49 protein-coding genes and 7 pseudogenes are annotated in these 47,192 nt (G+C 61.3%); 35 read left to right on the forward strand and 21 right to left on the reverse strand.

From position 1 onward, the window contains the following. Nucleotides 1-172: 172 nt before the first annotated feature. Nucleotides 173-277: pseudogene (locus tag I6F21_RS35160) on the forward strand (transposase); the annotation flags it as partial. A 72-nt stretch (nucleotides 278-349) separates the two neighbouring features. On the opposite strand, the pseudogene I6F21_RS38745 reads toward I6F21_RS35160, so the two are convergent. Together I6F21_RS38745 and I6F21_RS35165 are read right to left on the reverse strand one after the other, a co-directional pair. Beyond that, nucleotides 350-553: pseudogene (locus I6F21_RS38745) on the reverse strand (AbiH family protein); the annotation flags it as partial. After that, a complete protein-coding gene (locus I6F21_RS35165; protein WP_249787602.1) occupies nucleotides 456-827 on the reverse strand; it encodes an AbiH family protein in 372 nt (123 codons plus the stop codon). The pseudogene I6F21_RS38745 and the gene I6F21_RS35165, both read right to left, overlap by 98 nt. A gap of 546 nt (nucleotides 828-1,373) precedes the next feature. Between I6F21_RS35165 and I6F21_RS35170 the strand changes: the two genes are divergently transcribed. From I6F21_RS35170 to I6F21_RS35200, 7 genes and pseudogenes are all read left to right on the forward strand, one after another. Next, the gene (locus I6F21_RS35170; protein ID WP_225184143.1) at nucleotides 1,374-2,324 is read left to right on the forward strand and encodes a zincin-like metallopeptidase domain-containing protein; all 951 of its coding nucleotides are present in this window, start codon (nucleotides 1,374-1,376) and stop codon (nucleotides 2,322-2,324) included. Beyond that, nucleotides 2,321-2,691: pseudogene (locus tag I6F21_RS35175) on the forward strand (DUF2958 domain-containing protein). Before I6F21_RS35170 ends, I6F21_RS35175 begins: the two are co-directional and overlap by 4 nt. A gap of 124 nt (nucleotides 2,692-2,815) precedes the next feature. Continuing rightward, nucleotides 2,816-3,061: pseudogene (locus tag I6F21_RS35180) on the forward strand (ParB N-terminal domain-containing protein); the annotation flags it as partial. 26 nt (nucleotides 3,062-3,087) lie between these two features. After that, nucleotides 3,088-3,513: a hypothetical protein gene (locus tag I6F21_RS35185; RefSeq protein ID WP_225184144.1), complete on the forward strand. Its 426-nt coding sequence runs from the start codon at nucleotides 3,088-3,090 to the stop codon at nucleotides 3,511-3,513. Between the two features lie 777 nt (nucleotides 3,514-4,290). Further along, nucleotides 4,291-4,740, forward strand: a complete 450-nt coding sequence (locus I6F21_RS35190) for a hypothetical protein (protein WP_225184145.1) — start codon at nucleotides 4,291-4,293, stop codon at nucleotides 4,738-4,740. A 662-nt stretch (nucleotides 4,741-5,402) separates the two neighbouring features. Next, nucleotides 5,403-5,624, forward strand: a pseudogene (locus I6F21_RS35195) (DUF932 domain-containing protein); the annotation flags it as partial. 174 nt (nucleotides 5,625-5,798) lie between these two features. Further along, nucleotides 5,799-7,934 (forward strand): ParB N-terminal domain-containing protein, encoded by a 2,136-nt coding sequence (locus tag I6F21_RS35200; protein ID WP_225184146.1) that lies wholly within the window; start codon nucleotides 5,799-5,801, stop codon nucleotides 7,932-7,934. Nucleotides 7,935-7,976: 42 nt separating this feature from the next. On the opposite strand, the gene I6F21_RS35205 is transcribed toward I6F21_RS35200, so the two are convergent. Continuing rightward, nucleotides 7,977-8,762, reverse strand: coding sequence for a hypothetical protein (locus I6F21_RS35205; protein WP_225184179.1), 786 nt, complete (start codon nucleotides 8,760-8,762; stop codon nucleotides 7,977-7,979). Between I6F21_RS35205 and I6F21_RS35210 the strand changes: the two genes are divergently transcribed. From I6F21_RS35210 to I6F21_RS35220, 3 genes are all read left to right on the forward strand, one after another. Continuing rightward, a complete protein-coding gene (locus I6F21_RS35210) occupies nucleotides 8,643-12,974 on the forward strand; it encodes a strawberry notch family protein (protein ID WP_225184147.1) in 4,332 nt (1,443 codons plus the stop codon). The two genes, I6F21_RS35205 and I6F21_RS35210, sit on opposite strands and share 120 nt — an antisense overlap. After that, the gene (locus I6F21_RS35215) at nucleotides 12,974-14,041 is read left to right on the forward strand and encodes a toprim domain-containing protein (RefSeq protein WP_225184148.1); all 1,068 of its coding nucleotides are present in this window, start codon (nucleotides 12,974-12,976) and stop codon (nucleotides 14,039-14,041) included. The genes I6F21_RS35210 and I6F21_RS35215 overlap by 1 nt, the downstream gene beginning before the upstream one ends. Nucleotides 14,042-14,364: 323 nt before the next feature. Continuing rightward, nucleotides 14,365-15,294 (forward strand): DUF2493 domain-containing protein, encoded by a 930-nt coding sequence (locus tag I6F21_RS35220; protein WP_225184149.1) that lies wholly within the window; start codon nucleotides 14,365-14,367, stop codon nucleotides 15,292-15,294. 28 nt (nucleotides 15,295-15,322) lie between these two features. Here the strand turns inward: I6F21_RS35220 and I6F21_RS35225 are convergent, their stop codons facing one another. Continuing rightward, nucleotides 15,323-15,607 (reverse strand): hypothetical protein, encoded by a 285-nt coding sequence (locus I6F21_RS35225; protein WP_225184150.1) that lies wholly within the window; start codon nucleotides 15,605-15,607, stop codon nucleotides 15,323-15,325. Beyond that, nucleotides 15,607-16,191, reverse strand: coding sequence for a hypothetical protein (locus I6F21_RS35230; protein ID WP_225184178.1), 585 nt, complete (start codon nucleotides 16,189-16,191; stop codon nucleotides 15,607-15,609). Before I6F21_RS35230 ends, I6F21_RS35225 begins: the two co-directional genes overlap by 1 nt. Before the next feature lie 118 nt (nucleotides 16,192-16,309). Here I6F21_RS35230 and I6F21_RS35235 point away from each other — a divergent pair, with 118 nt between their 5' ends. After that, on the forward strand, nucleotides 16,310-17,188 hold the full coding sequence (locus tag I6F21_RS35235) for a methyltransferase domain-containing protein (RefSeq protein WP_225184151.1): 879 nt from the start codon (nucleotides 16,310-16,312) through the stop codon (nucleotides 17,186-17,188). A 25-nt stretch (nucleotides 17,189-17,213) separates the two neighbouring features. Here I6F21_RS35235 and I6F21_RS35240 read toward each other — a convergent pair whose 3' ends face one another. Further along, a complete protein-coding gene (locus tag I6F21_RS35240) occupies nucleotides 17,214-17,918 on the reverse strand; it encodes a hypothetical protein (protein WP_225184152.1) in 705 nt (234 codons plus the stop codon). A gap of 577 nt (nucleotides 17,919-18,495) precedes the next feature. Here I6F21_RS35240 and I6F21_RS35245 point away from each other — a divergent pair. Continuing rightward, nucleotides 18,496-18,660, forward strand: a complete 165-nt coding sequence (locus I6F21_RS35245; protein ID WP_225184153.1) for a hypothetical protein — start codon at nucleotides 18,496-18,498, stop codon at nucleotides 18,658-18,660. Nucleotides 18,661-18,814: 154 nt separating this feature from the next. After that, nucleotides 18,815-19,255 carry a hypothetical protein gene (locus tag I6F21_RS35250; RefSeq protein WP_225184154.1) on the forward strand — a complete coding sequence of 147 codons (441 nt, stop codon included), beginning with the start codon at nucleotides 18,815-18,817 and terminating at the stop codon, nucleotides 19,253-19,255. A gap of 48 nt (nucleotides 19,256-19,303) precedes the next feature. On the opposite strand, the gene I6F21_RS35255 is transcribed toward I6F21_RS35250, so the two are convergent. Next, a complete protein-coding gene (locus tag I6F21_RS35255; protein WP_225184155.1) occupies nucleotides 19,304-20,059 on the reverse strand; it encodes a class I SAM-dependent methyltransferase in 756 nt (251 codons plus the stop codon). A 435-nt stretch (nucleotides 20,060-20,494) separates the two neighbouring features. On the opposite strand from I6F21_RS35255, the gene I6F21_RS35260 reads away from it, so the two are divergent. Next, nucleotides 20,495-20,701, forward strand: a complete 207-nt coding sequence (locus tag I6F21_RS35260; protein WP_164940908.1) for a cold-shock protein — start codon at nucleotides 20,495-20,497, stop codon at nucleotides 20,699-20,701. A gap of 31 nt (nucleotides 20,702-20,732) precedes the next feature. Here the strand turns inward: I6F21_RS35260 and I6F21_RS35265 are convergent, their stop codons facing one another. Further along, on the reverse strand, nucleotides 20,733-21,074 hold the full coding sequence (locus tag I6F21_RS35265; protein WP_225184156.1) for a hypothetical protein: 342 nt from the start codon (nucleotides 21,072-21,074) through the stop codon (nucleotides 20,733-20,735). 705 nt (nucleotides 21,075-21,779) lie between these two features. Here I6F21_RS35265 and I6F21_RS35270 point away from each other — a divergent pair. Beyond that, on the forward strand, nucleotides 21,780-22,106 hold the full coding sequence (locus I6F21_RS35270; protein WP_011084751.1) for a DUF736 domain-containing protein: 327 nt from the start codon (nucleotides 21,780-21,782) through the stop codon (nucleotides 22,104-22,106). Between the two features lie 116 nt (nucleotides 22,107-22,222). Here I6F21_RS35270 and I6F21_RS35275 read toward each other — a convergent pair whose 3' ends face one another. Together I6F21_RS35275 and I6F21_RS35280 are read right to left on the reverse strand one after the other, a co-directional pair. Further along, nucleotides 22,223-22,633, reverse strand: coding sequence for a hypothetical protein (locus I6F21_RS35275; protein ID WP_225184157.1), 411 nt, complete (start codon nucleotides 22,631-22,633; stop codon nucleotides 22,223-22,225). Nucleotides 22,634-22,797: 164 nt separating this feature from the next. Continuing rightward, a complete protein-coding gene (locus I6F21_RS35280; protein WP_225184158.1) occupies nucleotides 22,798-23,031 on the reverse strand; it encodes a helix-turn-helix transcriptional regulator in 234 nt (77 codons plus the stop codon). Nucleotides 23,032-23,262: 231 nt separating this feature from the next. Between I6F21_RS35280 and I6F21_RS35285 the strand changes: the two genes are divergently transcribed. The 16 genes and pseudogenes from I6F21_RS35285 to I6F21_RS35360 all read left to right on the forward strand — a co-directional run bounded on the left by I6F21_RS35285 (nucleotide 23,263) and on the right by I6F21_RS35360 (nucleotide 34,954). Further along, nucleotides 23,263-23,526 carry a DUF2285 domain-containing protein gene (locus I6F21_RS35285; RefSeq protein WP_225184159.1) on the forward strand — a complete coding sequence of 88 codons (264 nt, stop codon included), beginning with the start codon at nucleotides 23,263-23,265 and terminating at the stop codon, nucleotides 23,524-23,526. Between the two features lie 119 nt (nucleotides 23,527-23,645). Next, nucleotides 23,646-23,855 (forward strand): DUF6499 domain-containing protein, encoded by a 210-nt coding sequence (locus I6F21_RS35290; protein WP_225184160.1) that lies wholly within the window; start codon nucleotides 23,646-23,648, stop codon nucleotides 23,853-23,855. Nucleotides 23,856-23,916: 61 nt separating this feature from the next. Continuing rightward, on the forward strand, nucleotides 23,917-24,432 hold the full coding sequence (locus tag I6F21_RS35295; protein ID WP_225184161.1) for a DUF2285 domain-containing protein: 516 nt from the start codon (nucleotides 23,917-23,919) through the stop codon (nucleotides 24,430-24,432). Between the two features lie 202 nt (nucleotides 24,433-24,634). Next, complete coding sequence (locus tag I6F21_RS35300) at nucleotides 24,635-24,886, forward strand: helix-turn-helix domain-containing protein (protein ID WP_225184162.1); 252 nt, start codon at nucleotides 24,635-24,637, stop codon at nucleotides 24,884-24,886. A 13-nt stretch (nucleotides 24,887-24,899) separates the two neighbouring features. Then, a complete protein-coding gene (locus tag I6F21_RS35305) occupies nucleotides 24,900-26,015 on the forward strand; it encodes a replication initiator protein A (RefSeq protein WP_225184163.1) in 1,116 nt (371 codons plus the stop codon). Continuing rightward, a complete protein-coding gene (gene parA, locus I6F21_RS35310; RefSeq protein ID WP_225184164.1) occupies nucleotides 26,012-26,650 on the forward strand; it encodes a ParA family partition ATPase in 639 nt (212 codons plus the stop codon). The genes I6F21_RS35305 and parA overlap by 4 nt, the downstream gene beginning before the upstream one ends. Beyond that, a complete protein-coding gene (locus I6F21_RS35315) occupies nucleotides 26,647-26,913 on the forward strand; it encodes a hypothetical protein (protein ID WP_225184165.1) in 267 nt (88 codons plus the stop codon). The genes parA and I6F21_RS35315 overlap by 4 nt, the downstream gene beginning before the upstream one ends. Next, on the forward strand, nucleotides 26,900-27,418 hold the full coding sequence (locus tag I6F21_RS35320; protein WP_225184166.1) for a DUF2840 domain-containing protein: 519 nt from the start codon (nucleotides 26,900-26,902) through the stop codon (nucleotides 27,416-27,418). The genes I6F21_RS35315 and I6F21_RS35320 overlap by 14 nt, the downstream gene beginning before the upstream one ends. Then, on the forward strand, nucleotides 27,415-27,960 hold the full coding sequence (locus tag I6F21_RS35325) for a S26 family signal peptidase (protein ID WP_225184167.1): 546 nt from the start codon (nucleotides 27,415-27,417) through the stop codon (nucleotides 27,958-27,960). The genes I6F21_RS35320 and I6F21_RS35325 overlap by 4 nt, the downstream gene beginning before the upstream one ends. 36 nt (nucleotides 27,961-27,996) lie before the next feature. Beyond that, nucleotides 27,997-28,332 carry a DUF736 domain-containing protein gene (locus I6F21_RS35330; protein ID WP_225184168.1) on the forward strand — a complete coding sequence of 112 codons (336 nt, stop codon included), beginning with the start codon at nucleotides 27,997-27,999 and terminating at the stop codon, nucleotides 28,330-28,332. Nucleotides 28,333-28,336: 4 nt separating this feature from the next. Next, nucleotides 28,337-29,245: a lytic transglycosylase domain-containing protein gene (locus I6F21_RS35335; protein WP_225184169.1), complete on the forward strand. Its 909-nt coding sequence runs from the start codon at nucleotides 28,337-28,339 to the stop codon at nucleotides 29,243-29,245. Nucleotides 29,246-29,713: 468 nt separating this feature from the next. Further along, nucleotides 29,714-31,453, forward strand: a complete 1,740-nt coding sequence (locus I6F21_RS35340; RefSeq protein WP_225184170.1) for a VirD2 family relaxase/mobilization nuclease — start codon at nucleotides 29,714-29,716, stop codon at nucleotides 31,451-31,453. Nucleotides 31,454-31,494: 41 nt separating this feature from the next. Continuing rightward, nucleotides 31,495-33,477, forward strand: a complete 1,983-nt coding sequence (locus tag I6F21_RS35345) for a conjugal transfer protein TraG (protein WP_225184171.1) — start codon at nucleotides 31,495-31,497, stop codon at nucleotides 33,475-33,477. 7 nt (nucleotides 33,478-33,484) lie between these two features. Continuing rightward, the gene (locus I6F21_RS35350; protein WP_225184172.1) at nucleotides 33,485-33,925 is read left to right on the forward strand and encodes a CopG family transcriptional regulator; all 441 of its coding nucleotides are present in this window, start codon (nucleotides 33,485-33,487) and stop codon (nucleotides 33,923-33,925) included. After that, nucleotides 33,922-34,023: pseudogene (locus I6F21_RS35355) on the forward strand (P-type conjugative transfer ATPase TrbB); the annotation flags it as partial. The gene I6F21_RS35350 and the pseudogene I6F21_RS35355, both read left to right, overlap by 4 nt. Before the next feature lie 535 nt (nucleotides 34,024-34,558). Continuing rightward, complete coding sequence (locus I6F21_RS35360; protein WP_014490264.1) at nucleotides 34,559-34,954, forward strand: GFA family protein; 396 nt, start codon at nucleotides 34,559-34,561, stop codon at nucleotides 34,952-34,954. Nucleotides 34,955-35,140: 186 nt separating this feature from the next. On the opposite strand, the gene I6F21_RS35365 is transcribed toward I6F21_RS35360, so the two are convergent. After that, nucleotides 35,141-35,521: an AAA family ATPase gene (locus tag I6F21_RS35365; RefSeq protein ID WP_225184173.1), complete on the reverse strand. Its 381-nt coding sequence runs from the start codon at nucleotides 35,519-35,521 to the stop codon at nucleotides 35,141-35,143. Between the two features lie 166 nt (nucleotides 35,522-35,687). Here I6F21_RS35365 and I6F21_RS38910 point away from each other — a divergent pair, with 166 nt between their 5' ends. Next, nucleotides 35,688-35,810, forward strand: coding sequence for a hypothetical protein (locus tag I6F21_RS38910; RefSeq protein WP_256379488.1), 123 nt, complete (start codon nucleotides 35,688-35,690; stop codon nucleotides 35,808-35,810). A gap of 109 nt (nucleotides 35,811-35,919) precedes the next feature. Here I6F21_RS38910 and I6F21_RS35370 read toward each other — a convergent pair whose 3' ends face one another. The 7 genes from I6F21_RS35370 to I6F21_RS35400 all read right to left on the reverse strand — a co-directional run bounded on the left by I6F21_RS35370 (nucleotide 35,920) and on the right by I6F21_RS35400 (nucleotide 41,820). Further along, nucleotides 35,920-36,201: a helix-turn-helix transcriptional regulator gene (locus I6F21_RS35370; RefSeq protein ID WP_011082870.1), complete on the reverse strand. Its 282-nt coding sequence runs from the start codon at nucleotides 36,199-36,201 to the stop codon at nucleotides 35,920-35,922. A 165-nt stretch (nucleotides 36,202-36,366) separates the two neighbouring features. Further along, nucleotides 36,367-37,446: a GntG family PLP-dependent aldolase gene (locus tag I6F21_RS35375; protein WP_225184174.1), complete on the reverse strand. Its 1,080-nt coding sequence runs from the start codon at nucleotides 37,444-37,446 to the stop codon at nucleotides 36,367-36,369. A 14-nt stretch (nucleotides 37,447-37,460) separates the two neighbouring features. Further along, nucleotides 37,461-38,189, reverse strand: coding sequence for an amino acid ABC transporter ATP-binding protein (locus I6F21_RS35380; protein WP_225153926.1), 729 nt, complete (start codon nucleotides 38,187-38,189; stop codon nucleotides 37,461-37,463). Between the two features lie 35 nt (nucleotides 38,190-38,224). Beyond that, entirely contained in the window at nucleotides 38,225-38,875 is a 651-nt protein-coding gene (locus tag I6F21_RS35385; RefSeq protein WP_225129123.1) for an amino acid ABC transporter permease, read from the reverse strand. Next, a complete protein-coding gene (locus I6F21_RS35390; protein ID WP_225129125.1) occupies nucleotides 38,875-39,597 on the reverse strand; it encodes an amino acid ABC transporter permease in 723 nt (240 codons plus the stop codon). Before I6F21_RS35390 ends, I6F21_RS35385 begins: the two co-directional genes overlap by 1 nt. A 12-nt stretch (nucleotides 39,598-39,609) precedes the next feature. Beyond that, nucleotides 39,610-40,506, reverse strand: coding sequence for an amino acid ABC transporter substrate-binding protein (locus tag I6F21_RS35395; RefSeq protein ID WP_225129127.1), 897 nt, complete (start codon nucleotides 40,504-40,506; stop codon nucleotides 39,610-39,612). 387 nt (nucleotides 40,507-40,893) lie between these two features. Beyond that, nucleotides 40,894-41,820 (reverse strand): LysR substrate-binding domain-containing protein, encoded by a 927-nt coding sequence (locus tag I6F21_RS35400; protein ID WP_225153822.1) that lies wholly within the window; start codon nucleotides 41,818-41,820, stop codon nucleotides 40,894-40,896. A 165-nt stretch (nucleotides 41,821-41,985) separates the two neighbouring features. On the opposite strand from I6F21_RS35400, the pseudogene I6F21_RS35405 reads away from it, so the two are divergent. Beyond that, nucleotides 41,986-42,188, forward strand: a pseudogene (locus tag I6F21_RS35405) (transposase); the annotation flags it as partial. A 1,285-nt stretch (nucleotides 42,189-43,473) separates the two neighbouring features. Here the strand turns inward: I6F21_RS35405 and I6F21_RS35415 are convergent. The 3 genes from I6F21_RS35415 to I6F21_RS35425 form a co-directional block, all read right to left on the reverse strand. Continuing rightward, on the reverse strand, nucleotides 43,474-44,622 hold the full coding sequence (locus I6F21_RS35415) for a citrate/2-methylcitrate synthase (RefSeq protein WP_225153818.1): 1,149 nt from the start codon (nucleotides 44,620-44,622) through the stop codon (nucleotides 43,474-43,476). Then, entirely contained in the window at nucleotides 44,619-45,557 is a 939-nt protein-coding gene (locus I6F21_RS35420) for an aminoacyl--tRNA ligase-related protein (protein ID WP_225129135.1), read from the reverse strand. The genes I6F21_RS35415 and I6F21_RS35420 overlap by 4 nt, the downstream gene beginning before the upstream one ends. Nucleotides 45,558-45,908: 351 nt before the next feature. Further along, nucleotides 45,909-46,631 (reverse strand): DMT family transporter, encoded by a 723-nt coding sequence (locus I6F21_RS35425; RefSeq protein WP_225184176.1) that lies wholly within the window; start codon nucleotides 46,629-46,631, stop codon nucleotides 45,909-45,911. A 28-nt stretch (nucleotides 46,632-46,659) separates the two neighbouring features. Between I6F21_RS35425 and I6F21_RS35430 the strand changes: the two genes are divergently transcribed. Beyond that, nucleotides 46,660-47,192, forward strand: a 533-nt coding sequence (locus I6F21_RS35430) for a transposase (RefSeq protein WP_225184177.1), incomplete at its 3' end; no start/stop codon positions are given.

Here is a 47,192-nt window from a genome sequence, read left to right on the forward strand (position 1 = left end):
CCGGCCGTCGGCAATGTGCTCTTCCGGAAAGTGTTTCCGGATGCGCTCCCATTGCTCGTCCGTCAGCCGAATCATCTTTCCTTTATAGCCGATCGACGCTGATCTTCAATTTTGAGATAGGTTCTAGAGTTCTCGCTGCGTAAATCCCCTCGGCTGGGAGGAGCGACGGACCATGAAGGCCTCAAAATTTTCGGACGCCCAGAAGGCGTTCATCCTGAAACAGGGCAACGACGGGGTTGCGGTGGCGGAGATCTGCCGCAATGCCGGGATCAGCCAGTTCAAGATTTTCGTCCGGCTCCCAGCCGTGTCCAAGCACGAGCAGACCCTGCGAGTCGCTCGCCGCTCCGTGAATGTGCAGGATATTTTGATCCGGCACGTTGTAGAGGTGCTGCAAGGATCTGGTATAATTGAAGTTCAAGAAGAAGGCTGATGGATCAATCGGAAGTCGCAGGTTCTCAATTGGCGGAGCGTCTGGGATGCGCAGCTGCCGGATCCAATCTCCAAAGCGCTCGCAATGTCTTCGAGATCGCATCGACGACTTGCTCGATCTCATATTGGTAGTCGTGGTGATAGGCGTCGCTCCATTCTTCGGCACCATAAGGTACTAAGAAGTCGGATGCGTCCTCGATCAGCGTATCACTATCGAAGTGCGCAAGCCGCGCCTCGAATTCGGCCAAAACCGCCGCGTTGACGTCGAAATAGCGTTCCACGACCTGATACGTCGCATGGTCGACGGCCTTCAGGTATTCACCGAATGCCCTGCACGACGATTGAATTCCATGATGCAAATCGAACCCATTACCAATGATGTAAAGTGTTTCGCTCAAAGGTCATCTTTCTCAACAGCGTGCGGTGTCTACCCGGGACTTCGATCGATTCAGCTGCTCAAGCCGAACAGAGTGGATGCGCCAACACACATAGCCTCTTTGTTGTACGAGCATCATTCGACCGTTTACGCAACAAGAAGGCGATACATGCTAGCGCCGAAGAGACAATTCCACACAGCCTGCGTGCGTCAGGTGCGGTTCGAAATCGTGCCGGCCGACACTCTTCCCTTCCTAGTACGGGCCGGTCGCGGCGCATTTAGGAAACCTCACAGATGTACTACTGCTGCGCTGCGACTGTTGCGGTGAACTGAATCGACAGGCGAAACGGTCCGAGGCGCGGAAATACTTCGATCCTGACATCCTGAATTCCAGCACTACGCCCTTGAGGGGAAGGCCTTCCCCTACGCCCGAGCCCGTGGTCTCGGTCGACCCCTTCTGCGGAGAGGTCCCCGCAACGCCCCCTTAGAGTCAGAGTGCGGACCGGTTTCGAGGTGACGGGTTACAGGCTGGAGGAAAGGCCTTCAGCACCCGTCGCGGAGATCCGCAATGCCCAGAAAGACCACATCGGCCCGCGCCGGCTCGAACCGGGCGAACCTCTATGATGAAATCACCGATAAGATCATCGGCGAGCTGGAAGCCGGCCGCGTGCCCTGGGTCCAGCCTTGGGGAACGGCTGCGGCGACCGCGCCGCTCGCCATGCCGAAGAACGCCGCCACCGGCCGACAATATTCGGGGATCAACATCCTGATCCTCTGGGGTGCCGTCATCGCTCATGGCTATCCCGGCCAGAGCTGGCTTACGTTTCGCCAAGCGCTCTCGCTCGGAGGCAACGTGCGCAAGGGCGAGCACGGCACGACCGTCGTCTACGCCGACCGCTTCGTGCCGGGCGACGAGAGGAGGCGCGCACGTGAGACCGGCGAAGAAGCCGCTACGATCTCGTTCCTGAAACGGTTCACCGTCTTCAATGCGGCGCAGTGCGAGGGCCTGCCCGAGGACGTGGCGATCGTCGCGCCGCCGCCTCCGCCGGGCCTGATCGAGCCCCAAGTCGAGGCGCTGATCCAGGCCACCGGCATCGACTTTCGCATTGGCGGCAATCGCGCCTTCTACGCGCCGGAGGCAGACTTCGTCATGGTACCGCCGCCAGTTGCCTATTTCGAGCCGATCAACTGGCATCGGACAGCCCTGCATGAGCTCGGACATGCCACCGGCCATGCCTCCCGACTCGGCCGTGATCTTACCGGCAGTTTCGGCACCAAGAAGTATGCATTTGAGGAGCTGATCGCGGAAATGAACGCCGCTTTCTGCTGCGCCTCGCTCGGCATCGTGCCGACCGTCCGGCATGCCGATTACATCGGCTCCTGGCTCGAGGTGCTGCGCGAGGACAATCGCGCCGTTATCCGCGCCGCCTCCCAAGCGAGTAGGGCGGCCGACTGGATTCTTGGCTTCCTGCCAGCTGACGACCAGGCCCAGCCCGGCAAGGACAGGAGGGCGGCATGATCCTCATGACTCGCGAGATGCGCGAACGCCTACTCGCCAACGGCCGTGGGCCTGACACCGACCACGTCCCCGTCGTCAAATTCTTCAATCCGCTCGGTGCGGGAGTCTGGCTGCGACCGAGTTCGACTCCGACGGCGACACTCTGTTCGGCCTGGCTGATCTCGGCGAACCCGAACTGGGGTCGTTCAGCCTGGCAGAGATGACGGCCGTCCGTCTGCCGCTCGGCATGGGAATCGAGCGCGATCTTCTCTTCGAGGGCATGGTTCCGATCTCGGTCTGGGTCGAAGCCGCGCGGCGGACCGGCAGCATTCGGGTAGCAGAGCGCGTGCTCTACGCCGCGGCGCGAGCCAAACGGGAGAACAACTGACGCGCGTCTTCGCTGTGACTCAGTAAAGGCGCCGGAAAAGAGAGGGCGAGGGTTGCGCCGGCTTTCGCGGCGGGGTGGAGATCGAGAGAGAGGCTCTCGGTTGCCCGCCGCGGAGACCACACCAATGGCTACTGCCGTTCAAAAGATCACCCTATCGTCCTCGCGCGACATTCCCTTCAACAAGCTAGTGCTCAGCCAATCGAACGTCCAGCGCGTGAAGGCCGGCGTCTCCATCGAGGAGCTGGCTGAGGACATTGCCCGGCGTACTTTGCTCCAGAGCCTCAACGTCCGGCCGGTCCTAAACCCCGAGGGCACCGAGACCGGCATGTTCGAGATCCCGGCCGGCGGACGGCGCTACCGTGCGCTGGAGAGCGCGGTATCTCACCGCATGTCGCCATGATGGTTGCTCGCAGCGAGGGGGTCGATAGTTTTAGTGGTGACGGCGGAACGTCTTTTGGCAGCTATCAGGTTCACGTGACCCCGGGAGGCCGAGGCAAGGCCGTGGGCGATCAATTCAGGGCAGCGACGGGCCTTGATCCGTCTGACCCGGCGAACGAAAGGGCGACGATCAGATTTGCTCTCGACGACGTCAAAGCACATGGCTGGAGCGCCTACCACGGCGCCCGCCGTGTCGGCATCTCTGATTGGCGGGGTATCGAGCGCGGCGGCGGGTCAACCTCGACTACGGAAGTCAACATCACCGGGCCCATCACGATCAACGCTGGGTCGAACGCTGACGGCACAAAGGTCGCTCAGGAATTCCGCGCAGAGCTGCGGCGTCGCCAGTCGGAGGCAGCTCTCGCCAACTCAGGGGCGCAATGAGATTGCGCGCGGGCGTTGGATGCTCCTCGCCCGCGCCACATTCCTCGCGTCTGCATGGGCGAGGAGCGACGAGCCAGTGAGTGTCGCAAAAAAACCCGGCAGTCCGAGCCGTCACTCCTGGCGGTGACCGGGCCAGCACCAGCCCGCCGGCGCCGGATGTACGCGCCGGCGGGCTGCTTTCTTTTTCATTCCGCCGGAGCGCTGCGAAACCGCGATGAGCTGATCGGGACATTCATGGGGGCTTGCGGATTCGGAAGTATCGCAGTCCTGGCGACCCGCGCGCGCCGCTCACCGGTCATTGATCGCTACCGCCAACGGCAAGTAGCGAAGGGCGAGAAGGCGATAAATTACGCGACGCACCTCGCAAACTTCACGCTATCGCTCGTGGTCGCGGCGGCACAGCACCGTCACATCCAATAAGAGGCCCCGTCCGGCGAACCGGACGGGGCCCTCTCGTTTGACATCGCGCGGTACATCGGCCCCGCTCACCATGCGGTGCATCGGACCACCAGAAGGTGGAGCATCGGCCCGCTAACTGGGCGGTGCATCGGCCCGCTGACCGGCAACGAGATGAGCTGAGCATATTTGTGATTCGCGTGATGACGCCACGTTCCGAATCACTTTCCCCACTATCCACTGGTGCCTTGCAATCCTAATGCCGCCATCTGAACAAATATTTTTAATGCAGGTACTTCCGGGAGATAGCTGGATCTTAGGAGACAGCGGGGCGTAGGATTCTCACCTGATTCGAACCGTTCATCCACAGGTGGGCGAACCATGAGCTCGGATTTTGTAGGTGAGCCCGCAGCGCGGCAATTGCGTGAAATGTGCGAGCATAAGGTTTGTGGGTTTCTCGGTCCCGGCTGGAACGAAGCGTTCGCAGACTGGATCAGAAAATTCGGCATCGGTCGGGTTCAGGACGCCGTTCTGATGGCCTCTGTTCCTCGCTTTTCGGAGGATGGCGAGCGCCTGCCTCCCGACATTCGAGATGTCCCAAGGTACGCAGCCGTTGAGCGCGCCGACGATCGGGACCCGGGCATGCGAGACTGTTATCTGGTTCGCGGCCGCATGCGCTTGAAGTTCTACTGCGAAGAACACGACAGCGAAGTTTTGACGCTGTTGAGGAGAGCGTTGCACGCTGGGATATCAGCGTCGAGAATGCATGACGCCGTTGACGAGAACTACACGCTCGAGGACTGCTTTACCGCGATCGGCATCGATCGGTGAGGAATGAGTCGATCGCATTTGAGATCAGTTCCTCGAAAACAACATACGGGTTCGAGCTAATCTTCGTATTTTTGATGCTGCCCCTGATATCGAGCGTCATTTTCGTTTCAATCGCTGACGTGGTGATCTCTGAAGGATCGTTCTGACGGTGTACGGGACATCAAGTCAAGCTGCCGTATGGAAATGGTGGAAGTACCCGCAAACTGAGACCCAATTTTCCGTTCGCCTCGTTTGCGGTGCACTAGACTTTCCGAGCAGATCCATCGGGTTACGCGACCTGTTGCTCCGATGACATCCTGAATGCCGGAAGGCCGTTGAGGGGAAAGCCTTCCCCTGCGCCCGAGCCTGTGGTCTCGGCCGCCCCCTTCTGCGGGGAGAACCCCGCAACGCCCCCTTAGAGTGAGAGGGCGGACGGGCTTCGCCGCGACGGGTTGAAGAACGGAGGAGAGGCCTCCGGCGCCTGTCGTGGAGATGACATGACCCAAGTCGAAGTTTTGAGCGCCGGCCGCGATCGCGTGGGTGGCTACAAGGTGGACGTGACCCGCGGGACGCGCGTTGGCCGAGTATCGTCGGAGTGGTTCTCGAGGCCAGCGGACGAGCGCTATCTGTCGCTGTCGGACCTCTATGGCTCTGTGCGCGGACGGACCGAGCGAAGCCGGACCCGCACCGACGACGACCGCAACGAGTTCCTGCGCAAGCGCGGCTTCTCGAAAACCGAGACAGCGAAGATCATCGAAAGGGTGCTATCCGAGGAAGGGCGCAAGCCCGAGAGCGTGTTCGACTTCGTGCAAGGCATCACAGCGGTTGCGCGGGGCAAGACCCATCAGGACGCACGACTTGATCTGGAGGCGCGCGCGAAGAAGCTGCTCGAGCGCGCAGCCTGAAACCCGTAAAGCCGAAAGATGCGGAATGGCGTGTCTGGCGGCTTCGTGCCTTTCCGTTTCTCCTGATCGTCGGTTTGCGGCGCGGCCCTTGAGAGGAAGAGGGCGGCGCTGCGCTTCGTGACGGGTTGGAGGACCAAAGAGAGTCTTTGGGTCGCCCGTCGCGGAGTATCACCCATGGCTAACGTTCAGAAGATCACCCTGTCGTCCTCGCGCGACATTCCTTTCAATAAGCTGGTGCTGAGCCAGTCGAATGTCCGGCGCGTGAAGGCCGGCGTCTCCATCGAAGAGCTGGCGGAGGACATCGCCCGGCGCACCTTGCTCCAAAGCCTCAACGTCCGGCCGGTCCTCGACGCCGAGGGCGTCGAGACCGGCATGTTCGAGATTCCGGCCGGCGGACGGCGCTACCGTGCGCTGGAGCTGCTGGTGAAGCAGAAGCGCCTGGCCAAGACCGCGCCGGTGCCTTGTGTCGTACGCGATCCGGCAACCACCATTCTCGCCGAGGACGACTCGCTTGCGGAGAATATTCAGCGGGCGCCGCTGCATCCGCTCGACCAGTTCCGAGCGTTCCTGGCTTTGCGCGAGAAGGGGCAGTCCGAGGAGGACATCGCCGCTGCCTTCTTCACCTCCGTCAACGTTGTGAAGCAGCGCTTGCGCCTCGCCGCGGTCTCACCCGCGCTGCTCGACGTTTATGCCGACGATGGCGTGTCGCTCGAGCAGTTGATGGCTTTCACGGTCACCGCGGATCACAGCCGCCAGGAGCAGGTCTGGCAGGCGATCTCCGGCTCTTGGCAAAAGGAGCCCTATCAGATCCGCCGCATGTTGACGGAGAAGACCGTACGCGCCTCCGACAGGCGCGCCATATTTGTTGGCATCGACACCTACGAGGCCGCTGGCGGCGTGGTGCTACGCGACCTGTTCCAGTCCGACGATGGCGGCTGGCTCGAGGACGTCGGTCTGCTCGACTGTCTGGTCGCCGAGAAACTGAAGGCGGAGGCGGAAACGATCGCCGCCGAAGGCTGGAAGTGGATCGAGGTCGCGATCGACTTCCCTTACGGCCATACTCGTGGCTTGCGCGAGCTGGACGGCGTATCCGCCGATCTCACCGCCGAAGAGCAAGCAACCATCGAGGCGCTCGAGGCCGAATATGCAAGGCTCGAAGCTGAGCATGATGGCGCGGATGAGCTTCCCGATGAGGTTGACCAGCGCCTTGGCGAAATTGAGACGGCTCTCGGCGTCTTCAACGATCGACCCGTCATCTATCAGCCGGCCGACATCGCCCGCGCGGGCGCGTTCGTCGGCATAGACGCCGAAGGCACGCTCTTGATTGATCGCGGCTACGTCCGACCCGAGGACGAAGTGCCCGTGTCCGAACCAGAGCAGGCCAGGAGCAGCGAACCCGATGCCGCGGCCCTGGACGGCGCCGACCCATCAGCGCCCGTTATCCAGCGCGCCGTCATCACCATCGGCGAGCAGGTTGCGGAGCCCGAGGACGAGGATGACGATGCGGTGAAGCCGCTGCCGGACCGTCTTCTGACCGAGCTCACGGCGGAGCGGACGCTGGCGCTGCGCGACAAGCTGGCGATCACGCCTTCGGTCGCTTTCCAGGCGGTGCTGCACAAATTTTGCCTGGACGTGTTCTCCCGCTATTCCTCCTTTGGTTCGGCGATGGAGGTCTCCGTGCGCAGCGCGAGTTTCCCGGTGCAGGCGCAAGGGTTAAAGGACACGCCGGCGGCCAAGGCGATCGACGCGCGCCACAAGACGTGGGAGGAGCGCCTGCCGAAGGACAAAGCCGGTCTCTGGGACTGGCTCACCGGGTTGACCGGCGACGAGCAGGCGGCGCTCTTTGCGCACTGCGCCTCATTCGGCGTCAACGCGCTCTACGAGAAGGGTGACCGCTACGGCGGTGGCGTCACGCCGCACGCCGTCGAGCAGCGGATCGCGGATGCCGATCGCATCGCCCTCGCCGTCGACCTCGATATGGTCGCGTCCGGTTGGCGCCCGACCGTCGAGAACTATCTCGGCCGGGTGCCAAAGCGCCGCATCCTGGAGGCCGTGCGCGAGGGTGCCGGCGAGCGGGCCGCGCAGCTTATCGACCATCTGAAGAAGGGCGACATGGCCAAGGAGGCCGAACGGCTCCTGGCCGAGAGCGGCTGGCTGCCCGAGCCCCTGCGAATGGCCGACGCCGACCAGGTGGCGACCGTCGACGCCCCGGAGTCCGAGGGCGAGGCGCTGCCGGAATTCCTCGCCGGCGACGACGAGGAAACTCCAGCCGATCAGGCGGACGAGCCGCACATGGTCGCCGCCGAGTAGAAACACTGGGCTGGGGCGACGACTTTCGCCCCAGCCCTTATCTTATGCGCTACGAGCCACCCTCGGCTGCACCCGCAAGCCGTCGATCCAGATCGCGATCCTGCCGGCGGCGACGAGGCCGGAGGTTTCCGCCACGAACCGCCGTACCGCCCCAGTGCTGCTGACTTCGAAGCGATGTCGATAGCCCTGGGCTACGGCGCGATCGGTAAAGCCTTTCAAAGCAGCCAACCCTGCCGCTTCCTGGATCTCGAACTGAACCCTCCAGCGCGTGCGCCGCGGCCGAACATCATCGAGCACTTCGACGCTGATACGGTGCTTGCTCCCGCTGCGAACGGTGACCGGTTCGATCTTCTTGGTGGGAAACTTCAGAATCTGAGCCATCAAATCCTCCTTCATTGCGTGAAGCGGTTCGATGGTCTTGTCGGGACTCGTGAACCGCATGCCGAGACCCGCGCCCTGCGCAAACGCGCGGGAGCAGGTCAGCGGCAGCCTGTTGACCAAGCCGTTCAGCTCTTGAGGCTCGCGCCACAAGCGGTTCTTGCTGCGCGAGCGCGCAGCGACCCTGACGCAGCGAAGATAATGTGCTGCCCGCAGCGTTTCAAGGCATCGGGCAGAGAGTGAGAGCCGGGCCGGGAGGGGTTTGAGCCGGTCCGGTCCGAGAGAGCGCTGCCGGCTCGCTCCTTCTCGCTCTCCTTCAGGCTCCCCCTCATGAACCACCTTTTCTCGACTGCGGCCGACGATGCCGCCCTGATCTCGCCTGCTCGCGCCGCCGAGGGCGCCAGCGCCGTCATCGCTGCTGCGCGTGAGCTTCTCCCTCATCTTGAGCATGGTCGACGTGTCGACGCCGCAATCCTCCGCGCCGCCATGGAAGGGGCCTTCGGTGCATCCGATGCGACGGGCGCGTGGGATTGGAAGATGGCCCATGACGCTTGTGAGGTCGCCACCGTCCTGTTCCTGCGCAAATACGGAAAGGCGCTGTTCCGCAAAGCCGATTCTGCGGCTTCACGACTTTCCGCCTTGGACAAGATCGCGAGGCTGCTGCCGACTCAGACGCGCCGCTCTGCCGAGAGCGAGACTTTCCAGCAATTCTCGACCCCAATTCCGCTTGGCTTGGCTGCGCTGACCGCGGCCGCCATTACGCCGGCGGATCGCGTGCTGGAGCCGTCCGCAGGCACCGGGCTGCTCGCCATCCTCGCCGAAATCGCCGGCAGCGGGCTCGTGCTGAACGAACTGGCCGACAGCCGGGCCATGTTGCTCTCTTCCCTCTTTCCGGCCATTTCCGTCACGCGCTTCGACGCCGCCCAGATCGACGATCACCTCGATCCCACGGTGGTCCCGAGTGTCGTGCTGATGAACCCGCCGTTCTCGGCGATGGCGAACGTCTCCGGCCGCATGGCCGACACTGCGTACCGGCACATCGCCTCGGCGCTGGCGCGGCTCGCCGATGGTGGCCGGCTGGTCACGATCACTGGCGCAAACTTCTCACCCGAAGCCTCAGCCTGGCGCGATGCCTTCGCCCGATTGCAGGAACGAGGCCGCGTGGTGTTCACTGCCGCCATCGCCGGCGCGGTCTATGCCAAGCACGGCACCACGATCGAAACGCGCCTCACCGTCATCGACAAGGCGCCGGCCGATGACGCGCACGCTTTCCCGGAGTCGCCGGGAATAGCGCCCGATGTTGCGACGCTGCTCCGCTGGATCGGCGAGCACGTTCCACCTCGCCTGATCGTCGCATCAACCGCCACACTTCCCATGTCAGCCTCGCCAGTACCTCGCACGGTGCGCGGCTATCTGGGGCGGTCCGCCGCGCAGTTGGCCAAGGCGTCGGTCGCCGATCCCGAGGCCGTCGACCTCGCCTATGAGACATTCGATTGGACGCCGCCCGAGGAGGCGCGCCTCAGCGACGCCATTTACGAGGAATACCGGCTGCAATCGATCCGGATCCACGGCGCGCAGGCGCATCCGACCAAGTTGGTGCAGTCGGCCGCGATGGCCTCGGTCGCGCCGCCGAAGCCGAGCTATCGGCCGCGCCTGCCGGCCAACCTTGTCAGTGACGGTCTCCTGTCCGACGCCCAACTTGAGACGGTCATCTATGCCGGGGAGGCGCATGGCAACCACCTCGCCGGCGCCTGGACGGTTGACGAGACCTTCGACCTCGTCACGGCCGCCCGAGACGACGCACCGAACGCCGTCCGTTTCCGTCGCGGCTTCATGCTCGGCGACGGGACCGGCGCCGGCAAGGGCCGCCAGTCCGCCGGCATCATTCTTGACAACTGGTTGCAGGGCCGGCGCAAGGCGGTCTGGATCTCGAAATCCGACAAGCTGCTCGAGGACGCGCAGCGCGACTGGTCGGCGCTCGGCATGGAGCGTCTGTCGGTCACGCCGCTCTCGCGGTTCCCTCAGGGGCGCGACATCCGCTTGGCCGAAGGTATCCTATTTTTAACCTACGCTACGCTGCGGTCCGACGACCGCGGCGAGAAGCTTTCGCGCGTCCGGCAGATCGTTCAATGGTTGGGCTCCGACTTCGACGGCGTCATCATTTTCGACGAGAGCCATGCCATGCAGAATGCCGGTGGCGGCAAGGGCGAGCGTGGCGATGTCGCGCCCTCACAGCAGGGGCGTGCCGGCTTGCGCCTTCAGCATGCGCTGCCCAATGCCCGGGTCGTCTATGTCTCGGCGACCGGCGCCACCACGGTCCACAATCTCGCCTACGCCCAGCGGCTCGGTCTGTGGGGTGGCGAGGATTTTCCGTTCGCCACGCGCGCCGAGTTCGTCGAGGCGATCGAGGAGGGCGGCGTCGCGGCGATGGAGGTGCTCTCCCGCGACCTTCGCTCGCTCGGCCTCTATACCGCCCGCTCGCTTTCCTACGACGGCGTAGAATACGAGCTCGTCGAGCACCAGCTCACCGACGAGCAGCGCCGCATCTATGACGCGTATGCCGGCGCGTTCGCCATCATCCACAATCACCTCGACGCGGCGATGCAGGCCGCCAACATCACCGGCGAGACCGGCACGCTCAACCGTCAGGCGAAGTCGGCCGCGCGCTCGGCCTTCGAATCGGCCAAGCAGCGTTTCTTCGGCCATCTGCTCACCAGCATGAAGACGCCGACCCTGGTCCGCTCGATCGAGCGGGATCTGGCCGAGGGCCATGCTGCCGTCGTCCAGATCGTGTCGACCGGCGAGGCGCTGATGGAGCGGCGGCTCGCCGAAATCCCACCTGAGGAATGGAATGACGTGCGCGTGGACATCACGCCGCGCGAGTACGTGCTGGATTACCTCGCCCATTCCTTCCCAGTGCAGCTCTATGAGCCCTTCACTGACGGCGACGGCAATCTCTCGTCCCGGCCTGTCTTCCGTGATGGCCAGCCGGTCGAGAGCCGCGAGGCGGTTGCCCGCCGCAATGAGCTGATCGAACGACTCGCTTCGCTCCCGCCCGTTCCCGGCGCGCTCGACCGGATCGTGCAGCGTTTTGGCACGGACCTCGTGGCCGAAGTGACGGGACGTTCGCGGCGCGTGGTGCGCAAGGGGGCCCGCCTTGCCGTCGAGAACCGTTCGGCCTCCGCCAATCTCGCAGAGACCGCCGCCTTCATGGATGACGCAAAGCGCGTGCTTATCTTCTCGGAGGCTGGCGGCACCGGCCGCAGCTACCACGCCGAACTCTCGGCGCGGAATCGCCGGCTCCGCGTCCATTATTTGCTCGAGCCGGGCTGGAAGGCCGATGCCGCGATCCAGGGTCTCGGTCGAACGAACCGCACCAACCAGGCGCAACCACCGCTGTTCCGCCCCATTGCGACCGACGTCAAGGCGGAGAAGCGCTTCCTCTCGACCATTGCGCGCCGGCTCGACACGCTGGGCGCGATAACGCGCGGCCAGCGCCAGACTGGCGGCCAGGGCCTGTTCCGGCCCGAGGACAATCTTGAGAGCCACTACGCCCGCGATGCGCTGCGCCAGCTCTACCTGCTGCTCGTGCGCGGCAAGGTTGAAGGCTGCTCGCTCCAAACCTTCGAGGACGCCACGGGCCTGAAGCTCGTGGACGAGAATGGCATCAAGGACGAGCTGCCGCCGATCACGACGTTCCTGAACCGGCTGCTCGCGCTGACCATCGACCTGCAAGGTTTGCTGTTCACGGCCTTTGAGCAATTGCTGAACGCCAAGGTCGAGGGCGCCATCGCCAGCGGCGTCCACGACATCGGCCTGGAGACCCTGCAGGCTGACAGCTTCGTCGTCACCGATCGGCACCCGATCTATACGCATCCCGCGACCGGCGCGGAAACCCGGCTGCTCACGATCACCGAACGCCGGCGCAATCACCCCATGACGCTGGATCAAGCGCTCGATTATCTCGCCGATCCTCAGGCGGTGCTGCTGCTCAACGCGCGCTCGGGGCGTGCCGCGGTGCAGATTCCGGCGCCGAGCTTCATGCTCGATGACGGCGAGATCGAACGCCGCGTTCGCTTAGTCCGCCCCATGGAGCACCATCATGTTTCGATGAAGATGATGGACGAGAGCCACTGGCAGCCTGCGGAGCGCGAGACGTTCGCAGCAGCATGGAACAGCGAAGTCGTCGAGGTCCCCGAGTTCGCTGAGAGCACCCTCCACATCGTCGCTGGCTTGCTGTTGCCGATTTGGAAGCGCCTTCCGAATGAATCGACCCGGGTCTATCGACTCCAGACCGACGATGGCGAACGCATCATCGGTCGCAGGGTCTCGCCAGCCTGGGCGGCGAATGCGTGTGCGACCAGCGCCGCCAACTTGACCCCACACGAGGCTTTCTCGGCGCTGATGGAGGGGCGCGCCGTCCTCGACCTCGCCGAGGATCTCCAGCTCCGTCGTGTCCGCGTAATGGGCGCCCATCGGATCGAACTGGCGGGCTTCACCGATGCGATGCGTGACCGGCTGCGCGCCTACGGCCTCTTCAGCGAGATCATCTCGTGGAAGCTGCGCATGTTCGTGCCGACCAATGAGACTGGTGCCGCGGTGCTGGCAAAGGTGCTCGACCATTATCCGGTCGCGCGCGTCAGTGAGCGGGAAGCCGCCTGATGGCCCGCGACAACGCGTCCGAACTGGCTCGCCGTCTCGCGCGTGAGGCCGAGGCAGTGTGCCGCCATTACCTGTCCAAAGGAAGACGCCAAGGCCGCTACTGGACGGTGGGCGACGTCCGCAATACGCCCGGGCGGTCGATGTTCGTCCGGCTCAGCGGACCGGACTCCGGTCCTGGCGCGGCCGGGCATTGGCGAGATGCCGCCTCGGCCGAACATGGCGATCTCCTTGACGTCATCCGCGAAAGCTGCGGTCTCACCAGGTTTCGCGATGTCGCCAATGAGGCACGACGCTTTCTGAGTCTGCCGCGTCCAGAACCGGAGCCCGAGCCAAATCGCCTCCGGTCGCGAACATCCCCCGTACCGCTCGGATCGCCGGAGGCGGCGCGGCGGCTGCTTAGCATGTCGCGGTCGATCGCAGGCACACTCGCAGAAGCGTATCTTCGCAATCGCGGCATTACGGCTTTGCACGAAACCGGAAGTCTGCGTTTTCACCCACGTTGCTACTACCGGCCCGACGACCACAGCCCGACCGAGACCTGGCCGGCGATGATCGCCGCCGTCACCGACCTCTCAGGCCATCTGACCGGCGCGCATCGCACCTGGCTCGACCCCGGTGGTTTCAGCGAGAGGACGCTCGGCAAGGCGCGGATCGACACGCCGAAACGGGCGATGGGCGACCTGCTTGGTCACGCCGTTCGATTTGGCGTAGCCGGCGAAGTCATGGCGGCCGGCGAGGGCATCGAGACGATGCTGTCGCTCCGCAGCGTCCTGCCGACCATGCCGATGGTCGCAGCCCTCTCGGCGGCGCATCTCTCCGCCATCCTCTTTCCGGACACGCTCCGCCGGCTCTATATCGCCCGCGACGACGATCCTGCAGGTAGCGGCGCCATGGCGACCTTGATCGATCGGGCGCAGGAGGCCGGGATCGAAGCAATCGTGATCTCGCCGCGCCTTGGCGACTTCAACGAGGATCTCCGCCTGCTCGGATTTGATGCCCTTCGGGCCGCGAGCCGCGTGCAGATCGCGGCACAGGACGTCGCGCGCTTCATGGAGCTGGCGGCATAGCCGGAACGGGGAGGGCGACGCGGCCGCTTCGTCTGCGCGAGATCCGTGATCATGCTTCCTCCCAGCGCCGGAGAGGACCGCCCCACGGCCTTCTGAGAGGGCGATCGGGCGGCAAGCGGCCCGGACCGGCAACCTTGTGGGCCGACTATTTTCCGTCGGCGGCAGGGCCGCCTTTACATCGCGAGGCAAAATAGTCGGCTCCCTTCGGTCCTCCGCTCCGCTTCGGCCCTTCGCTTCGCTGCGGGTGCAAGTCCGTTCCGCCTGCCGCCTTCGTCGCCATGAAGGCCGCGATGGGCGCGGTCGATCCGGCGAGGAAAGCCGCAATGACCACCGACCACGACAACGACTTCGAGCCACACCACAACTCATCCCCAACCGATCACGTCCTCCAGGAACTCCAGCTCTACGGCTACCGTCCCTTCCACGATGAGCCCGATCCGCGGCCGCTTCCCGAAGCACAGATCCTTTCCGGCAGCATCTCCGCTATCTTCGACGCTCTCGTGGTGGCGCTGTCTGACACCCGCCTCGAACCTGACCTCGAAGACCTGCTCTGGTCGATGGTAAACGTCTTCCATCGTGCGATCGACAGGATCGAGCGCGAGCTCGACGATAACGAGCTGGCCCAGCAGCGCTCGCAGCGGGAGCAGGACGGCAGCGAAATCAAATCCGTCGAGCTGGAGCGTCTGACGGCGGAAGGGAAGACATTGATCGAGCGACGCAACGCCTTCGAGCTGATGCGCGACCAGGCCGCCGACGAGTTCGAACGCCACACTCATTCCGCCTGGCGGCCGCGCAACGGATCAAAGGTCAACCACCGCAATCTGACCTCCGCGATGATCGACAGCCGCGATTTCCTCGCCGCGAAGAAGCGCGCCGACAATCAGGTGCTCCTGCCACCCGGCCCGAAAGTCGCGCTGACTGGTGGTCTCGACTTCAACGATCATCGTTTGATCTGGGCCAAGCTTGACCAGGTGCACGCCAAGCATGCCGACATGGTGCTGCTGCACGGCGGATCGCCCAAGGGTGCCGAGTTGATCGCTGCCAAATGGGCCGACAACCGCAAGGTCTCGCAGATCGCTTTCAAGCCCGACTGGACGAAGTATGCCAAGGCGGCTCCGTTCAAACGCAACGATGCTATGCTGGAGACGCTGCCGATCGGCGTGATGCACTTCCCCGGCACCGGGATCCAGGACAATCTCGCCGACAAGGCCAAGAAGCTAGGCATCGCGGTCTGGAAATTCGGCGGCGCGTGAGCGCTGCCGCAAATTGCGTCCGGCTCGCTCAATGCCGCTGATTGTGAAACGGGCCGCGGACCCGACGCGCTGGCCGCAGCCTGGCACCAGGTCCGCTCAGATCTTCGTTCAGATCACAATTTTGATTAAGGCTCCCACTCTCGTCCCCGCGCGCGGCATTGATCACCTCTCTGACCTCGAGGGCGGTGTTGGCGGTTGTCCATCCTTGCAAGCCGGAGGTCTGCCGTACCTCCTCATCACTCGCGGCAAGGATTTCCTCGCTCAGCGCTTGGAGCAGGCGGGCCAGATCGCCAGTCGGATGCCAGCGTGTCATCACTTGCTCCAGTTCCGTTGATCGCGCAGCAGAGCGCGTCGCATCCGCCGTCGCGTCGTGTCGTAGTCGAGCTCGGATATATCGTGGATCTTGCAGATCTCCCTGGCCGCCAGGCCATCAGCCATGCCGGCGATGATCTTCAGCGCCAGCGGATCGGCTTTGAACAGCCGATAGATGTTGGCCAACATCTGTGCGGCGGCCAAGACCCGCTCCGGATCGGGCACCTCATCGCCCTCATCATCGGGGAAACTTCTCTGGTCCGGATCATCGCGGCTCACAAGTAGCCTTTGCTCGAGCCGCGCACGCCGCCAATGGTCGTTGCAGATGCTGCGCATGACACCCGACAGAAACGCCAAAATGGGAACGTCGGGTGGCCAGGGGCGCGAGCCATCGAGGACGCGTGCGATCGCCTCGTGGAGGATGTCGCTCCAGCCGAGGCCTCCCGGCAAGTCGCGGCTCCACGACCGCGCCAGAGCTTTTAGCCGCACGAGTTCGAGATCGGACAATGCGTCGATCGCGGCTGCGGCATCGCCCGCGCGGCCGCCCGCATCATCTGCCTTGGGAGCTATCGTTAATCTTTCCATGGTCACACCAATATGCGCTTCACCGGGCCCAGTGCGGACATCGGATGAGAATATTTTTTGACGTGTCTGCGCTGGCGGACATCAGACGCATCGTCTGTATCGTAACAGGAAAGCTTTCATGGACGATACGATGGCAGCTGCGCGCCGCTGGTATGCAGAAGATTTGCGATTCAAGGTCCCCGTCCTGCGTAACCCCCAGCTGATCGAGGCATTCGCGTCTGTTCCACGCGAGAAATTTGTCGGTCCCGGACCGTGGCGCATCATCTCGGAGCCGTACAGCGATGCATTCCTGACCCCCGATACCGACCTGCGCTGGCTCTATCATGACGTTCTCGTGACGATCGATGCGAGCCGCAACCTTAACAATGGGATGCCCAGCTTCTGGGCGCGCAACTTTGAGCATCTCGACATTGCGCGCGGCGAGCGCGTGCTCCAGGTTGGTGCCGGAACCGGATACTATTCGGCGGTGTTGGCCGAGATTGTCGGGTCCACTGGTCGCGTGACAGCAGTTGAAACCGACCCGATGCTGGCCTCGCAGGCCCGAGCGAACCTCGTGAACTGGCCGCAGGTCGATGTCATCTCAGGCGACGGCCGGACGGTAGACGTTGGTGAACTTGACGTCATCATCGTCTTCGCCGGATCGACCCATCCATCCCGCCTTTGGCTCGATCGCCTGGCCGAAGGCGGCCGGCTTCTGGTGCCGCTGAGCGACGAATCTTGGAAGGGCTTTCTTCTTCGCGTAGTCCGGCGTCGAAGACGGTTCGAGGCCGCTTCGATTGGTGCCGTCTCAATTTATCCATGCATAGGTGGCCGCGACGAGGAGGCGGGAAAACGTCTGCATGCCGCGCTCGAAGGCCTGCCGTCTGGCAAGGTTCCGATTCGCGCGCTGCACGTCGGCGATCCAAGCTCTAACGATACAGAAAAAGTCTGGTTTCAAGCAGCAGGGTTTTGGCTGGAACGCGAGCCCGCCGGCGCGGATGTTGCCGCTTCGAAATGATGGGCTGATTCGATCACCTCGAAAATTAGACCGGCTGCCTCCAGAACCGAGTGCTGTAATTGTTAAGCCCTCGGGTATGCGAATCGACCGTCGCCTGAAATGTCTGCGGAATCTTGTCGCCGTCGCCGCCTTCTCTGAAATAATCCCTAACCGAATAGAGCGCTCCTCTCATCAGGTGCTGCCATGTTTCATACAGCTCGATCTGCCGATCCTGCTCCCGCCTGGCGGCGCTAGGCTTTCGCTTGGGAGTAGGCATCGTATAGTTGGGACGTAGATCTACGTCATGGATGAATGTTATGCTGCCGGACGTCCACTCGTCATCGACCGTCCGCCGCCACCGATAGCTCACTCTGACACTCAGGCGCTTATCGCAGCGGTAAGGCGGCACGATCTGATCATCGACGTAAAAGAGCTGGCCCTCCTTTTGTTCCTCTTCCATTCGTTGCTTCATGGCCTCGACCGCGTAGGACAAATCAGTGCCCGCGCGTCGGAGGGTGTTTTCTGTTTCCGCGCGCTTTCGCGGTGCCTTGGCCTCGCGGTGTTTCGTCAAGGCCCGTTCAAAATAAAGAAATTGCTTTGCAACGTAGGGTCCGCAATTCGCGAGAGGAAGACGGTGCAGATCACCCAATTGCTCCTCGCGGACCGCTTGCCCGATAAGCCTGTTCAACTCACTGTTATCGATCGCCGCGAGGGCATTTTGTTGATCGCGAGGGATATTGATCTCTCCCATGCCGGGCATCCTCGTTTTTTGTTGAGGCTTGAGTGATCGTGACGACCTCAGGCCTGCAGAAGTAGGTGGGAAGTCAGCTACCGTAAGAATCGCAATTCCTGAATCATATCAGGACAAGTCTCATGAATCCTACCGCGGCAATCGCTGATGTTCGGAGGCCGGGGGGCGGCTCCAACGCTTACTGTCTATCGAGTATCTGCACCGCGATCGCGAGCGCTTTCTTCACCAGAGGCAGGTCGCGTCCTGTGAACTCCACCATGCAAACCTCCTCAACTGCACATCAATCCACAATCCATTCTAATCGATCCGCCACCGCACTTTGACGGCGACGACGTTCCAACCGAGAGCCGCGCAGTCCCGGCAACCGGACTCCTGTTTGGCGGAAACCTCCCCGCTGCCTCGGCGCTGATCCTTGATCCGGCCGCAGGCCTGACGCCATCAACCCGCAAGGGGTCGGCTTACGCTGAAGCGTGCCGCCGCTTCGTCTTCGCCTGCGCGGTGATTGCGGCCCACGCCCGGATTCATCGGGCGCCTGTCGCGCGGGGATGGTCCCCGCCTCAGAACAGGAGCCGGACCGATGTCTCAAAGCCTTGCCTGCGCCAACGCATGGAACCTCGCCACCACCCTCATGGTCTGCGTCGTTATCTTCCGCACCGGCATGGGCGGATACGGCGTCATGCACGCCACCGAATACGACGGCGATCCGGCCGCCGTGATTTACGAATTCGATCCGTTCCAATGACGAAGGGGCGGTTCAGATCGCTGGCCGGTGAGCGGAGGTCCTTTCGGATTTCCGCTCACCGTCGCCGCCGTTTTTGGCTATGCTGTCGATTGCGCCGTGGTGGTGGTGGTGGAAGGCGCGACCGTCAGACCTTTATCTCACGGAGACCACCACCATGATCATCTTTGGACCACTGCTTGTCCTCGTTGGCATCGGCTTCTTCTGCTGGTTGCTGTTCACGCTCGCTGTTTTTGCACTGCCTTTCTTCGTTGGCCTGATGATCGGCACCTGGGCCTTCGACGCCGGCGCCGGAGTGCTCGGCGGCGCTGCAGCAGGGCTCTTGGCGGGCGGTGTGACCATTGGCGTTGGCCAACTCGCGCTCGCCTTCGTGTCATGGACTTGGCTTAGACTCTTGATCATCCTCCTCTATGTCGCGCCCGCCACCGTCGCTGGTTACAGCGCGACACATGGAATTGCCCAGATGGCGATGTCGTCACCCGCCTGGCAGACGGTTTTCGCGGCCGTCGGGGCCGTTGCCGTCAGCATTACCGCCTTGGTTCGCTTCACCGGAATGGCCGCAGACGGACCAGCAAGACAGCGCTTGGCACGGGGCTGACCTCAGTACTGGGAGGGGCCCGGCAGGACCTAACTAGGCGGGTTATTACTACGGCTTCGGAGCACTACCGGCCATCGATGTGGACGCGGACACGATCAGCATCATGGGACGTTCCAGTTCTTCGGCCAATTGCGGCATCTGCTGAATCTGCTCGCGTGTCGGGGCAAACTCCTCGACCCGCCGAATTTGAAAGCCCGCGCCGATCAGCGTGTTCAGGGTAGTGCCAAGCGTCCTGTGGTATTTCAGAACGCCCTTGGCGAACCAGTCCGTCCGACGTTCACCCTCGACGGAATATCGATTGACCGGCCAGGTTTTGCGGCCCTCCTCATCGGAAATCCAGTGCGGATGTGCCGCCGCCATGAAGATCGGATGCTCAATCGTAAAGACGAAATGCCCGTCAGGAACGAGCGTTTTGCGGATCACATGTACGAGGCGGCCAAAATCCTGAACATAGTGAAAGGCCAGTGCGCTGTAGGCGAGGTCGAAAGCGGCCCCAGGGAGGTCCAGTGTGTCGAGATCGGCGATGCGATACTCGATGGCGGTGTCCGCTGTGTCCGCCCTGGCACGCTCGATCATGTTTTGCGACAGATCCAGACCCAGAACCGAGGCCGCGCCCTGCTCGCGCATCCAGCGCGAGGCCCAGCCGAAGCCACATCCCAGATCGACCACACGTTTCCCGTCCAGATCGGGCAGCATGGCCCGGATCGCGGGCCATTCAGGAGCGCCGTCCAGTCCATGCACCTGCCGGGGCAACTGGCTGTAGCCAGCGAAGAAATCGGGACTGTCGTAGATATTCTGCGCCATGTGTGCCTGCTATTCGGCTTTTCGCTCTGCGCTGCTCCGGATGATTATTACGCATCCAAGTCGAATTGTCGCAGTGGGCTGCGCCATTTGACGAGCCTATCCAGTCAAGCTGCTTCTGGCGCCGGAAACGAAAAACCCCGGCATGAAAGCCGGGGCTCCCGTGATGCCGCGACGTACATCCGGCCGCGACAACCAGGCGGCAGTTAGCACGGGGTTTTCGAAGAAAATGTGACCTTCGCCTCGTCGTTCTTGAACGCCGGCCGATTTCAGCGTGCTCGTTCATTTCATCAAGTCGGGCACTCTATTTCCTCTGTCCAAGACCTGCGACCGCGCGAGACAACGGATCCCTTCAAGCTACTATTCGCGCGGAGACTTGCGACCGGATCGTTGATTGATTTAGATATGAACGTGTTTTTCCTTTTTGGAGCAAATGACGTGGCGTTAGGTACTGTTAAGTGGTTCAACCCGACGAAAGGCTATGGATTCATTGCGCCGGATGATGGTGGCAAAGATGTTTTCGTGCACATCTCGGCGGTAGAGAAGGCCGGCTATACCTCGCTTGTTGAAGGCGCGAAGGTCAGCTACGAGCTGGTGACGAACCGCAGCGGCAAACAAGCCGCAGAAAATCTCCGCCTAGGATAAGGCGCAGCTCGACGTCCTGGCATACTTTGAGCTAGCCTGAATCTCGTGGTTTTGAGACCTTTGGAAGATATCCCAGTTGGCGCTCGAGGGCGGCCAAAGTCGAGCGGGCTGAATCCAAACGTGCGGTCGCCTCAGTTAGGTTGGCCCACGCTTCGTTCTGCCGCGAGACAGCTGCCGAGCCGATCTTAATGCTATTCTTAAAACACCGCGTGTCTTGGCTGCGTAAGGCGCGCCCCAATTCAGGCAGTATCCTGGTCAGCGCTCGATGCGCGGAACGTTCTTTTCGCTCCAGCCGGCCGACCACGGCGAAGGCCTCACGATAGTTCCATATCGCTTCGATGGCTCTGTTTTCAAGATCGCTTTTGTCGCTCATCCGGTTCTCTTCTCATTCGAGCTCTTAGCGGGCGTCGTCCTGCACGATATCCTGCTTTCGGGCCGCGCGGCTAATCGTTACCGCTGCCGGATCGGAAGGCCTGGCGAGAGCTGACATCGATCCCATTGTAACTGACCGGATCAGGCATCCAGCGTGCTCGCGATTCTTGTCTTTGAGCTACACTCAGCGAAGCCTGAGCATCGAGACACGACCGATCATCGCAGAGTGGCAGTTTCGTGGCAGTCGTTGTGCGGCATCGACCAAACGGCGACGGATCACAACTACGGCCGACCGCTCTCGTGAACGGGGCGTGTGCTGCCGACGCGGCGATTGCGGAAGCGGAGATCCGTCCGTCTCCACTACAGAGAGCTAAGCAGCATTGGATTCGTTGGGCCAGCTCTCTCGGTGGGCTCCCAAATCGACACGTTCTCCTTGATGTCAGCTCTGTTTGGATCGAGCGCACCAACGGCCTCTTCGATGGATGGATCTGGCCGAAGGACGGCTGAAGCCTCGACCGCCTATGGCGCAACAGCGGCGTCACAACTTTCTTCCCCTGCCGGCTTCGCCGCCATTCCTCGCGAAACAAGAAAGTTCCTCCTGTGCTGTCCAGCCCCTTCGGGGTGCGCCGTCGATCGCCTCCGGCCTGTCGATCACCATCGAGGCCGCAAGGTGCGGGCTCGAAAACAGAGATCAAGGAGAACTACCATGGCGACCATCGGCACCTTCAAGAAGACCGGCAACAACGAATTCAACGGCGAGATCGTCACTCTGTCGCTCCAGGCGAGGAACGTCCGCATCGTCCCCGAAACCAGTCGCTCGGGCGACAACGCCCCCAGCCACCGGATCTATGTCGGTCGTGTGGAGATCGGGGCCGCCTGGTCCAAGCGCTCCAACGAGGGCCGCGACTATCTCGGCCTCAAGCTCGACGATCCTAGCTTCACCGCACCGATCTTTGCCAACCTCTTCGCCGATGAAGAGGGCGAGGGCTTCAGCCTGATCTGGTCTCGCCCCAACCGTCGGAACGGCGACTGATCCGGCCCGCGATGCCCCGCCCGGCTGGCCCGGGCGGGGCATCGCCACGCTGAGGAAGCGCGAAGGCACCTCGTTTGCCGTGACGGCGCAAGCGGGAAGGGCGTAACCGATGCCGATCAGCGGCCGCGTACCGATTTGATTGGACGTCTTTGGTTGGCCTCGATCACGCTCTCGACGATGTCTTCCCAGTCCGGACAAATGGCGACGAGACGATCCAGCACTGTGGGATCCCGTTCGATCTGACCGAGCGCCTGAGCGCGCCATTGATCGTTGAAGCTAATGCTCATCAGTCCCAGGCATTCGACAACCGAACTGTCGGGGAGCAGGTGCTCCATCGTTGCCGTCACTATGCCGGTCCATTGTTGGATCAGATGCCACGGCTCCGCCTCGCCCCGCGCCTCCAACTTCTCTCCGAGCAGGCCAATCAGCGCAAAGAACCGCGTTGGCCAAGGTTGCGGCCTGAGTTCCGTGACCAGAGCATCCACTGTCTCGCGAATGTCGGCTGGCAAGTGCTCGTACAGAGTCATGAGGCCTACTCCATCTCCCCCAGCATGCCAGTCCGTTTCTGAACCAGGCATGCGTTTTGGAGACAGATCAGATTTACGTAAAGCCGCCTATCAACTTATGCGTGAGGCAATGCGGAGTTGATTCACGACGTGCCGGTGTTGCGACGGAGCACAAAATTGTCGCGTCATCGAGCCCGATGAGAATGAACCGTCGTTCGCTTGACGAGATCGGTTGCTTCGACGTCGAGCGCCTCCGCGATTCGGCCGAGCACGGTCACGCTGGCCGACACATCGGCGCGTTCAATTGCGCCGACGTAACGGACGCTTAGTCCAGCGCCATCGGCCAACTCTTCCTGCGTCATTTTCTTCACATGACGTATCCGACGCAGATTGACCGCCATGACCTCCTTGAGATCCATGGCAACAAGGGAACTCACATCGGAACGATCGTTCCAGGAACGATCGTTCCGATTCGTACCGAGCCGTGCTATTCATATCGTCTGGCTCGGGCCTGGTGTGCCGCTTCCGGGGAGCGCCGCGATGCGGTCTGCGCATCACGGCACAATTCGCGTGTGACGATTTCCCAGCTTGCAAAGTCCTGGAGCTTAGATGAATTCTAATCGCTGCATCGATGCTGAGGGGCAATTGCAATGAACGAAGCGCCATTCCAGGACCGGCCGCCAATAACCGAGCGCGTCAACGCCTATGACGAGAAACATCTTGCTATCTACGTTCGGTTGTTGATGGCCGAAGAGGAGGGCGCCGACTGGCGCGAGGTGGTCAGCGTGATCTTCGGCCTCGACCCCACGCGCGAACCAGATCGTGCCAAAAATGTCCATGATAGCCATCTCGCTCGCGCGCGATGGATGGTGGAAGCAGGATATCAGGACCTTTTGGAACCGCGGATGCAGTGATTTGCGCCCCAATCACGCAAATTGCGATCTCGCGTGATGCAACCTCCGGGTCTAGTCTCTTGTAGCGTCTTTAGGGATCGTGGTGCGGGGCACAGAACAAAAAGACGAGAAGACAGACCATGCCGACCCAGTATTGGCGCTCGCCGGAGACCATCGAACGCCTGAATCGTCTTGAACGCCCGGGTTTTGCCCTCGAATTCCTTCGTCGCAATGCCGACTACCGCCGCGACTTCGCCCGCACTGAGCGCCAGATCGCGCGCGGCGAATCCGATCCCAACACCATCCGAACGATTTTCGCACGTCGATGGAGGTTGCGGTGTTGCCCATGACCCCGTCTCTCCGGTTGGGCCCGAGGCAGCCATTTGGCTTCCCGAGGCATCACCGGGAACTTTGATCCTGGAGCCAGCGCCGCCGGGCTTCGATATTCCCCGTTCGATTGATCGCAGCGCTTTTGGGCAGTCGCTCCTCGAGCAGCCCGATGCTGATGGTCGCGAGTTGGTGATCGCCGACGGCTCGGGCGAGTTGCATGTCCGCTTGCGCGACGAGCAGGCCGCGCTCAGGCCTGCCGTGCTTCTGCCGCTCGACAGCATGGGCGAACTGCGGGCCGACGTGGTGCTACACTTCGCGCGCCGCCTTGCTGGCCAGCGCTCCGGTCTTCTGCCGGCGGCGCTGCGGCTGACGTCGTTCCAGAAACGGCGATTGATTCAGCTACTGCACGCCTTCGACGTCCACGACCTGGGCGGCGGCCCGCGAGACGTGGCAGCGAAGGTGCTCGCCTCCGACCACGCTCAGCGCCGCTCGGTCGAGTGGAAGGATTCGCATGCCCGCCGCAAGGCGAACCGGCTCATTCATGATTCGATCGCCCTGGTCGAGCGCGGTTATCTGAAACTTCTACGCGGCCTCTGAGCGCCCATCGATCCCTAAAGCCATCCGCCCCGATGTTTAATCCGCGCCTCGTGGCAACGCCCGGCTTCGCCTGGTTGCGACGATGGGGGGACACAAACGTACGTCAATTTTCGTCCACCCCCAACGCCTGAACTCTCCGCCACTGTGGCCCGGACATGCCGCGACTTGGCCGCGGCGCTTCGAGGCAAGACGGAGATCTCCCATGCTCGATAGGCCTGCGCAACTCGCCACCCGCTACGTACGCACCCCCGAGGCCGCGCGCCTCCTCGGCATCTCGCCGCGCACGCTCGAGAAATATCGCTGCCATGGCAATGGCCCGACCTTTCGCAAGCTCGGCGGCCGCGTCGTTTACGCCATCGGCGATCTCGAAGCCTGGGCCGATCATGCCGCCTGCAGTTCAACGTCGGATCCTCGCTATCTCGAGGCCCGCGCCGCCGGCAACGCGCATCGCTAAGGCAACGCTCGCCATGTCGTCGCGCCGCCTCATCACATCAAGCGAGCGAAGCAAGCTCGACCCGTTCGTTGTTGCCACCGGCGATGCCAGCCCGCGCGATCAGCGCGACCTGATGGAACGGCCATTCTTTTCGCTCGCCAAGGCCAAGCGGACGAGGCCGATCAACTACCAGGCTGGCGACGTGTGCGTCGAAGTCTATGCAGTTCCTGAGCACGGCATGGCGACCATTTGGGATGCCGACGTGCTGATTTGGGCGGCCAGCCAGATTGTCGAGGCTGAGAACCTTGGCCTGAAGACTTCACGCTTCCTGCGCTTCACACCTTACCAGCTTCTAACCGCCGTCGGCCGACAGACCGGAGCCCGCGACTACAAGCTCTTGAAGGGAGCACTGACGCGCCTGCAGGCGACCGTGATCCGCACCAATATCCGGCAGGGTGAGCATTGGCGGCGTCACCAGTTCTCCTGGATCAACGAATGGGAGGAATGCGCCCGGCGAGACGGCCGCGTGGAAGGCATGGAATTTGTCCTCCCCGACTGGTTCTATCGCGGCGTCATCGATCGCTCGCTCGTGCTCACGATCGATCCGGCCTACTTCAGCCTGACCGGCGGGATCGAGCGCTGGCTCTATCGCGTCGCGCGCAAGCATGCCGGCCGCCAGCCAAGAGGATGGCTGTTCGAGGTCGCACACCTCCATGCAAAGTCGGGCAGTCTGGTGCGTGTCTCTGATTTTGCGCTGCAGATCCGACGCATCGCTGCGCGTCAGCCGCTTCCCGGCTACCGCTTGCGCATCGAGCGTGAAGCGCGTCGCGAATTGCTGCGCATTGTTCCGGCCAAACTATCCACTGCCCCTGTGGACGGCGCTGTGGAAGCGCTCGGGACTTCGCACGCAAACCATATCGGGATTCCGCACGCAGCCCTATCGGGACTTCGCACGCGTGAACCGCAACTAACGCTTTGGCCCGAAACTGTGATTCCGGGCCTTAACTTAGAGTCTAACTTAGAATCTAACTGTTGTAGTGGGCCCCTACGTCCTGCGGATAACGACGAAGCTCGCGCTGAGCCACCAACCAGGCACCCAGCCCAACCATCTCTGCCGCTTCCAGGTTGCAAGACGGGAGGCAAACGATGATTGTCGCTGTGCTCAACCAGAAAGGCGGCGTCGGGAAGACCACGCTTGCCCTGCACCTCGCCGGTGAATGGGCCCTGCGCGGAAAAAGCGTGACGCTGATCGATGCTGACCCCCAAGGCTCGGCATTGGACTGGTCCCAACAGCGCGCGCGAGAGAACGTCCCGCGGCTGTTCGGCGTCGTTGGCCTCGCGCGCGATACGCTCCATCGCGAAGCGCCGGAGATCGCACGCACCGCCGATCATGTCGTCATTGACGGGCCGCCGCGCGTCGCTGGATTGATGCGTTCGGCGCTGCTGGCGGCGGATCTGGTGCTGATCCCCGTGCAGCCGTCGCCCTTCGACGGTTGGGCGTCGGCCGAGATGCTCGCTCTGCTGCGTGAGGCGCGCATCTATCGGCCACAGCTCGCCGCCCGCTTTGTGCTCAACCGCTGCGGCGCGCGCACCATCATCGCCCGCGAGACGGCCGAGACTCTGGCTGATCACGATCCGCCGGTCCTCGCCAGCACGATCGGCCAACGCGTGGTCTTCGCTGACGCCGCGCAATCCGGTCGGCTCGTCTTTGAGTTCGTCGAGCAGAGCGCCGCCGCCCGCGAGATCGCGGCGCTCGCTGCTGAAGTCGCGAGGTTTGCGCCATGAGCGAACGCTCCGCCAAGCGCGGCTTTGCCTCGCGTCCCGGCGATGCCGAAAGCTGGATCAAGGCCAGCGATGCACCGCCGCGCCGCGTGGATGAGGGGGCCGCATTCACCGCGCGCCTGACCATCGACGTCACGCCGGCGCTTCGCGGCCGCATCAAGGTCGCCGCGTTCCAGCGCGGCGTGACCGTCGCCGACATGCTGCGCGAGTTGCTGGCACGAGAGTTCCCGACTGACACCCCGGAGAGCCGGCATGAACGACAATGACGCCTTGCCGCCGCGTGCCGTGCCATCCTCGCATCGACGCGACGTTGCGCTCACCCATGTCGAGCTGACCTGGATCGAGAAGCGGATCGAGCACTGGCTGCGCTTCGGTCGCCGTGCCGAAGAGAAGATCCTCGACCGTCGCCGCAGCATCTCAAGTTTTGCGCCAGGCAGTATCTTCGGCTTCGTCCGCTGGGCATCGAACGACTATGGCACCATAGTCTCGCGCATGGACATCGTGCGCGCCGTGGAAGCGGGCCAGCGCTATCAGACGCTGCCGTTCGTCCGCCCCGGCGGCGAAATCCTGCTGCGCGTTGATAGCTGGCCGAAGGTTGAGCGCGTCTTGCAAGCCATCGACGCCATTGAGGCGCTCTCCATCGATCCGGCTGACGCCGCACCCGAATACTGGCGACATCTCCACAACCGTCTTGCCGCCGACCAGGTGCCACGCGCGTACACGCGCGAGCAGCATGTCGCCTGGCTCAAGCGCCGGAGCGTCACGCCATGACCCGCTTCGGCTATCTCATGTTGACCTACCTTGCGGCGCTGGTCGCCGGCGCCCTGGCGTTCGTTCATCCTGCGCCGCGGCTGATCTGGAACGTGACCGCGAGCACACCAAGAGGGCTTTACGCGCTACATCCGCCTGGAGAACTACGCGATTTGGAACTGGTCGCGGTACGGCTACCGGAGCCGATCGCGAGCTTCCTTGCCGATGGCGGCTTTCTTCCGAGAGGTGTGCCGCTGCTGAAGCGTGTGATGGGGGTGCCGGGGCAGACCGTGTGCCGGTCAGGCGACACCGTTTCCGTCGATCACGTCGATGTCGGCACCGCACACGACCGCGATCATCGCGGCCGTCCGCTACCGCGTTGGAGCGGTTGCCGCACCCTTGAGCCGGGCGAAGTCTTCCTCATGAACCCGACCGTCCAGGACAGCCTGGACGGCCGCTATTTCGGCGCGCTCCCCGTCAACTCGATCGTCGCGCGCGCGGCCCCGATTTGGACCGATGAAGCCGGCGACGGCCGTTTCGTCTGGCGCGCCGCCACCCATTGACCCGCTTCTTAAACCCGCCAACCCAGGAGCTTTCCCATGGCGCAAATCGGCCAGTTCACTCGCGACAAGTCCGGCTTCACCGGACGCGTTGAAACGCTGTTCTTCGAGCGGATTCTCACCCTCGTCCCGGCCGAATCCTCGGATGCCGAGAACGCGCCGGATTACCGCATCCGCCTCGGCGATGCCGACGGCCCGGAGATCGGCGCAGGTTGGAAACGCACTGGAGAGAAAGCGGGAGAGTACGTTTCGCTCATCATCGACGACCCGGCGCTGCCGCGGCCGATCCGCGCCAATCTCTTCCAGTCGGGCGACGACAAAGCGGCCTGGACGCTGAACTGGAATCGTTTGCCCCAGCGCGCCGAGCGGGACTGATTGCATGCAGTATTCTGTCGTGCGTGCCGGCAATCAGGCGCATCAACGGTCCACCTCCTTGTTCGGGCGAAAGCTGTCTCATCCCTCGGGTCCGCGCAACGGTCGGGCGGCTGCCGCGCACAGCGGTGGTCAAACCGGCGGTCCGTGCGTGCCGTTGGTGAACAGCACGACGCCTCGCCATGATGGCCGAGACAGGGCGGGCCTTGCCGTTCTCCTCCTTACCGGCCTGCTGGTAATTGGCGGGCCAACGGCAGCAGTATCCGCGCAGAGAGCGTCGGCGCAAAGTCAACCGGCGAGCGATCACTTCGCAGCTCATGTAGCGGAAGCCGCGCGGCGTTTTGGCATTCCGGCTGCATGGATACGCACCGTCATGCGGGTCGAGAGCAACGGCGATCGGCGTGCCGTCTCACCGAAAGGTGCACTCGGCCTGATGCAACTCATGCCCAAGACCTGGGCGGACATGCGGGCTCGCTACGGTCTCGGACGTGATCCCTTCGACCCCCGTGACAACATCCTCGCCGGCGCTGCCTTTCTTCGCGAACTGCACGACCGTTACGGCTCACCTGGTTTCCTTGCGGCCTACAATGCAGGTCCCGGCCGCTACGAGGAGTTTCGCGATAGACACCGTCCACTGCCCGCCGAGACGACAGCCTATGTCGCAGCCATCGTCCCTTTTGTCGATGCGGAGGAGACATCAGGGCCTCTTCCCCTCGCGGCCTTTTCTCGTTCATCCTGGACGCGGGCGCCGCTGTTTTTCGGCCACGTTGACGGTCCGTCTCGTGGCGCACGAGCGGCGCTCGATCAACCCGCGCATGGCGGCTCAGCTGCCACTCCGGTGCACGATGTTTCGGCGATTGCGCCTCAGTCGGAGGGCCTGTTCGTCGCGCTCTCGGCCACGGGGCGATCGCAATGACTGCACGGCATCTTCAACGTCAATGCGCGGATCGCGGTACGTCTGCACACACCGTTGTTGCGGCGGCTGCACATCGGGCAGCTCGTGACATCAGCCGTCAGTTTGCAGGTTCGCTGGCGCCCCGTGACGGACATTCGGTTTGCATTCGAAACGCTGCAATACAGTCATGCGGGCGATGCCTTCGGCCCGCGCTCTACTCGTCGCTTCGCTCCTCACCGAGCCACCCTACGGGTGTCTCGGCCCTTCGGGTAACGATCGCTATCGCAAACGCTCGCAAACAGTGGGGGCTTCCGCGAGTACCGACCGAACGATGGCGAGATAAAAGGCCGCAATGTGCGGCTCGGTCGGTTGGTTGTTTGTGCTGCTATTTTTCCTCGGGTCCGCAATGTGCGGCTTCGGCACGCAATGTGCGCTCGACTATCAACCCGTTGCAAGGATTCTGCATTCCGCACATTGTCGAGGCTGGCCATGGCTGAAGACAGCGATTTTCAACCACGGCCCGGCCGCATCCGCTCCTCGAGGAGCCAGCGGGCCAAGCCCTTCATCGCCCAGGCGCTTGCCGCCGCTCAACGCGCTGGCGGCGGCATTTCGCGAGCCGGCCAGCTCGTCAGCCACCGTCATTCGCGCTTCGGCCGCGGCCGAGCCGCCAGCGTGCGGGCACACCGTCTGCTCACCGGCCGCTCACGGCTGGTGACGATCAAGACCCGCGTCGTCCGGCATAGGACGAGATCGGCGCCGCTCACAGCCCATCTCGGCTATCTCCGCCGCGAAGGCGTCACCCGGGACGGGGAGAAGGCCCGCCTGTTCGGCCCGGACACCGAGGATACCGATCCCAAGGCCTTTGCCGAGCGCTGCCAGAATGACCGTCACCATTTCCGCTTCATCGTGTCGCCCGAGGACGCGCCCGATATGGCCGACCTCAAAGGTTTCGCCCGTGAACTGGTCGGCCAGATGGAGAAGGATCTTGGCACCAAGCTCGACTGGGTGGGCGTCGATCACTGGAACACCCAACACCCCCACGTCCACATCATCGTGCGCGGCGTCGCCGAGGACGGCCAGGACCTCGTCATCTCCCGCGACTACATCAAAGAGGGGATGCGCGCCCGCGCCCAGGACTTGGCCTCGCAGGAACTTGGACTGTGCTCCGACCTCGACATCCGCCGATCGCTCGAGCGCCAGGTCGAAGCCGAACGCTGGACACAACTCGATCGCCAGCTTGTTCGCGATGCAGGCCGGCTCGGTGTCATCGACCTTGCGCCCAATCCGGCCGAGCCGCCTGATCAGTTCCAGGCGCTGAAGGTCGGCCGGCTACGACGCTTGGAGAGCCTCGGCCTCGCTCATCAACTCGGGCCCGGCCAATGGTCCATGGACGAAGCCGCCGAGACGACCTTGCGCGAGCTCGGCGAGCGCGGCGACATCATCAAGCGTATCCACCGCAGCCTGACCGAACGCGGCATCGAGCGCGGGACCGCGAGCTACGTGCTATCAGGCGAAAGCCTGGACGTCCCCGTCATTGGACGTCTCGTCGATCGCGGGCTCGACGACGAACTCAAAGGGACCGCCTATGCCGTGGTCGACGGCGTCGATGGCCGCACCCACCACATCAGGCTGCCTGATCTCGACGCCGCCGGCGATAGCGCACCGGGCTCGATCGTCGAGCTCCGCAAGTTCGATGACGCGAGAGGACAGCGTCGCGTGGCGATTGCCGTCCGCTCCGATCTCTCGATTGAAGCGCAGGTGACAGCGAGCGGCGCGACGTGGCTCGACCGGCAGGCCGTCGCACGCGACCCTGTCGCGCTTGGCCAGGGCGGCTTCGGCGCCGAGGTCCGCGACGCCATGGAACGGCGGGCCGAGCAGCTCATCGGGCAGGGGCTCGCCGAACGCCAGGCGCGTGGATTGGTGTTTGCCCAGAACCTCGTCGGCACGCTGCGCCGTCGGGAGTTAGAGGATCTCGGCAAGCAGCTCGCGGCCGAGACCGGTCAGCCGTTCAACCCGTCGGCTGGCGGCGAGTATGTGGCCGGCACCTATCGGCAGCGCTTCGCGCTCGCCTCCGGTCGCTTCGCCATGATCGACGACGGCCTCGGCTTTCAGCTCGTGCCCTGGACGCCCTCGCTGGAAAAGCAGCTCGGCCGGCATGTCTCCGGCGTCGCTCGCGCGGATGGCGGCATCGATTGGGGTTTTGGGCGCAACCGGGGGCTCGGCTTGTGAGCAATCCAACCAATCACCGACGTCTGGAAAGGACGGCCGACATGTCCGCGACCAGCATCCTCTGGGGACAGGTCATCACGGTCTTCGCGATCGTGCTGCTGACGATCTGGACCGCGACGGAATGGACCGCCTGGCGGCTCGGCTTCCAGCCCCAGCTCGGGCAGCCCTGGTTCGAGCTCCTCCATTTTCCTTTCTATCTCCCGCCCGCTTTCTTCTGGTGGTGGTACGCCTACGATGCTTACGCGCCCTCAATCTTCACCGAGGGCGCCTACATCGCGGCATCCGGCGGCATCATTGCCGCGGCCGTTGCGATTGGCATGTCGGTCTGGCGCGCCCGCGAAGCAGAGAATGCCGAGACCTATGGCTCCGCGCGATGGGCAGAGGAAAAGGAGATCGAGCAGGCCGGATTGCTCGGGCCGGACGGTGTGGTTTTGGGCCGGTTCGAGCGCGCCTATCTTCGCCATGATGGACCGGAACATGTCCTGTGCTTCGCGCCGACCCGGAGCGGCAAGGGCGTTGGCCTCGTCATCCCGTCGCTGCTGACCTGGCCAGGCTCGGCGATCGTCCATGACATCAAGGGGGAGAACTGGCAGCTCACCGCCGGCTTCCGCAGCCATCATGGTCGCGTCCTGCTGTTCGATCCGACCAACGTGAAGTCGTCAGCTTACAACCCGTTGCTGGAGGTCCGCCGCGGCGAATGGGAGGTGCGCGACGTCCAGAACATCGCCGACATCCTGGTGGACCCGGAGGGCAGCCTTGAGAAGCGGAACCATTGGGAGAAAACGAGCCACGCACTGCTCGTCGGCGCCATTCTCCACGTCCTCTATGCCGAGGAGGACAAGACGCTCGCCGGCGTTGCGGCTTTCTTGTCCGATCCCAAGCGGCCGATCGAGACGACGCTCGCCGCGATGATGCGGACCGCGCATCTCGGCGAGGCCGGTGTCCATCCAGTTGTCGCGTCCGCCGCGCGCGAGCTGCTGAACAAGTCCGGCAACGAACGCTCCGGCGTCTTGAGCACCGCCATGTCGTTCCTCGGGCTCTATCGGGATCCGGTGGTGGCGGAGGTGACACGGCGCTGCGACTGGCGGATCACCGACATCGTCGGCGGAGGTCGGCCCACCACGCTGTACCTCGTGGTGCCGCCGTCGGACATCAACCGCACCAAGCCGCTGATCCGTCTGATCCTTAACCAGATCGGTCGGCGCTTGACCGAGGATCTGCAGGCCAAGGCCGGCCGGCGCCGGCTGCTCCTGATGCTCGATGAATTTCCGGCCCTCGGCCGGCTCGACTTCTTCGAGTCCGCGCTGGCCTTCATGGCCGGCTACGGCATTAAGAGCTTCCTGATCGCCCAGTCGCTGAACCAGATCGAGAAGGCCTATGGGCCCAACAACTCGATCCTCGACAATTGTCACGTCCGGGTCAGCTTCGCGACCAACGACGAAAGGACGGCGAAGCGGGTGTCCGACGCACTTGGCATGGCGACCGAGATGAAGGCGATGAAGAACTATGCCGGCAGCCGGCTGGCACCGTGGCTCGGCCACCTCATGGTGTCGCGGTCGGAGACCGCCCGCCCGCTGCTCACGCCCGGCGAGATGATGCAGCTCCCGCCCTCCGACGAGATCGTCATGATGTCGGGCCTCCATCCGATTCGGGCGAAGAAGGCGCGCTATTACGAAGATAGACGTTTCCAGGAGCGCATCATGGCGCCGCCGATGCTGACGAAATCCAATGGCGGCCGGTTGGACGATTGGAGCTCAAGGCCATTGCCGCCGCGCCCAAGGGCATTGGAGTCGTTGAACGACGACCAGACGGATGACGAAGATCCAAAGGCCGCCGACCGCAGGCAGCAGCCGGAACTCGATCGAGACACGGTGGAGAATAAGGAACCACTCGAGAACGAGTTCGCTTCGGACCTCGTGGATGAGCTCGATGAAGATGTCCCGCGGATCAGGCGCATGAACGACATGATGCAGGGCGTGGCGCGCCAAGCCTCCCTCGATCCCGGCGACGATCTCGGATTGTGAGGTAGCCATGATCGGGACAAAAAAGAAGGCTCAGCTGTCGGTCTATCTCGATCCTGATGTCATGAAGGCGCTGTCGGCCTATGCCGCCCGGCGCGAGCAATCGCTGTCGCTCATTGCCGAAGCTGCCATCGCGTCCTTTCTGTCGCCCGACTCCGATGAACGGCGGGAGGCCGCTATTGCCAAGCGACTCGACCAAATCGATCGCCGAGTCGCGCGCCTTGAGCGGGATGTTGGGATTGCGGTCGAAACCATCGCTCTCTTCATCCGCTTCTGGCTCACGACGACACCGCCACTCCCTGAACCGGCCGCCAAGGCGGCGCGGGCACAGGCCGGAGCGCGCTATGATAATTTCGTCGCCGCTCTGGGCCGGCGGCTCAATCAAGGGCCGAAACTGCGGCAAGAAATCCCGGAGGATGCCCAGCAGACTGACTCGTCCCCAGGCGAGTGATGCTCAACCCCGACGATCGGCTCTGGATCGATTGGCTGTCTGGCGGGTTGGAGGATAGCGGACGAACGATGTCCGCCGCCGACGGCGAGCGGATCGTGGACCATCCAAAAAGTGTTAGGCGACCCGCGTGCTCAACTGCGAAATGCATGCCCTCCCCTGGATCAACTCGATCAGAGGCGACCCCCTGGCCCCTTATGCGACCGTCTGATGCGAGCTATATCCCTCGACGGCCTGCCAGGATGGACTGCGACCTAGCGAGTGATGTCAACGGGATGAGGGGGGATCCTGTGTTTGCGACAATTGTACAAGCGTTGCCAAGATTGCCTCAGTCGAAGACACGGATAGTGTTCGCACATTCACGCTCGATTTCCCGACTGGTTAACCAATGACCTCGCCATTGAAGCGGGCGTATCTTTAGACGGTGTGTGTCTCAAGGCGACGACTGGCATTTCTTCCACCCGAGTTCTTCTCGACTCCAATCGAGCGAGTAAGCCAGCAGCCAATCAGCGCGCCGCGCCCGTGACTTGCTGGCGGAGTTGCGGCTATTATGTGTTTGCGAGCAGGATCAACGAGATTTTGTCAGGCCCCATCCGTTGATCTACCTTCGGTCGGGCTTCTAGAGACAAACCGCCGATGATGAAGACGTACACCGGCTCGTGTCACTGCGGCACCGTCCGTTTCGAGATCGACGCCGATATCGACCATGTGCGGGTTTGCGACTGCTCTATCTGCTCGAAGCGTGGCGCGCTGATTTATCGCGTCGCCGAGGGCGACTTCCGGCTCCTGACGCCCCTCCAGGAGTTGTCGGTCTATCGCTGGGGTTTATTCACTGCGGCTGACTATTTTTGCCCGGTTTGTGGTATTTTGCCGTTCCGCAAACCAAGCCAGCCCACCGCAGCAGAACGCGAAGCCGGCATTCGGCCGTTCGACGGATGGGCAGTGAACGTGCGTTGCCTGAAGGACTTCGATCCGTTTTCAGTGCCCGTTCGGCAGATTCACGGCAGCAGGCTGACAATAGATTCGCCATAGCGGCCCTTGCCATGGACTTTCCGTTCGACTGCACGTGTTTATAATTGGTGATGTTCGTTGGACGTCGGCACTCAAAGAACGAAATCGGCCCTTTCCACCACGCTGAGTTTGGCAGTAGTGCCACTTCATAGCCGAGCATCGGGAAAACCTTCAGAAGATGCTCGTTTTCGACAGGCATCCTCGAAATCATGACGCGTCTCTTGATCGGTCGCGTGGATGGCCGGCCAAGGCGGAAGCGATGAACACGCGTCGATGATAGTGGCGTGCCTGTCCGAGTTCCTTGTCGCCGGCTCGCCTGTCACGCGTTCGAGACCCGCTGCGGCGTCGATCAGGCCGCGATCGAATAAACCCAGCGTCGAACGCACTCGTTCGCGTCGGGTTTTCAAGGGAAAGATCAAACGCACTGTGCAGGCGCGCTTCAATACCTGTCCCGGGCAACGCGGGAACGCCCGACTCCAATTCCTTCCTTACGACCGGGCGTCCAGGCTCATCTATCGTCGCGTAGCCGCGTCGGCCGAGTTCGGTCAGCAGCGTGGACTTCCCACACCCGGGGCATCCCGAGATCACGGCGAATCGATCAGATATTCTTCAAGCTCAATTGGCGCTCCAATAGACTTGCCTGATGAGGCGTAATCTCCGCGCCTTTGCGCCTCCGGATACATCACACGTGGACTACGAAAGATCGCCCCAGTGGGGATGAACGCGGTTGCCGTGGTCAATCGGCTGCGTACAAATGGTTGAAAAAGTCGAGGCAATTGCGATTATCGAAGTCTCCTCTTCCGATGCGACCGCGCCCGCCAATGCATTTCGCGAACCTGCATCCGGCAACCAGTCGTCACTCACTCCCGTGCTGTGAAACGCACTCCAATTTAATCACAGCCCTGTTCGGCCGGCAAAGAAGGCTTGTCGGGCGAAATTGGTGTTCTAAGTCCCTCAATTGGCTACGTAGAAGCCGTTGAAATTCGCTATTTTTTCTTGCGACGTGGACCCGCTGGCTTGCGGCTTTTAGGCAAGGTCTTCGGAGACCTAGCACCTTTGGGCGGCAGAACAAAGAACTCGGACAACTGCACGTCCAGCGTTTCGGCGATGCGGTCGAGAAGATCAATCGTCGGGTTCTTCGATTGCCGCTCAAGACTACTCATGTAGGAGCGGTCGATCCCGGCCTTCCAAGCCAATTGCTCCTGCGAGATACCCCGATTCACGCGAATCCGACGCACATTCCAGGCTACAATCGCACGAGTTTTCATACGTCAACTCATGCCATGGTGCTAGGCCTCAAAACACTGGCTATAATCCCGCTATTATTTCTTGGTCGGTGTTCCTCGACGTGATCTAGCCTCAAACGCGGCCGGGACCGTGATCGATGCACGTGGGCAGTCGGCGTCCCACGCGCTTCGCACGATGCCCGCGGCTTAGGATGTCGACAGTGTATCGGGGTATTTCGCCTCTAAGCTTTGGCCTATCTCCGAAAAAGCGCTCAAGACCGCATCGATCTGATCCCGTCCTATTCCAGCGTAGATGACCAACCGTACGTATCGATCGCCATAAGGGACGACAAGCACGCCCAATTCCGACAAGCGTTGGGTGAGCCTATGCGCGCTTATCTCCTCGGTCCGTAGTTTCACCAAGACGATGTTGGTCTGGAGTGAATCGAGGTCGATCGACAACCAAGGGTGTTCCGAGGTGAGCACCATGCCCAAGTGTCGCGCATTTGCATGATCGTCGGTGATGCGCTTCTGCATCGACTTCAGCGCGACAACAGCCGGCGCGGCGACAATCCCAGCTGGACGCCAGTTTCCACCTAACATCCGCCTAACGCGACTAGCGTCCTTGATGAACGCGCTGCTGCCGCAAAGCATCGCTCCTAACGGAGCGCCCAAGGCTTTGTTTAGACTGACCGCAATACTGTCTACCCCCCGCGCGAGTGCCAGCGGCTCACACCCGGCATAAGCGGCGGCATTCCACAATCGAGCCCCATCGAGATGGATGGCGATACCTCGTGGGCGACATTCATTCTCAATCTGCTGTTGCCAGCTTGCAGGCATAACCGTCCCGCCCGCGCGATTGTGAGTATTTTCCAGCGAGACCACGGATACTCGCATGGCCTCGTCCTCACTTTGGTCGAGGGCCTGCGCTAGTTGCTCAGGTGACAAATGTCCACGAACTCCAGCCACTCGAAACGTGGCCACATTTGAAACACCCGCCGTTGATGCAGCCTCGAACTCCGCGACGTGTGACTCTGCATCCGCGATGATGAAGTCACCAGGCCGGCAGTGCACCATGAGAGCCGCCTGATTGGCCATCGTGCAGGTCGGAAAGAACAGCGCGTCCTGCGTTCCAAGTGTCTGCGCTGTCAGTGCTTCCAACTCTCGCACATGCCGGTCCTCGCGCGCGCCATAACTTGATGGCGCGCGCGCAGTGGCGATCATTGCCTCGATCATCTCCGGCGTCGGACCCGCCAAGAGGTCGCTGCGCAAGTCAATCAACGACATCGAATCCTCAGCGGTTAGTGTTGAAGTACCTTGGACAGAAAGTCGCGAGCACGATCGCTAGTATTCCCCGCAAAAAATTCGTCCTTAGAGAGATCGTCGACAATTCGACCCGCATCCATGAATACGATGCGATCGCCAACTCGGCGGGCAAACCCCAACTCGTGTGTCACAACGATCATGGTTGTCTTTCGCTCCGCGAGTGCCGTCATTACGTCCAGAACTTCATTGATCATTTCCGGGTCCAGAGCGGAAGTCGGCTCGTCGAATAGCATTACCGCCGGCCTGTTCGCGAGTGCTCGCGCGATGGCCACCCGCTGCTGCTGACCTCCGGAAAGTTGAGCAGGGTATTTCTTCGCATGATCAAGCAGGCCGACTTGGCGGAGCAGTTCGGCTGCGCGCTGCTCCGCTTCTTGGCGTGGCATCCGCAGCACGAGCCGCGGCGCCAGCGATACGTTAGTCATGACATCCATATGAGGATAAAGGTCGAACGCCTGAAAAACCATTCCGGTCGTGGTCCGCAGCTTTTGCAAGTCGGCGCGTCGGTCGCCGACGGAGATTCCGTCGACAACAATCCTTCCCTTCTGGAATTCCTCCAACCGGTTCACGCACTTGATAAGGGTGCTCTTTCCGGAGCCGGACGGACCACAAACGACGACGACTTGGCCGCGCTGAATTTGGGTCGAGCAGGAGTGTAGAACCTGCGTTGTGCCATACCACTTGCTGACGTCTTCGAATTTGACCATCACGTCAGCTGCTTGCGCGGTGTCTCGCTGGTCCACTACCGGTGCCACGTTCGGCTCTCCACAAGAAGGGAAATAGAAAGGCAGATTGTGAGATAGACACCGGCCGCAAATGTGTACATTTCGATCGGCCGGGCCTCACTTTGAGCGATGATGGAAGTCGAGGTGAGGAAGTCATTCAGCGCGACGACATATGCGACGGAGGTGTCCTGGAAGAGGATAATGCACTGCGTCAGAAGAATCGGCGCCATCTTCCTCACGCCTTGGGGCAAGACGATGTACTGAAAGCTTTGGCGCAGCGTCAGCCCTGTCGATATCGCAGCCGCCAATTGTCCCCGAGGCACGCTCTGGATGCCCGCACGCATAGTCTCTGAAAAGTAAGCCGCTTCAAATAGGATGAATGCGATCAAGACAGAGAAAAACTGGCCAACAGGTCGGCCAATGACCAACGGCACCAAGAAGTAAAACCAAAACACGACGAGCACTAGCGGCACGGAGCGGCAGAGGTTCACATAGGCAAAAGCTATCAACCGCAATGGCAATGGGCCAAAGAGGCGCGCTAGCACAATGACGGTGCCAAGGATCGCAGCGCCAATGATCGAAAGCACAGTAAGCCAGAGTGTTATTTTCATGCCCTCCCAGAGGAAGGCAGCATTCGGTCCGATGATGCCAAAATCCAGGGAGAGCATTAGCTTCGCCCCTTCAGCATTCCAGGAAGGCGGGTAGCGTTCTCGACGGGCAAAACAAGCGCCAGCGTAAACAAGCTGATCACGACATAGAGGAAGGTTGCTGCAGCGAATGCTTCAAATCCGTGAAAAGTAGAGCTTTCGATTTGATGACTGCGCGCGGTGATCTCCAGTACTCCAATCGCAAGTGCAAGCGAAGTATTTTTAAAAGTAGCAAGGAGCTCCGTCGTCAACGGCGGGATCAGCATGCGCAAGCAGATGGGCATGACGATGTAACGACGAATCTGATTGACGGTCAGTCCACTTGCAAGTGCGGCGGAAATAAGCCCCCGCGGCACCGCCTGAATTCCGGCTCGTATCTGCTCGCCGACGCGGGCAGCCATATAGAAGCTGAGGCAGATGACGGCAATCGTGACTTCAGGCTCGTACAGATCCCGCTTCACCCAGCGTCCAAGATTTGAGGGCAGGAGCTCCGGAAAGACGTAGAACCACAGGAACATCTGGATCAGCAATGGCACGTTCCGAAAGAGAGCTGTGTAGACGAAGCCTATTCCACGCACCGCTCTCGATCGAGCAGTGCGGGCTGTACCGACTAAGGTTCCGATCGCAAGCGCTAGGAGGAAGCTCACCACCGCCATGACTATTGTGAGACGCAGACCTTCCAGCAGCCATCCAAGCTGCGGCTGCTGGAAGAGAATACTCCAGTTCCAATTGTAGGAGAGCATTCGACCCAGCCGCTATTGAGGGACTGCTTGCGCTTGGAAGACGGTCTCGAGCTTCTCGCTCAGTGGAATTCCAAATTGGTCAAACCACTTGTGGTAGAGAGATGTTATCTCTCCCGAGCGAAAGAGCTCGGCCAGCGTCTTGTTGACAGCCAAGCGAAACGCAGAGTCGTCACGGCGCATCATTAACCCGTACGGCTCGAAGGAGAGCGGGCGGCCGACGACCTCCAGACGGTCGCGAGCCGGCGACTTTTGTCGCAAAGTGTAGAGGATCGCGTCGTCCGAACAAAACGCGTCGGCGCGATCGCTATCGACAGCCAAGAGTCCTTCTGAAAAATTCGAGATGTTTAGGATTTTCACGTTTGGGACCTTTAGTTTCTGGACCCATCCGTTGATTACACCAACAGTGTTGGCGCCTTGAGCGAGCGCGACTACCTTATTGGCAAAATCTTCGATCTCCTTGATGCCGCTTCCTGTCTTCACCAGACAGCGCGTCGATGACACGAAGTGCATCATCGAAAAATCCACTTGCTCCTGCCGGGACAGGGTGTTGGTCGTTGATCCACATTCCAGATCGATCGTTCCATTTGCGAGAAGCGCCATGCGCGTGCTCGAGTTGATTGGAACAAAATTGACTTGTAGGTCTGGCGCGCTGATATCGTGCTTGATCGTATCCACCACACGCATGCAGATATCGATAGCATAGCCCGCGGGCTTTTTGCTTGCGTCATAGGATGCGAATGGCGGCGAACTTTCAGGGAAGCCGATGACAATTTGCCCCTTGTCTTTCACCTTCTTCAGCGTGCCGTATAGCTCCGCAGCATCGGCCTGTACGACGCTCGAGACAGACCATATTAAGAGACCGGTGGCGACCGACCATCGAACTGCTGACTGCAAGTATGATGCGTTCATCAGAACCCCCCTTCATGTGACCATTGGCCTAATATTGAACGACGAGTTCGCTTGGAAAGGGATATTTGCTCAACCAGGTCGTGAACAAGGATCACGCCCTAAGTGAGCCGCACGACCATCGGTTTAATTGGAGGCGGCAACTCAACTGAAGGGAGCTGGGCCGGAAAAAGGAGATCAGCTAAAGCATGTTGTATTGCGACATCGTGCTTTAGAGAGCTGCATGCCCCATTTCGCTTGCCGAACGACGTCGCCGTCACTCGATATGTCCCGCCGAGCTTCTCCGCGGCGAGTCCCACACCGATATTCGTCAATTAACGTTCGATGTAGTCGAGCGTTAGGGTGGCTCACCGAGCTCGGTTGCGTGCTGTGAACGGGCCGGGCCTCTCCCTAAACGATCTCGCCCGGTCCCACGTAATTCTGTTTGTTCGAGCGCTGTGCCTCATCGAGCAGCCATTTTCTAAACAGCAAAGAGCGCTGATTGCGGTCATCATCTGGTGTGACGACATAGTAGGCTGGCAGGGTGATCGGGCTTGATGGGAACGGAAGAATCAATTTCCCTGCAGCGAGTTCTTCCGCCGTGAGCACGTTGCTTTCCAAAATTACTCCGAGAGCCTGCAGGGCTGCCTCGATCGCAAGAAAGGAAGGCTTCAACTGTACTTGTCTGACATCGGGTGGAAGTTCTAGGCCTTGGCTGCGAAACCAGAAATCCCAGGAAACGAGGTTTTGATCTGTGCGAATGAGGGTGACCTGGCTAAGGGCCGAGGGAGAGTGCAGTCCTGCCGAGTCTCTCAAAATTGGACTACAGATTGGCTGAACGCCCTCTGATAGAAACAGCTGCTCCGAGCAATTTGGAAGGCCCTGCGCCCCATAGCAGATCGCCAAATCCAAGCCTGGGTCACGAAAGTCAGGTGGGCCCGAGGCGGCTATGATCCTAAGATCGATCTCTGGATGAGCGCCCATGAAGCGTCCGAGCTTGCTCAGCAGCCATCGTGTAGAAAAAGTGGGCGCACAATGCACAGTCAGACGCTGTCGTCGCGGCTTTCCAAGGACATCAGACGTAACCTCGCCGATCTCCGTAAGTGCTCCCCGAATCTTATTGTAATATCCCGCTCCGGCCGAGGTGAGCACAACTCCATCTGGTCTCCGGTCAAATAGACGAAACCCGAATATCTCCTCGAGTTTCGTGATCTGGTGGCTCACCGCTGAGCGTGTCAGGTTCAGCTCTTCCGCTGCAGCGGAAAAGCTCAAAAGACGAGCAGCACATTCAAAGGTATTTAACGCATTAAGTGAGATGGGCCGGCGAGCCTTACTCATCGGTTCCTCGAATTGGTCAACCGCAAGTCTTCCAGAACAAAGAGCGCAGCTTATAAACCGCGGCGGCGCCTCGTCAATTCGCTTTTGTTTACGATTGGGTTGCCCGTCGACGTGAACCGCCCCGGGATTGCCGGAGGCTTCAACTCTTGAGAAGATGGAGCCCTTATGGGCAAGACGACGAACACGTTTTCACCCGAGGTTCGGGCCCGTGCGGTTTGGCTGGTTCTGGATACGCCAGCGAGCACCCGTCGCGCTGGGCGGCGGTGACCTCGATTGCGGCCAAAATCGGCTGCACGCCGCAGACGCTGCATGACTGGGTCAAGAAGGCCGAGGTCGACAGCGGGCAGCGGGCCGGCGTTCCGACCGACATGGCAACCAACATCAACTGCATGATGTTACATCTCGTGGTTGCAAGCAGAGCAGTAGCATGCACTCATAGTGATACGAAGAGAGTGAAGGCCATGAAGGTAATACGATCCCTGCCCTTGCGTTGTGCACACACGGCACCCGTCAGCGAGTCGAATACCATTGAAGCGAAGACGATCGAGCAGCAGAACAGTAATAACATCAGACGCAAGTTCCGATCGAGCGAGGCGCGCTGTCTGGCAGACAGAGGAGCGTATTCTCCTCCAACCGGCGCTCCAAAAAAGAGAGATCGGAGGGCCGGACTGTGCGAGTGGCCAATGCTTGCGGCCGTGTCCCGTCGCACTCCTAAAGCATACACCGAAAGATCGCTCTCCCTACAGTGCGCGCATGGTCAGCCGAGACTAGGTCTCCACAGGGAAGACCGGCGCCAAATGGTCAACGCGGTAGTAGTACGGATCTCTGACCGTTCAGGTTGGAACGCCTCAATTAGCACAGACGCCGCCCTGCATGCTTCGGTACCGCCCCTCGCTAGAATGCCAGTGATAGCGTAGGAGTTCTTGGGCCATGCATGTATTACAATCTGAGCATCAGCCATCCGCGCCACGGCGAAGAGGCTGCCATCTCCAGGAGACTTGCGAAGACGAAAGCACTCTAAAGTTGAACGCGTCGCATCAATCGCCCTAGGAATCGCAACTTCAGCGATGGTCCAATCGTCTATCTTCGCTGCTCCCCACAGTTCAACGACGAGCTGGTTGCCTCCAGTAAATCGTGCCGCAATCCGTTCGCTGTCACTCACTCAGAGTCCTCATTGATGTGGCGTCCTAAAGATCCGGATCGGCAGCGGCGCAGCGGCGAGCCGATGGAGCGCTTGAGAAAGAAGTTCCCACGATAGCATTGCACCTCCGAGGACATGATTTGCGAGACGTTCGGGTGATGGATCCTTGCTCCGACAAGACCAGAAGTGTTCGATCCGCTCACACCAAGCATTCGGCTAATGTAGGCACAAGCGGAGCACTTAAGTGCTTACGATTGAGCTCTTCGGAGAGGCTACATATGCTACTCTCCCGTTCTTCGATGATCGCGATAGGTAAGCGTTCTCGCTACGACTTGCCTTCCAGCCCCTCTTTCACTACCCAACCCATTTGCCTTGCCAGACAAGCTGAGCCGTCGACTCTAAGTCTCTTGCCAAAGGAGTTGCTTGTGCACTGCTTACTCTGTCCAAGCCGTCCAGTCCGCGGCTCCTAAGCTGGAGTCTCTAAACTTCAGATTTCCTCCATCGAGCATTTCTTAGCGCTCCTGAATCGGAATATACGCCACTTCTTTGCAGCCATTAAATTTCAGCAACGGGTGTATCAGGATGTTGTTGTTGGATTGCTCGATGATGTGTGCTGTCCACCCCGCGAGGCGGCAGAGGGAGAATACCGCCGCGCACAAATCAGCCGGTATGCCGAGAAGCTTGTACGACACCGAACCGTAGAAATCGTCGTTGATGTGAATGCCGTGTCTTCCGTAGGGTTTCATCTCCTCGGCGAGAACGTTTAGAATCTGGAGATGGTGCGGCTCGGCCCTTAGCTGCGAGAGGATCTCGACATGCCGGCGGAGATGGCGCGCGCGCGGGTCCTCCGTCTTGTAAGCGCGGTTGCCAAATCCAAGAATGCGCTCGCGGCGGCGTCGGCGCTCTCTTACGAACTTCAGGACTCTATCTGGTGAGCCGATCTCCTCGACCATGGCGGCAACTCCATCCATCGCCCCGCCGTGTAAGACGCCCTCGAAGCAAGCGAGCGCACCCGCTACGGCAGCGTGATAGCCCGACTTGGCGCTCGCAATCACTCTCGCTGTGAACGTGGAAGCATTTGCACCAAGCTCAGCGTGCAGGATAAAATCCTCATCTAGTACTTTGGCCTCTTCCCGCGTCGGGAGGGTGCCCTTTAGCATCCACAGGAAGTTGGCAGCGTGAGCGAGTTCATCATTCGGTCGGGGGAGCGCTCGCCCCTCCCGTTGGGCGTGATGTGTCGCTACAGCGACAGCCATTTGGGATAGTAGGCGTATCGATTTTCGTTGCAGAGCTTCTGTACGATTATCTGCACCGTCCGGATCGAGCGCAACAAGCGCAGATACTGTTGTGCGCAGGGCATCCATTGGATGCGCGAGCTTCATTTGGGCCAGAAGATCGATGACTGTGGGAGGAAGTGAGCGGGCTGCTTTCAGTTCTCGCTGAAACTCGTCGAGCTCGCTCGCCGTTGGGAGCTTGCCGAAAATCAGGAGAAACGCTGTCTCTTCAAAGGTCGAATTTGCAACAAGGACATCAATCGAGTGGCCACGGACAGAGAGTGTCCCGTTCTTCGCGTCGACATCAGAAATTGTTGTCCGATCGACACAAATTCCCATCAGCCCACGATGCATTGTAGAAGCGCGAATGGAATTGTCACTGTTCATTGCGAAGCGCTCTGGTGGGACATTACGGCCGAGTGAGACGCCTGCAGCCGATCGAGAATGACTCCCGTGTCAGTCCCAAAGTGCTCTGTCAGCGCGTATACCCAGCGTTCAAGGCCGAATCCGATGCAGCCCGTATGTGCGGGTTCGCCCTCGATAGTTATACCGCAGCGCTCACCGAAGAAGCGACGATGATAGTTAAGCGAAGCGATCGCCAGCGTCCCGTTGAATAAAAGTTCTTCTTTGGTCGGAAAGATGCGTGTTGCGCGGGCTGCGGTGCTGGCCTTGTCAAAGAATGGGTCGGAGGCATGCTTAACCTCAATGGTCAGACCCAACTCACCCAGGAATTCCAGTGCAATTGCCCGATACTTGCGGAGGTAAGTCTTGACGTCCTCGTCACGCCCGACGAATACAATTTCACGCAACGTGAAGGCCCGAAGCCGTCTCAGTCCTTGGTAATGGTCTTCATTGCGGAAGCAATTGGCTACGGTTGTAACGCAACGAGTAGCGCTGAGGTGCTGACCGCGCATACTGAGGTAGACGTTATAGCACGCGGCGGGGGGGAGGCAAAATTCCGCACTCTGCAACTGACGATGATCGAGGCGCAATAGGTCGTCTTGTCCTTTGCTAAAGTCCGCGCAAGCTGACTCGCTTATGGCGCACGCGCAGAGTGCGAGATGCGGGAAGTTTCGGAAGTAGTTCAGGCGGTCAAGATCCGCGATAGGGATAAGCGATGGATACCGAATATTTGTCGCTGGGATGAAGCTCGCCCAATCCAGGAAGATAACCTCAAGTTGCTGGATAATCGCGTGTCCGCGGTCCGTAAACGTCGCCATGCCACCTGACGTCGAGAATAGCGCCTCAATAGAGGGCGCCGCTTTTGTTGGGTTGTTTCCCGTGAGCGTATTGGGCGCGGGTGTTAACTCGATGTTCTTCATGAGATCCGTCGTACGTAGGGGATTGCTGTTTCTTTTTAGGGGCGCCGTCAGCGAAGTGCCGGCGACCTTGCGAACTCATCGCGTCCGAACACGATATTGGCGGTCTGCCCGAGAGCGCTCTCGCGTCGGATGGCAGGCGAAGATCAGTTTGATTTGAACGGGACGGCGATTCCTCTTTCACTCATGATAAGCAGCCGGCATAACGCCGTCCCGCATTATTCGCTATGCCCGTGGTCCGATAGAAATGGCGGCTGATTGCGCCCTCTGCTTCATCGAAGTGCCGCTCTCGACCACGTTGCGGTTGGCCCTGAATATTGCATCGGAATGCTCCATCTTGTCTGCGTGACCTTTCTACTTGTGCATGTTTGCGCCGACCAAGGCGACCGAAGCGGCACAAAATATCAAGCCAGAACCGAGCCACATCGCAGGTGTAGGAGTTGTGTCGAAGCACAACATGTCAATTGCCAAGCTGGTAAGACGAATGAAGTCGAAGGGGGCCGCGCGCGAAAGGCGAACGCGAGCGTAGCCTCTGACGAGGGCGACTTGAGCCAGTGCAGCGAAAATCGCAAGGAGCAGCAACAATGCCCAATCGGCGGGAGATGGCCAAACCCAAGCAGGAATTGCGATCGGCAGGCCGATAACTGAACTCCATAGCATAAAGCTAAGCGACATTTGTCCGGGCCCGGCCGTGTTTGCTAGGCGCCTTACCATCACAATCGCAAGACTGTCGAGGATGGCTCCGATCAATCCAACGACCACCCAGATGTCGAGATCGGTCAAGGCCGGTTGAGTTATAACAAGCGCGCCTAGAAGCCCCATCGTTGCGGCACTTCCAGTGGCAAAGCCATGAGCTTCCTTCAAGATGAGTGTGGACAGCAGCATGCAATAAATAGGTGATGTGTAGGATATCGAGGAAACCAAAGTGAGTGGGAGCTTTGACGAACAAGTAGCGAATGCTGCGAAGCCGCCGTAACCGAGCGCTGATCTGAGAAAGTGCTCCTTCGAAAAGTAGGCTTGGAAGTCTAGCAGGCTGTTGAAAAAGGTGCTCGCCGCCGACCGGCGACCGTGATTCATTAGCTCCGACGAGATTCGGAGATGGGGCGTGCGCGGCGGCGACAATCGAGCGGGCGAGCTGTTCAGCTACGTCGACCTGGAGGCGCGGGTGCGGCGTGATCATCCGCTGCGAGCGGTCCGGACGATCGTGAACGAGGCGCTGTCAACGCTGGAGCGCGAGTTTGCCGCGCTCTATTCGCCGATTGGGCGGCCGTCGATCCCGCCGGAGAAGCTGCTGCGGGCGATGCTGTTGCAGGCGTTTTATTCGATCCGCTCGGAGCGGCTTCTGATGGAGCGGCTGGAATACGACCTGCTGTTCCGCTGGTTCGTCGGAATCGGCGTCGATGACGCCGCCTGGGACCATTCGGTGTTCTCGAAGAACCGCGACCGGTTGCTGGAAGGCGACATCGCGGCCAAGTTTCTGGCGGCGGTGCTGGCGCAGCCCAAGGTGAAGAAGCTTCTGTCGAGCGATCACTTCTCGGTCGATGGCACGCTGATCGAGGCCTGGGCCTCGATGAAGAGCGTCAAGCTCAAGGAAGGCTCGGGCGAGCCGCCAGCGCAAGGCGGCGGGCGCAATGCCGA

It is taken from the genome of Bradyrhizobium sp. NBAIM03, assembly GCF_020194055.1.
Lineage (GTDB): Bacteria > Pseudomonadota > Alphaproteobacteria > Rhizobiales > Xanthobacteraceae > Bradyrhizobium > Bradyrhizobium yuanmingense.

Excerpts from the sequence above, each read along its gene's own strand:
- I6F21_RS35170 (WP_225184143.1), top strand. The coding sequence starts at position 1,374 with ATGCCCAGAAAGACCACATCGGCCCGCGCCGGCTCGAACCGGGCGAAC.
- I6F21_RS35185 (WP_225184144.1), top strand. The coding sequence starts at position 3,088 with ATGATGGTTGCTCGCAGCGAGGGGGTCGATAGTTTTAGTGGTGACGGC.
- I6F21_RS35190 (WP_225184145.1), top strand. The coding sequence starts at position 4,291 with ATGAGCTCGGATTTTGTAGGTGAGCCCGCAGCGCGGCAATTGCGTGAA.
- I6F21_RS35200 (WP_225184146.1), top strand. The coding sequence starts at position 5,799 with ATGGCTAACGTTCAGAAGATCACCCTGTCGTCCTCGCGCGACATTCCT.
- I6F21_RS35210 (WP_225184147.1), top strand. The coding sequence starts at position 8,643 with ATGAACCACCTTTTCTCGACTGCGGCCGACGATGCCGCCCTGATCTCG.
- I6F21_RS35205 (WP_225184179.1), bottom strand. The coding sequence starts at position 8,762 with ATGCTCAAGATGAGGGAGAAGCTCACGCGCAGCAGCGATGACGGCGCT.
- I6F21_RS35215 (WP_225184148.1), top strand. The coding sequence starts at position 12,974 with ATGGCCCGCGACAACGCGTCCGAACTGGCTCGCCGTCTCGCGCGTGAG.
- I6F21_RS35220 (WP_225184149.1), top strand. The coding sequence starts at position 14,365 with ATGACCACCGACCACGACAACGACTTCGAGCCACACCACAACTCATCC.
- I6F21_RS35225 (WP_225184150.1), bottom strand. The coding sequence starts at position 15,607 with ATGACACGCTGGCATCCGACTGGCGATCTGGCCCGCCTGCTCCAAGCG.
- I6F21_RS35230 (WP_225184178.1), bottom strand. The coding sequence starts at position 16,191 with ATGGAAAGATTAACGATAGCTCCCAAGGCAGATGATGCGGGCGGCCGC.
- I6F21_RS35235 (WP_225184151.1), top strand. The coding sequence starts at position 16,310 with ATGGACGATACGATGGCAGCTGCGCGCCGCTGGTATGCAGAAGATTTG.
- I6F21_RS35240 (WP_225184152.1), bottom strand. The coding sequence starts at position 17,918 with ATGGGAGAGATCAATATCCCTCGCGATCAACAAAATGCCCTCGCGGCG.
- I6F21_RS35245 (WP_225184153.1), top strand. The coding sequence starts at position 18,496 with ATGTCTCAAAGCCTTGCCTGCGCCAACGCATGGAACCTCGCCACCACC.
- I6F21_RS35250 (WP_225184154.1), top strand. The coding sequence starts at position 18,815 with ATGATCATCTTTGGACCACTGCTTGTCCTCGTTGGCATCGGCTTCTTC.
- I6F21_RS35255 (WP_225184155.1), bottom strand. The coding sequence starts at position 20,059 with ATGGCGCAGAATATCTACGACAGTCCCGATTTCTTCGCTGGCTACAGC.
- I6F21_RS35265 (WP_225184156.1), bottom strand. The coding sequence starts at position 21,074 with ATGAGCGACAAAAGCGATCTTGAAAACAGAGCCATCGAAGCGATATGG.
- I6F21_RS35270 (WP_011084751.1), top strand. The coding sequence starts at position 21,780 with ATGGCGACCATCGGCACCTTCAAGAAGACCGGCAACAACGAATTCAAC.
- I6F21_RS35275 (WP_225184157.1), bottom strand. The coding sequence starts at position 22,633 with ATGACTCTGTACGAGCACTTGCCAGCCGACATTCGCGAGACAGTGGAT.
- I6F21_RS35280 (WP_225184158.1), bottom strand. The coding sequence starts at position 23,031 with ATGGATCTCAAGGAGGTCATGGCGGTCAATCTGCGTCGGATACGTCAT.
- I6F21_RS35285 (WP_225184159.1), top strand. The coding sequence starts at position 23,263 with ATGAACGAAGCGCCATTCCAGGACCGGCCGCCAATAACCGAGCGCGTC.
- I6F21_RS35290 (WP_225184160.1), top strand. The coding sequence starts at position 23,646 with ATGCCGACCCAGTATTGGCGCTCGCCGGAGACCATCGAACGCCTGAAT.
- I6F21_RS35300 (WP_225184162.1), top strand. The coding sequence starts at position 24,635 with ATGCTCGATAGGCCTGCGCAACTCGCCACCCGCTACGTACGCACCCCC.
- I6F21_RS35305 (WP_225184163.1), top strand. The coding sequence starts at position 24,900 with ATGTCGTCGCGCCGCCTCATCACATCAAGCGAGCGAAGCAAGCTCGAC.
- parA (WP_225184164.1), top strand. The coding sequence starts at position 26,012 with ATGATTGTCGCTGTGCTCAACCAGAAAGGCGGCGTCGGGAAGACCACG.
- I6F21_RS35315 (WP_225184165.1), top strand. The coding sequence starts at position 26,647 with ATGAGCGAACGCTCCGCCAAGCGCGGCTTTGCCTCGCGTCCCGGCGAT.
- I6F21_RS35320 (WP_225184166.1), top strand. The coding sequence starts at position 26,900 with ATGAACGACAATGACGCCTTGCCGCCGCGTGCCGTGCCATCCTCGCAT.
- I6F21_RS35325 (WP_225184167.1), top strand. The coding sequence starts at position 27,415 with ATGACCCGCTTCGGCTATCTCATGTTGACCTACCTTGCGGCGCTGGTC.
- I6F21_RS35330 (WP_225184168.1), top strand. The coding sequence starts at position 27,997 with ATGGCGCAAATCGGCCAGTTCACTCGCGACAAGTCCGGCTTCACCGGA.
- I6F21_RS35335 (WP_225184169.1), top strand. The coding sequence starts at position 28,337 with ATGCAGTATTCTGTCGTGCGTGCCGGCAATCAGGCGCATCAACGGTCC.
- I6F21_RS35340 (WP_225184170.1), top strand. The coding sequence starts at position 29,714 with ATGGCTGAAGACAGCGATTTTCAACCACGGCCCGGCCGCATCCGCTCC.
- I6F21_RS35345 (WP_225184171.1), top strand. The coding sequence starts at position 31,495 with ATGTCCGCGACCAGCATCCTCTGGGGACAGGTCATCACGGTCTTCGCG.
- I6F21_RS35350 (WP_225184172.1), top strand. The coding sequence starts at position 33,485 with ATGATCGGGACAAAAAAGAAGGCTCAGCTGTCGGTCTATCTCGATCCT.
- I6F21_RS35360 (WP_014490264.1), top strand. The coding sequence starts at position 34,559 with ATGATGAAGACGTACACCGGCTCGTGTCACTGCGGCACCGTCCGTTTC.
- I6F21_RS38910 (WP_256379488.1), top strand. The coding sequence starts at position 35,688 with ATGGTTGAAAAAGTCGAGGCAATTGCGATTATCGAAGTCTCCTCTTCC.
- I6F21_RS35370 (WP_011082870.1), bottom strand. The coding sequence starts at position 36,201 with ATGAAAACTCGTGCGATTGTAGCCTGGAATGTGCGTCGGATTCGCGTG.
- I6F21_RS35375 (WP_225184174.1), bottom strand. The coding sequence starts at position 37,446 with ATGTCGTTGATTGACTTGCGCAGCGACCTCTTGGCGGGTCCGACGCCG.
- I6F21_RS35380 (WP_225153926.1), bottom strand. The coding sequence starts at position 38,189 with ATGGTCAAATTCGAAGACGTCAGCAAGTGGTATGGCACAACGCAGGTT.
- I6F21_RS35385 (WP_225129123.1), bottom strand. The coding sequence starts at position 38,875 with ATGCTCTCCCTGGATTTTGGCATCATCGGACCGAATGCTGCCTTCCTC.
- I6F21_RS35390 (WP_225129125.1), bottom strand. The coding sequence starts at position 39,597 with ATGCTCTCCTACAATTGGAACTGGAGTATTCTCTTCCAGCAGCCGCAG.
- I6F21_RS35395 (WP_225129127.1), bottom strand. The coding sequence starts at position 40,506 with ATGAACGCATCATACTTGCAGTCAGCAGTTCGATGGTCGGTCGCCACC.
- I6F21_RS35400 (WP_225153822.1), bottom strand. The coding sequence starts at position 41,820 with ATGAGTAAGGCTCGCCGGCCCATCTCACTTAATGCGTTAAATACCTTT.
- I6F21_RS35415 (WP_225153818.1), bottom strand. The coding sequence starts at position 44,622 with ATGAACAGTGACAATTCCATTCGCGCTTCTACAATGCATCGTGGGCTG.
- I6F21_RS35420 (WP_225129135.1), bottom strand. The coding sequence starts at position 45,557 with ATGAAGAACATCGAGTTAACACCCGCGCCCAATACGCTCACGGGAAAC.
- I6F21_RS35425 (WP_225184176.1), bottom strand. The coding sequence starts at position 46,631 with ATGAATCACGGTCGCCGGTCGGCGGCGAGCACCTTTTTCAACAGCCTG.